The sequence below is a fragment of the Streptomyces sp. NPDC049687 genome (genome assembly GCF_044465285.1).
In the GTDB taxonomy this organism is placed as follows: Bacteria; Actinomycetota; Actinomycetes; order Streptomycetales; family Streptomycetaceae; genus Streptomyces.
Window position 1 is genome coordinate 109453 of record NZ_JBITLN010000016.1, and the last position, 56128, is coordinate 165580.

Consider the following 56128-nt stretch of genomic DNA (forward strand, 5'->3'; position numbering starts at 1 on the left):
GGGGGGCGCGCCGCCCCGGGGGCGGGGCCCCCCCCCCCCGGGGCCGCGGGCCCCCCCCCCCCCCCCCCGGCGGGGGGGGCCCCCCCCCACCGCCGGGCAGGCGGGACTTTCACCACACGCCCTAGGCTGGGCACCATGACAAGTGAGCTGCTCGACCAGGCCCTCGTCGAGGAGGCCACCAAGAAGTCCGGCCTCATCTGGGTCAGGGGCGCCGGCCAGCCGGCCGCGCGTGCGTTGTGGCACGCCTGGCACGAGGGCGCCGCCTGTCTGGTCGGCGACGGGCCCGGTGAGCAGTCGCTGCCGGGGCTCGTCGACGGCGGTTCGGCCGAGGTCACCGTACGCAGCAAGGACAAGGGGGGCCGGCTGGTCTCCTGGACGGCGACGGTCGTCCGGCTCGAGCCCGGCTCCGAGGAGTGGGAGGCGGTCGTCGCCGAGCTGAAGGGCAAGCGGCTCAACGCACCCGACGGCGAGGCGATGCCTCAGCGGTGGGCGCGGGAGTGCAGGGTGCTGCGCCTGGAGCCGACAGGGGCGACGCTGCCGCTGCCCGACGGCGATCTGGCGGCGCGGCCCGTGCCGTCCCCCGCCCTGACCCGTGAGCCGATCCCGGCGGGCCTGCACAAGCTGCTCCTCGGAAAGCGGCGCAGGTGATCCGGTCGCTCCGCGGAGCTCCGCGGAGGCGGCTCTAGGGCGTGTTTCGAAAGTAGCGTCGTCCGCCCGGAGGGCGGGGCCCGCGGCGTCTGGTGCGGTGCATCGCAAGGCGGAGGGTCGTCCGCGTACCGGGCGTACGCGGGCGATCCCGACAACGCGGCGAGGCGCCGTGCCAGGCGTCGCGGGCCAGACGGGACTTTCGAAACACGCCCTAGGAGTCAGGACGTCGGCAGCTGCTTGCCGTAGTCCACCGTCTCGCCCTTCGCCGGCTCCTCCAGGGCGAAGTCCTTGCCCCAGGCCGAGAAGCTCAGCGTGCCCGCGCCGCCGGCGCGCACCAGGCGCAGCGGATACGGCTCGCCCTCCAGGGAGACGTCCAGGGTGCCGCCGTGGCCGCCGTCGCCGGTGATCCGGATGGTGCGCACACCGGACTGCTCGTGGTGCCCGTCCGTCTTCACCGAACCGTGCAGGGTCAGCAGACCGTCGAGGAGGAGGTCCTTGTCCGTGAAGACGCTGAACTTCTTGTACGAGGGGTCCCCGGTCGGCACCTTCACATACTTGCCGTCCAGCTTCTCCGCGGCCGCCGTGTCGGAGTCGGACTTGCCGTCCTCGTGGTTCCAGAACGCCGCGTCCGCCTTCAGGTACAGCTCCTCTCCGACCCGCAGCAGATGGAAGGTGGCCCCCTGTGCGGTGACCGACCCGGTGCCGCCGTCGGCCTTCAGGCGCATGTCGAGCTTGTACGTACGGCCGCTGGTGACCACGGCTCCCGAGAGCCGCACCGCGTCCACGGAGCCGGCGGCGGTCCTCGTCTTCGCCTGGATCTGCTCGGCGGGCAGCTTGCCCACCCCGTTCGTGCCCGCGTCCGGATCCTCGGCGCACCCCGCTCCCATGCCCACGACCAGTGCGCACATCGCGCTCACCAGTGCGGCCCGGCGGGTACGGCCCTGGGGAATCGCAGTCACGAAGACGGTTGCCTTTCTGCGGGGGTGTGCTGAGCGGCGTACGGCAGCGTACCGGGGTCTCGGGATGCCGTCGGAACGGGACCGAGGGGAGCGCTCACCAGGGCGTATCCGATCGGGACGGGCTAGCCTGAAGCCCGCAGGAGCGGGCAATCCGGAAAAGGAAAGGGAACCCAGGCAGGAGAAGCGACCCAACAGCACCGCACTCCGCACAAGGAAGCAAGGAACCACCACCATGGCAGCCGGTGTCCCCCGGATCTTCGTCTCGCACCTCGCCGGTGTCCCCGTCTTCGACCCGAACGGCGACCAGGTGGGCCGGGTGCGCGACCTCGTCGTCATGCTGCGGGTCGGACGCCGGCCACCGCGGCTGCTCGGCCTGGTCGTCGAACTGTCCACCCGCCGCCGCATCTTCCTGCCCATGACCCGGGTCACCGGCGTCGAGTCCGGCCAGGTCATCACCACCGGTGTGCTCAACGTCCGCCGCTTCGAGCAACGGCCGACCGAGCGGCTGGTCTTCGGGGAGCTGCTGGACCGGCGCGTCACGCTCGTCGAGACCGGCGAGGAGGTCACCGTCCTCGACGTGTCCGTGCAGCAGCTGCCGGCCCGCAGGGACTGGGAGATCACCCGGGTCTTCGTCCGCAAGGGCAGAAAGGGCAGCGCCTTCCGGCGTGCCAAGGGCGAGACGCTGACCGTGGAGTGGTCGGCGGTCACCGGGTTCTCGCTGGAGGAGCACGGGCAGGGCGCCGAGAGCCTGCTCGCCACCTTCGAGCAACTGCGCCCCGCCGACCTCGCCAACGTCCTGCACCACCTCTCCGCCAAACGGCGCGCCGAGGTCGCCGCCGCCCTCGACGACGACCGCCTCGCCGACGTCCTGGAGGAACTCCCGGAGGACGACCAGATCGAGATCCTCGGCAAGCTGAAGGAGGAGCGCGCGGCGGACGTCCTGGAGGCGATGGACCCCGACGACGCGGCCGACCTGCTCGCCGAGCTGCCCGAGGCGGACAAGGAGCGGCTGCTGAGCCTGATGCAGCCCGACGACGCGGCCGACATGCGGCGCCTGATGTCTTATGAGGAACACACCGCCGGCGGTCTGATGACCACCGAGCCGATCATCCTGCGCCCGGACGCCACCGTCGCCGACGCCCTCGCGCGCGTACGCAACCGCGACCTCTCCCCCGCGCTCGCCGCCCAGGTCTACGTCTGCCGCCCGCCCGACGAGACGCCCACCGGCAAGTACCTCGGCACGGTCCACTTCCAGCGGCTGCTGCGCGAACCGCCGTACACGCTCGTCAGCGCCGTCCTCGACGACGACCTGCAGGCCCTCGCCCCGGACGCCGCGCTGCCGGTCGTCGCCGGGTTCTTCGCGACGTACGACATGGTCGCGGCGCCCGTCGTGGACGAAGCGGGCTCGCTTCTCGGGGCGGTGACCGTGGACGACGTACTGGACCACATGCTGCCGGAGGACTGGCGGGAGACGGAGTTCCACCTCGACGAGGGTGAGGAGGTGACTCCGCATGTCTCCTGAGCGCGAGAGCACACGCGACCGCACACCCGTCGGCGCGACCGCCACCACGCGCCCGCGCGTCCGGCTCGACCAGCCGCGCCCGCCCCGGCGCAGGCTGCTGCCGGAATGGGACCCCGAGGCGTTCGGGCGGCTGTCGGAGCGCATCGCGCGCTTCCTCGGCACCGGACGGTTCATCGTCTGGATGACGGTCGTCATCATCGTGTGGGTGCTGTGGAACGTCTTCGCCCCGCACGACCTGCGCTTCGACAACTACCCCTTCATCTTCCTCACCCTGATGCTGTCCCTCCAGGCCTCCTACGCCGCTCCCCTGATCCTTCTCGCGCAGAACCGGCAGGACGACCGCGACCGCGTCAACCTCGAACAGGACCGCAAGCAGAACGAGCGGTCGATCGCGGACACCGAGTACCTCACCCGGGAGATCGCCGCGCTGCGCATGAACCTGGGCGAGGTCGCCACCCGGGACTGGATCCGCTCCGAGCTGCAGGACATGCTCAAGGAGCTGGACGACCGGCGGGACGGCCACCGGGAGCACGGTGGCGGTCATGGCGCTCATGTCGTATTCCCGGCAGATCACCCGCGGGGACGTGACGCAGACGACCGTTGAGGGGCTGGGCGGGGGGCCCGGGGGGCGCCGTACCATCGTCCTTATGGCTAGCGATGACGCGGTGCGCGAGGCACTGGCGACGGTGAACGACCCCGAGATCAACCGACCCATCACCGAGCTCGGGATGGTCAAGTCGGTGGAGATCGGCGCGGACGGAGCGGTCGCGGTGGCCGTGTACCTGACGGTCTCCGGCTGCCCGATGCGCGAGACGATCACCCAGCGCGTGACCGAGGCGGTCTCCCGGGTCGAGGGCGTCACCCGCGTCGACGTCACGCTCGACGTCATGAGCGACGAGCAGCGCAAGGAGCTGGCGAACGCCCTGCGCGGCGGCCAGGCCGAGCGCGAGGTCCCCTTCGCCAAGCCCGGCAACCTCACCCGCGTGTACGCGGTCGCGTCCGGCAAGGGCGGCGTCGGCAAGTCCTCGGTGACGGTGAACCTCGCGGCGGCGATGGCGGCCGACGGCCTCAAGGTGGGCGTCGTCGACGCCGACATCTACGGCCACTCCGTCCCGCGCATGCTGGGTGCCGACGGCCGCCCCACCCAGGTCGAGAACATGATCATGCCGCCGTCGGCGAACGGCGTGAAGGTCATCTCCATCGGCATGTTCACCCCGGGCAACGCCCCGGTCGTGTGGCGCGGCCCGATGCTCCACCGTGCCCTCCAGCAGTTCCTGGCGGACGTGTACTGGGGCGACCTGGACGTCCTGCTCCTGGACCTGCCGCCCGGCACGGGTGACATCGCGATCTCGGTGGCCCAGCTGGTCCCGAACGCGGAGATCCTCGTCGTCACCACCCCGCAGCAGGCGGCGGCCGAGGTCGCCGAGCGGGCGGGCTCCATCGCGGTGCAGACCCACCAGAAGATCGTGGGCGTGGTCGAGAACATGTCCGGACTCCCGTGCCCGCACTGCGGCGAGATGGTCGACGTCTTCGGCACGGGCGGCGGCCAGACGGTCGCGGACGGCCTGACCCGTACGACGGGCGCCACGGTCCCGGTCCTGGGCAGCATCCCGATCGACGTCCGCCTGCGCGAGGGCGGCGACGAGGGCAAGCCGGTCGTCCTGACCGACCCGGACTCCCCGGCGGGCTCGGCCCTGCGCGCGATCGCGGGCAAGCTGGGGGGACGGCAGCGGGGTCTGTCGGGGCTGTCGCTGGGGATCACCCCGAGGAACAAGTTCTAGACCAGTTCCGGACCGCCGCACGACGATGGGGTGCCCTCCGCCGGGAGGGCACCCTTTTGTGCTACTGGGCGTACGCCGTGATGTCCTTGACCACGGAGAAGCCGAGCCCGTACGCGCTCATGCCTCTCCCGTACGCCCCCAGGTGCACCCCTTCCCGGGTCGAGCCGGCCAGCACCCAGCCGAACTCGGACTCGCGGTAGTGGAAGGGCGTCGGCACACCGTCGACGGGGAGGGAGAGGATCGACCAGTCGGGCCCCGACAGGTCGTCCGCGAGCACCCAGGCCGTCTCGGTCTGCTGGTCCAGCCAGTCGTCGCGCAGGCTGTGGTCCATCTGGCCCGGCCAGGTGAAGGACAGCAGGCCCACCCCCGCGAGCCAGGCCGCGGAGGACACCGAGGTGGCCTCCAGCAGCCCGGTGCCGTCCGCGCTGCGCCGTACCGGGTTCGCGGCGACGGTCACGACGACCGCGAACCTCCCCCGGTCCTCGCCGGCCGTCTCGTGCCGTACGGAGGGTTCGTCACCGTGTCCGACGGAACCGTGCTCGACGGCGCCGTCGGCCGCCGTGCCCACCTGCATCAGCCAGCGCGGCCCTGTGAAGGCCTCGTCGAGGCCGTACCAGGGGAAGGGTACCTCCAGGTAGCCGTCGATGATGCGCCGGGCGGAGGGGACCTGTGGTCCGCCCTCCGCGGCCGGCGTCTGCGCGACTGCCCGACTCGTCGTCTCCATGTGCCCGGACGCCTCCTCGCTTCTCGACGGAGCCGGCCGGCCCGCCCCCCTTCGGGCGTACTCGTCCGCTCCGCACAACAACCAGGCAGCATAGCCACCCCTCCCGGGAGGACGGGGAAGCCGCCCGGCGCGCAGGTCGCGCGGGGCGGCTCAGGGGTCGCCCGGAAGGGGCGCGGAGGTCGCTCGGGCGGGTCGCTCAGGTGGCGTCCGCGTCGAAGGGCGGACGGTCGTCCTTGCCCGGGTCCTCGGGCTTCTTGGTCATGTCGATGCGGCCGCCGGAGCCGCCCGCGGAGCTGTCCGCGTCACGGCTGTGGACGGCGTCGGTGACCTCGGCCATCTCCTTCTTCAGGTCGAAGCCGTTGCGGATCTCCTTGAGCCCCAGTTCGTCGTTGTCCAGCTGCTTGCGGATGAACGTCTTGGGGTTGAGGTCCTCGAACTCGAAGTCCTTGAACTCCGGGCCGAGTTCCTGCCGGATGTCCTGCTTGGCGCTCTCCGAGAACTCACGGATCTTCCGGACGGTGCGCATCACGTCCGCGATGACCTTCGGGAGCTTGTCCGGACCGAAGACGAGCACGGCCAGGACGACGATCGTCACCAGCTCGAGCGGGCCTATGTCATTGAACACCTGAAGCTCCTTGCGATGTCCGCGGTCCTCGGCCCTCTGCGGTCAGGTCAGGTCTTCCGTGGTCCGGGCCGGGTCCACGGTACCTGTCACACCTGGCCGACCGGTACCGTCCCGCCGGGTCCGAGTGGGTGTACGCGGCCGGTTTTTCGCGTTGTTTGCCTTGTGGGAGCCGCTTTCGGTGCCCGATCTGTGAGGTTTCTGTCAATCCCTGTGGGATGCGGAGGCCAATCCCTGTGGGATGCGGGGGCCGACCGCCGTCCCCCCGCCGCTCAGGTGCCTTCGGCGGAGCCGAGGACGAGGGAGAGCGTACGTTCCTCCCCGCCGCGTTCGATGGTCAGCTCCAGGCGGTCGCCGGGGCGGTGCGCACGGGTCTTGACGATCAGCTCGTCCCCGGAGTGGATACGGGTGCCGTCGACCTCGGTGATGACGTCCCCGGCCTTGATGCCGGCCAGGTCGCCGGGCCCGCCCGGGGTGACCGTGGGACCGCCGCTGCCCTTGGTGCTGACGCGGGCGCCGTCCCCGGCGTAGGACAGGTCCAGGGTGATGCCGATGACCGGGTGGGTGGCCTTGCCGGTGTTGATCAGTTCCTCGGCGACGCGCTTGCCCTGGTTGACGGGGATGGCGAAGCCGAGGCCGATCGAGCCTGCCTCGCCGCCCTCCTGGGCGGAGCCGTCGGCGGCGGACCGGATGGCGGAGTTGATGCCGATGACCCGGCCCCGGGAGTCGAGCAGGGGCCCGCCGGAGTTGCCGGGATTGATGGGCGCGTCGGTCTGCAGGGCGTCCACATAGGACACATCGCTCCCGTCGGCGCCCCCGCCGCCGGCCGTGATGGGCCGCTCCTTGGCGCTGATGATCCCGGAGGTGACGGTGCCCTCCAGGTCGAAGGGGGCTCCGATGGCGACGACCGGGTCGCCGACCTGGACGTTGTCGGAGTTGCCGAGGGGAAGGGGCTTCAGCCCGCCGACCCCGCTCACCCTGACGACGGCGAGGTCGTACCCGCTGTCCCGGCCGACCACCTCCGCCTCGGCGGTCTGCCCTCCGTTGAAGACGACGGTTATCCTGCCGTCGCTCCCGGCGGGTTCGACGACGTGGTTGTTGGTGAGGATGTGGCCGAGGGTGTCGAGGACGAACCCGGTGCCGGTGGCCGACTCCTCGCTCCCGCTGACATGCAGCGTGACCACGCTCGGCAGGGCCCGCGCCGCGATCCCGGCGACGCTGTCCGCGGCCCGCCCGGTGGGCTCCGCGGACGCCTGCGGCAACTCCACCCCACCGATGCCGCCGTTGCGCTCCAGCTGAGCCCCCACGACCCCACCGAGCACCCCTGAGGCCAGCGCGAGGGCCAACGCTCCCCCGACCAGGCGCTTGCGCACCTGCCTGCGCCGCTCGCCCTCGGTGGGGACGGCAGCACCGGTCCGATGAAGGGGGACGGGGGACCAGGGGTCGTAGCGCTGCCAGAGGTCGGGGGCGGGGACAGGCACGGGTGCGGAGGTGGGCGAGGGCGCGGGTTCGGCGGTGGGCGAAGGCGCGGGTGCGGCGCTCGGGATGGGCGCAGGCACGGCACTCGGGGCAGGCGCAGGCATGGCGCTCGGGAGGGGCGCGGATGTGGTCTCGGTGTGTGTGACGGGCGCGGTCGGCGCCGTGCCCTGTACGGCGGTGGCCGCCGGGTGCTGCACGGGCGGCGCGGGCGCCCAGGGGCCCGGCTGGCCGTACGGCGGGGTGCTGTAGGGGTCGGGATCGTGCAGGGGCTTGGGGGGCTCGTCAGCGACCGGGGCGGGGGCCTCGGGTGCTGCCTCGGCGGGTGACGGAACCGGCGTGCTCAAGGGCCGGCTCAGTTCGTAGTCACCGTCCTCCACACCCGTTCCCGCACCCGTCTCGGCCCCTGCGCCCGTCGCGACGTCATCGGCCTCGCCGCCGGAGGTCCCCGCCATCGTGGGCTTCCCCTCGTCCATGCTCTCCCCCCAGTCGGGCCCGGTCGGTGGCTGGGCGAACCCCGCCTCCTGGATTGAACCAGGTTCGCGGCGGACCGGCCCAGCGGCCGGGTCAGCGGGCGTTCTGCGAGGACGGCGAGGTGCTGGGGGCGGAGGTGGTGTGGGGGACCGGCGCGGCGAGCAGGCCGGGGCCGGTGGCCTCGGGAGCGGTGGTCCAGGAGCTCAGGGCGATCGGCGGGGTCGTACCGAGCGGACGTATCAGAGGGGACATGGCCGCTGCTCCGGCGACGACGGGCGCGGCGAGCCGGTGCAGAGCCGTCTGCTCCACCTGCCCGGTGGCCGGGGACGGCACGCCGGGCAGCAGCGGGGCGGACACCTCCGTCGGCGCCGCCGGGGTACCGAGGAACTGGCCCCCCTGGGCGAGCAGCGGCCCGGCGGCCCGGCGCCGCTGGTTCTCGGGGGTCGTGGCGGAGCCCGTGCCCGGGGTGCGGGCCGGGGTCACGTTGCTCCCGCCCAATCCGCCGCGCGCGTCCGCGGCGGTGTCGACCGGCGCTCCGGTGTTCATGCCGCCCAGGGCGATCGCGGCCAGCGACACGGCACCGGCGGCGACGAAGGCGAACCGCATGCCCCGCGAGCGCTCGGTGTCATGGCGGTCGCCGCCACGGCCGACGGGATGGATGCGGAAGCCGCGGTCCGGGGCGGTGGGGGGAAGGGCCGAGCCATGGCCGCGGGCGGGCACATAGCCGAACGAGAACGGCTCGTCCCGTCTCACTCCGAAGACTCCGTCGGCGAATCCGCCCCCGCCGAGCGGCGTGCCGCCGCCGTCCGGGTCACCTCCTCCGGGGAGCCCCTGGAGACGGGCCAGAAAGCTCTCGGAGGGGGCGGGCGGGGCCACTTCCGCGAAGACGTTCTTCAGCCGGCGCTGGGCGTCGACCTCCGCCTTGCACTTCGGGCAGGTCGCCACATGCGCCAGCACCCGCTCACGGGTGTCATGACCGAGTTCGCCGTCCACCAGGGCGGAGAGCCGGTCTCCCAGATGCTGCTCCGCGAGGAGTCCCTCGGCGGGATTGCGTCGAGTTCCACTCACGCGGTCGCGCCCCCTCCTCCCAGAGCGGGAACACGGGACACGAAGGAGCGGCGCTCGGCGCGGGCCGTGGGCGAGCGGTGTGCGAGGGCCTTGCGCAGCTGCGAACGGCCGCGGTGGATGCGCGAGCGGACCGTGCCCAGCTTGACGCCGAGGGTCGCGGCGATCTCCTCGTACGACAGTCCTTCGATGTCGCACAGGACGACCGCGGCGCGGAACTCGGGCGCGAGGGTGTCGAGGGCCTGCTGGACGTCCGCGTCGAAGTGGGCGTCGTTGAAGACCTGCTGCGGAGTCGGCTCCTTGCTGGCCAGCCGCTCGGCCGCGTCCTCGCCGAGCGCGTCGAACCGGATGCGCTGCTTGCGGCGGACCATGTCCAGGAACAGGTTGGTCGTGATGCGGTGCAGCCAGCCCTCGAAGGTGCCCGGCGTGTACGTCGACAGGGAGCGGAAGACGCGGACGAAGACCTCCTGGGTGAGGTCCTCGGCGTCGTGCTGGTTGCCGGTGAGCCGGTAGGCGAGCCGGTAGACCCGGCCGCTGTGCATGCTGACGATCTCCTCCCAGGTGGGCGGAGTCCACGCCTGCCCGTCCGCGTCGGTGGAGAAGGTCGCGGTCTGGGTCTGGCCGGTGAAGCCGGCGGCGTGACTGTGGTCAGCAGCGGTGTCGTTCACGGATGTCGGCCTGCCCGCCGATCCGAGGAAGCGCCGCAGCACTCCTCCCCGATCCACAGGCGCGGCCGCACCTCCCCTGTCAGCTCTGGTGGTGTCCAGTGGAGCCCCTACCATAGCCACCTCGCCCGTTAGCTCCGGATAAGCGGTTTTACGAGAATTTGATCTGTGCTGATACGGCTCATACTGCTGCGTCAGCACTTGCTCGGCATCCCGTCCCTCGTCGTGATCCAACTGTGTCCCCCCGTCCTCGTTCCCACCCCTTCAAACGCCCGGTCCCATCTGCGGGTTCCCGGCGGCAACGGATACAGTCACGCCCAGGCAACCACGGGGACAGGAGAGGGTCATTACCGGCAACCGGCAGACGAGCTGGGCGTTCGCCGACGCCTATGTCGCCGAGGACGAAGCGCTGCGCTGGGCCCGCGACCGGGCCCGCGAGGCAGGGCTGCGCTCGGTGTCGCCCAGCACGGGCGCCGCGCTGCGACTGCTCGCCGCCACCGTGGACGCGAAGGCGGTCGCGGAGATCGGCACCGGTACCGGTGTCTCCGGGATCCACCTGCTGTACGGCATGCGCCCCGACGGCGTCCTGACCACCGTCGACCCCGAACCCGAGCACCAGCAGTTCGCCCGGCAGGCCTTCCGCGCCTGCGGCTTCGCCAGCAACCGGGCCCGTTTCATCCCCGGCCGCGCCCTCGACGTCCTGCCCCGCCTCGCGGACGCCGGCTACGACCTGGTCTTCTGCGACGGCGACCGGCTGGAGTTCCTCGACTACCTCGCGGAATCGTTGCGTCTGCTGCGTCCGGGCGGCCTCGTCGTCTTCGAGGGTGTCTTCGCCAACGGCCGTACGGTCGACTCCGGCCCGCAGCCCACGGAGGTCATAAGGATCCGGGAGCTGCTGCGGGCGGTGCGCGAGAGCCAGGAACTGGTGCCGTCCCTGCTGCCCGTGGGGGACGGGCTGCTGTGCGCGGTCAAACGGTGAGCGCTGGACCGTAGGGGCAGCGCGGCATCCCCTGCCCCTGGGCGAGGCCGTAGGAGCAAACAGGGCCCCGGCATCCAGGGGGATGCCGGGGCCGCTGAAAGGGTATGGTCGCTTGCGCGTCAGCCGACGACCTTCTTGAGGGCGTCGCCGAGCGCGTCGGCCTCGTCAGGGGTCAGCTCGACGACGAGCCGACCGCCGCCTTCGAGCGGAACGCGCATGACGATGCCCCGCCCCTCCTTGGTCACCTCGAGCGGGCCATCACCCGTCCGCGGCTTCATGGCCGCCATGCTCGTTCCCCTTCCTGAAACCAGCTCACGTGAAAGCCGACGGCCCTGGCAGGGCACGCGCGGCCCAGCGTGGGACACGCGACACCGGCATCGAACACATTGCTTCCAAGCCATTATCCCGCATCTCAGGACCCTATGACCAACATCAGTAGGCATCGCTTGGGCAACGCGCGCGAGCAAAACCACTCAATTCGGCGATGTGACTGCGATACTGCCCGGCCGTACGGACAGGCGCGGTCGGCAGACCGAGCCGAATTCTTTGACGCAGGTCACACGTCGGGTCCGGCCCCTGGACGGTGATCTCCGCCATGCTGTCCTTCGTACACCGGCGTACCGACCAGTAGTACGCCGGGGAGCCGCGACACGGAGGGGATACGCCATGGCCGACACCGTGCTCTACGAGGTGAGTGACGGACTCGCGACGATCACCCTGAACCGCCCGGAGGCGATGAACGCGCTGAACGTGGCGACCAAGGTCGCCCTGCGGGACGCGGCGCGCGCGGCGGCGGACGACACGGACGTACGGGCGGTACTGCTGACCGCCGCCGGGGACCGGGCCTTCTGCGTCGGCCAGGACCTCAAGGAGCACATCGGGCTGCTGGCCGAGGGCTCGGGGCACGTCATGAGCACGGTCAAGGAGCACTACAACCCGGTGGTGCGGGCGCTGACGGAGGCGCCGAAACCGGTGGTCGCCGCCGTGAACGGGGTCGCGGCGGGCGCCGGCTTCGGGTTCGCCCTGGCCGCGGACTACCGGATCGTGGCCGACACGGCGTCCTTCAACACGTCGTTCGCGGGTGTCGCCCTGACCGCCGACTCGGGGGTCTCCTGGACCCTGCCACGGGTGATCGGGCCCGGCCGCGCCGCCGACCTGCTGCTCTTCCCGCGCACCATCAAGGCTCAGGAGGCGTACGAGCTGGGGATCGCCAACCGCGTCGTGCCCGCGGCCGCGCTGCGCACGGCGGCCGAGCAGGTGGCGCGGATGCTGGCCGAGGGGCCGACGGTGGCGTACGCGGCGATCAAGGAGGCGATGGCGTTCGGTTTCTCGCACTCGCTGGCCGAGACCTTGGAGAAGGAGGACGAGTTGCAGACCCGGGCGGGTGCGTCTGAGGACCATGCGATCGCGGTGCGGGCCTTCGTCGACAAGGAAGAGCCGAAGTACCTGGGCCGTTGAGTCCGGAGCCGCACATCGATGCGGCCCCGCGCCCGTCCTAGGGCGTGTTTCGAAAGTAGCGTCGTCCGCCCGGAGGGCGGGGCCCGCGGCGTCTGGTGCGGTGCATCGCAAGGCGGAGGGTCGTCCGCGTACCGGGCGTACGCGGGCGATCCCGACAACGCGGCGAGGCGCCGTGCCAGGCGTCGCGGGCCAGACGGGACTTTCGAAACACGCCCTAGGCGGGTCTGCTCACGCAGGTCGCCAAGTGGTCGTTCACCAGCCCGCACGCCTGCATGAGGGCATAAGCCGTCGTCGGGCCCACGAAGCGCAGGCCCCGTTTCTTCAGGGCCTTGGACAGGGCCGTGGACTCGTCCGTCACCGCCGGGACGTCGGCCAGGCTCTTCGGCACCGGGCGGGTGGCCGGGTCCGGGGCGTGGGACCAGATCAGCTCGTCGAGCTCGCCCGGGGTCCACTCGGCCAGCACGCGCGCGTTCGCCAGTGTCGCGTCGACCTTGGCGCGGTTGCGGATGATGCCCGGGTCGGCCAGGAGGCGCTCGCGGTCCTCGTCGGTGAAGGCGGCGACCGAGGCGATCTCGAAGTCGGCGAAGGCGGTACGGAAGCCCGGGCGGCGGCGAAGGATCGTGATCCAGGACAGGCCGGACTGGAAGGCCTCCAGGCTGAGGCGTTCGAAGAGCGCGTCGTCGCCGTGGACCGGGCGGCCCCACTCCTCGTCGTGGTACGTCACGTAGTCGGGGGTCGAGAGGGCCCATGGGCAGCGCAGGGCGCCGTCCGGGCCGGCCACGGCGGTGCCGTCGCTCACTGCTCGTCCTCCGAAGCGGGCTTCTCGAAGGAGACGTGGTGCTGCCTGGAGGTCTGGACCCCGGCCAGGGCGGACTCCAGGTCGGCGATGCGGGCGTCGCGCTCGGCGAGCTCGGCGGCGAGGCGGTTCAATGCGTCGTCGACGTCCTCCATGCGGTAGCCGCGGGCGGCCAGCGGGAAGCGGAGGTGGTCGACGTCCGACCGGTCGACCGGCCGGTCCTGCGGCAGCGGGTCGTGCAGCCGCTGGGGCGCCGCCTCGGGCAGCGGGCCGGTGCCCTCGCCGCCGCCCACCACGGCGAGTGTCACCGCGGCGACCACCACGGCGAGCGCGATGACCAGGAACAAGAACATAACCATCGGTGGGTCCCCAGGCTCGGTGTGCTCGGTCTCGAATGTGTGTGGGTCCGATCGTGCCATGCGGGTCCGGCAGTTAGGGTCACAGGCGGCGGAAGTGCAGGACGTACCAGGAGAGGTCACAGGCGATGCTCAGGCTCGGCAGGCGTGAGTTCGGGGCCCACGAGCCGGTGGTCATGGCGATCGTGAACCGGACCCCGGACTCCTTCTACGACCGGGGGGCCACGTTCCGCGACGAGCCGGCGCTCGCCCGCGTGGAGCGGGCGGTGTCGGAGGGTGCCGCCATCATCGACATCGGCGGGGTGAAGGCGGGGCCGGGCGAGGAGGTGACGGCCGAGGAGGAGGCACGGCGGACGGTCGGGTTCGTGGCCGAGGTGCGGCGGCGGTTCCCGGACGTGATCATCAGCGTGGACACCTGGCGGGCGGAGGTCGGGGAGGCGGTCTGCGAGGCGGGCGCGGATCTGCTGAACGACGCGTGGGGCGGCGTCGACCCGGGGCTGGCGGAGGTCGCCGCGCGGTACGGGGTCGGGCTGGTGTGCACGCACGCGGGGGGCTCGGAGCCTCGGACGCGCCCGCACCGGGTGACGTACGACGACGTCATGGCCGACATTCTGCGGGTGACCGTGGGGTTGGCGGAGCGGGCGGCGGGGCTGGGGGTGCCGAGGGAGTCGATCCTGATCGATCCCGGGCACGACTTCGGGAAGAACACACGGCACAGCCTGGAGGCGACTCGGCGGCTGGGCGAGATGGTGGAGACGGGGTGGCCGGTGCTGGTGTCCCTGTCGAACAAGGACTTCGTGGGGGAGACGCTGGACCGGCCGGTGAAGGAGCGGGTGGTGGGGACGCTGGCCACCACGGCCGTGTCGGCATGGCTGGGGGCGCAGGTGTACCGGGTGCACGAGGTAGCGGAGACGCGGCAGGTGCTGGACATGGTGGCGTCCATCGCGGGCCACCGCCCACCGGCGGTGGCCCGGAGAGGACTGGCGTGAAGACGCCTTAGCGGGCCGCCTCCTTGGAGACCAGGGCCACAGCCTCGTCGACGTCGTCCGTGACGTGGAAGAGGAGGAGGTCCTTCTCCGCCGCCTTGCCCTGGGCCACCAGGGTGTTCTTGAGCCAGTCGAGCAGGCCGCCCCAGTACTCCGTGCCGAAGAGGACGATCGGGAAGCGGGTGACCTTCTGGGTCTGGACGAGGGTGAGGGCCTCGAAGAGTTCGTCCAGGGTGCCGAGGCCGCCGGGCAGGACCACGAAGCCCTGGGCGTACTTCACGAACATCATCTTGCGGACGAAGAAGTAGCGGAAGTTGAGGCCGATGTCGACGTAGGGGTTGAGGCCCTGCTCGAAGGGGAGTTCGATGCCGAGCCCCACCGAGACGCCGCCCGCTTCGGACGCCCCCTTGTTGGCCGCCTCCATCGCGCCCGGGCCGCCGCCCGTGATCACGGCCCACCCGGCGTCGACCAGGGCGCTGCCCAGCCGTACGCCCGCCTCGTACTCCGCGGAGTCCACCGGTGTGCGGGCGGAACCGAACACGCTGATCGCCGGGGGGAGTTCGGCCAGGGTGCCGAAACCCTCGATGAACTCCGACTGGATGCGCAGGACCCGCCAGGGATCCGTGTGAACCCAGTCCGATGGGGCCCGCTCGTCCAGCAGCCGCTGGTCCGTGGTGCTCGCCTGCACCTGATCCCGCCTTCGGAGGACCGGTCCCAGGCGCTGTTCCTCCGGCGGCTGCTTCTTGCCCTCGGGGTTGCCTGTAGCCATGTGAGCTCCCTCCGCTTGCGGTAGTTCGTACCTCAGCGTAGATCTACGCGGGTTACGGGCGGGGGACGTCGGCGTGTCCGCCGCGAAGCCGCCTGACGCGCCGAGCCCTCCCCCGCGCCTTCTCAGGCCGTCAGCCAGGCCCGCAGGCGCTCCTCCCCCGCCAGGACCTTGGCCGTGTCCACCCGTTCGTCCCGCTTGTGCGCCAAGTGCGGGTTGCCGGGGCCGTAATTGACGGCGGGGACGCCGAGCGAGGAGAAACGGCTCACGTCGGTCCAGCCGTACTTGGGCTGCGGGGTGCCGCCCACCGCCTCGATGAAGGCGGCCGCGGCCGGATGGGAGAGGCCGGGGAGGGCGCCCGGGCTGTGGTCGTCGACGACGAAGTCCGAGACGCCGCAGTCCGCGAAGACCTCGCGGACGTGCGCGATCGCCTCCTCCTCGGTGCGGTCCGGCGCGTAGCGGAAGTTGACCGTCACCACGCACTCGTCGGGGATCACATTGCCCGCCACCCCGCCCGAGACGCCCACCGCGTTCAGGCCCTCGCGGTACTCCAGGCCGTCGATCATCGGCCAACGCGGCTTGTACTCGGCGAGACGGGCGAGGATGGGGGCCGCCGCGTGGATCGCGTTCGAACCCATCCAGCCGCGCGCCGAGTGCGCCCGCTCGCCCCGCGTCTTCAGCAGGACCCGCAGGGTGCCCTGGCAGCCGCCCTCGACCTGGCCGTCCGACGGCTCCAGCAGCACCGCGAAGTCGCCCGCCAGCCACTCCGGGTGGGCCTCGGCGACGTGCTTGAGGCCGTTGAGGTCGGCGGCGACCTCCTCGTTGTCGTAGAAGACGAAGGTCAGATCGCGGTTGGGGGCCGGGACGGTCGCCGCGATACGGAGCTGGACCGCGACCCCCGCCTTCATGTCGCAGGTGCCGCAGCCCCAGAGGACCCCGTCCTCGTCCAGGCGCGAGGGGACGTTGCCGGCGATCGGGACGGTGTCGATGTGGCCGGCGAGGATCACCCGCTCGGGACGGCCCAGGTGGGTGCGGGCGATCACGTTGTTGCCGTACCGGTCCACCGTGAGGTGCGGCAGCGCGCGCAGGGCGGTCTCGATCGCGTCCGCCAGGGGCTTCTCGGTGCCGCTCTCCGAGGGGAAGTCGACGAGCCGCGCGGTGAGGACGGCGGCGTCCAACGTGAGATCAAGAGGGGTGTCGGCCATGCCGTCGACCCTAACGCGCCAGATGTCCGTCGCGCTCCGCACACCCGTACGCACTCGCCTCCTGCGTCTCCATACTCTCCAGTACCTTGTAGGCGTGCCAGAGCAGTCCCCCTCCTCCAAGCGCCGCGGCCGTGCCCTCCGTTTCGGGGCGGCCTGCGTGGTCATGTCCGCCGTCGCGGGCTATGTCGTGGTCCAGTACGTCACCGGCGGCACCGGCGATCCCGGCTGCAGAGTCGTTTCCGGCAAGGACGGGGCGGCGTCGTACGAGTTCACGCCCGAGCAGGCGGTGAACGCGGCGACGATCGCGGCCGTCGGCACCAACCGGGACATGCCCGAGCGGGCCGTGGCCATAGCGCTGGCGACCGCGCTGCAGGAGTCGGGGCTGCGCAACCTCACCCACGGCGACCGGGACTCGCTCGGCCTGTTCCAGCAGCGGCCCTCGCAGGGCTGGGGCACGGCCCAGCAGGTCACGGACCCGGCGTACGCGGCGGGCATCTTCTACAAGCACCTCGCCAAGGTGCCGGACTACACCGGTCTGCCGCTCACGGTCGCCGCGCAGCGCGTACAGCGCAGCGGCTACCCGGAGGCGTACGCCAAGCACGAGACGGACGCCACGCTGCTGGCCGCCGCCCTCACCGGGACCTCGGCGGCCACCCTGACCTGTGACGGACGTCTGGGCGCCACGACGACGACCACGGGTCCGGCGGCGGTGCGCGCGGCGCTCGCGCGGGACTTCGGGCGGGACGCGGTCAAGGAGGCGGCGGCGAAGGCGGGGGACGCCGAGAAGACGTCCGCGTCGACCGGTGGTGACGTTCCCGCCGCCGAGACCGAGGGGCGGACCGTGACGCTGCCCGTGTCCGAGGGGACCACCGCCGAGGGGCGCAGTGCCCGTGAGCGGGGCTGGCAGCTGGCGCACTGGGCCGTGGCCAACGCCTCGGCGCTGCACATCGAGCGGGTCTCCTACGCGGGCCGGGAGTGGACCGCCGGGAACACCGACAGTCGGTGGCGGGCGGCGGGGGCGAGCAGCACGGAGGCGGCCGGGGCGTCGGGGGCGGGCGGCGGCACGGGCAGCGTGCGGATTGTGACCGGTCAGTAGTACGGCTGTTCACCAAGGCGGGTGATGACCGGGGCGTTCCGTCGGTCGCGTGCGCACGTTTTCGCGCGGTCACCCTCCCCTCGGCCGAAAGCCTTGAGAACAAAGGGCTCCGGGGGTTTGGCCGACTTTCACATCGGGCGGGTTTCGCCCGTTTTTATCCACAGCTGATAATGCGACGCATTGCCAACTCTTTACGTCGGGCGTCCGCAACCTTCGAGGGCTTCGAGCGGTAGTCACAGCGTTCTCTGTTCTCTCCCGTCGAAGGAGCATCATGTCCCTCCCCCTGACCCGCAGGATCGCCCGTGCCGCGCTGCTCGTCGCTGCGGGAGCGGCCGCCGGGGTCGGTGCGGCCGGCTCCGCAAGCGCGGCCCCCTCCACCCTGCCCGCCGCCCCGGACCTCGGCGGGCTGACGGCCCTGGACGGGGCGAACGTCGGCAACACCGTCGACGGCGCGACGCGGAGCACCACCGGGCTCGCGGGTGACGCCGGCGGCAAGCTGGTCAAGCAGGCGGTGCCGACCGCGGGCAAGACCGGCGGCAAGGCCGTGAAGAAGGCGGCGCCGGCGGTGCAGAAGGCGGCCGGTGAGGCCGCGGGGTCCGCCGGGGACGTCCTCGGGGACACCGCGAAGACGGCCACGAAGGGTGGCCTGCCGACGGAGGGCCTCACCAAGGGCGGTCTGCCGGGCGCCGGCACCCTGCCGACGAAGGGCCTGCCGATCGGCTGAGCGGCCGGGCCGAGCCGGTGACGGGGTCCAGGGTGTTTCCTGGGCCCCGTCGCCTTGTGCGCTGCCGCGGTTACAGGCGCCGCACCGCCGCCGCGACCCGCTCGTCCGTCGCCGTCAACGCCACGCGGACGAACATCTCGCCCGCCTCGCCGTAGAAGTCGCCGGGCGCCACCAGGATGCCCAGGTCGGCGAGGTGGGCCACCGTGTTCCAGCAGGACTCGTCCCGGGTGGCCCAGAGGTAGAGGCTGGCCTCGCTGTGCTCGATGCGGAAGCCGTGGTCGAGCAACGCCTCGCGGAGGAGGGTGCGGCGGGCGGCGTAGCGCTCGCGCTGCTCGTGGACGTGGGTGTCGTCGCCCAGGGCGGCCACCACCGCCGCCTGGGTGGGCGCCGAGGTCATCATGCCGCCGTGCTTGCGGATCTCCAGGAGCGGGGCGAGGACCGCCGGGTCACCGGCCAGGAAGGCGGCCCGGTAGCCCGCGAGGTTGGAGCGCTTGGAGAGGGAGTGGACCGCGACGACGCCCTCGTACGAGCCGCCGTTCACCTCCGGGTGCAGGACCGAGACGGGGTCGGCCTCCCAGCCCAGTTCGAGGTAGCACTCGTCGGAGAAGAGCAGGACTCCGTGCTCGCGGGCCCAGGCGACGATCCGTGTCAGCTCGGCCCGGGAGAGGACCTTGCCGGTCGGGTTGGACGGAGAGTTCAGCCACAGGAGCCTCAGACCCTCGGGGTTCAGCTCGGTGGGGTCGTCGTAGACCTCGTACTCCGCGCGCGCCAGGCGGGCGCCGACCTCGTACGTCGGGTAGGCCAGCCGCGGGTACGCCACCCGGTCGCCGGGGCCGAGACCCAGCTGGGTCGGAAGCCAGGCGACGAGTTCCTTGGAGCCGACGATCGGCAGGACGTGCCGGTGGGTGACCTCGCGGGCGCCGAGGCGGCGCTCCAGCCAGCCCGTGATCGCGTCGCGCAGCGCCGGGGTGCCCCAGACCGTCGGGTAGCCCGGGGAGTCCGCCGCGTCGATCAGGGCCTTCTGGATCAGCTCGGGGACCGGGTCGACCGGGGTGCCGACCGAGAGGTCGACGATGCCGTCCGGATGCGAGGCGGCCTTCTTCTTGTACGGCTCCAGCTTGTCCCAGGGGAACGTGGGCAGGCGGTCGGAGACTGCGGACACGGTTCTGGCTCTCACTTTCTCGTACGTACGGCAAACGCCTCGGTCCCGTACGGCCCGTCAGGGTGATCAGGGCGTACGGGACCGAGGCGGCACGTTGGTGCGGGCCGCTGCTGCGGTTACTCGGCCTGCGGCGGCAGCGCGGCGACGAACGGGTGGTCCCGCTCGATCAGACCCAGCTTGCTGGCGCCGCCGGGCGAGCCGAGCTCGTCGAAGAACTCGACGTTCGCCTTGTAGTAGTCCTTCCACTCCTCCGGCACGTCGTCCTCGTAGAAGATCGCCTCGACCGGGCAGACCGGCTCACAGGCACCACAGTCGACGCATTCGTCCGGGTGGATGTACAAGGACCGGGAGCCCTCGTAGATGCAGTCGACCGGGCACTCCTCGATGCACGCCTTGTCCTTCACGTCGACACAAGGCTGCGCGATGACGTAGGTCACGCTGTCGTTCCTCCTCGATAGGGCGCTGGCGGGCCTCCTCAGGCTCCGCCGCCTGGCGCGCGGGAGCGCGGCGTCGTCGATGCCCGCCCCTAGTATCTCCGTTCTTGGGCATGATCCGAACAGGAGGGGTGGACCGACCTGTGGAAATCTCGGCCTACGGACGCCTCGAGGTCCGAATCACCACTGCTGACGTGGGCAAACGCGTCTCCGTACGGCGATTGAGTGGAGCTGGGGTCACCGAGGGGAAATTCACCGACACGGTGGGTGTTCTCACATCATGGGACGACGGTGTGCTGGTGATCACACGGAAGAGCGGGGAGAGCGTCCGCATTGACGAGTCCTCGCTGGTCGCCGGGAAGGTGGTGCCGACCGCCCCGGCCCGCCGCCGGGGTCCCGCCGCCTCCTACGAGGAACTCGCCCGGGTGGCCTCGCGGGCCTGGCGGCCCGTGGAGAGCGAGCGGCTGGGCGGCTGGGAGCTGCGGGCCGCCGCCGGGTACACCCGCCGGGCCAACTCCGTGCTGCCGCTCGGCGACCCGGGCATACCCCTCGACGAGGCGCTGGGTGCGGTACGACGCTGGTACCGAGAGCGTGGGCTGCCCGCCTACGTCCAGACCGCGACCGGCGCCGAGGGCACCCAGGAGCTGCTCTGCGCCGAGCTGGAGCGGCGCGGATGGGTGCGGGAGGTGACCGCTCAGCTGTGGATCGGGGCACTGGCGCCGATCGCCGACCGGGCGGACGCTGAGGGTGTGATGTCGGCCCGGGAGGCCGACGAGGCGTGGCTGGCCCGGTATCAGCGCAAGGGGGTGAGCGAGGTGGCCCTGAAGGTGCTGGGGAGCGGACCGTCGGTGTGGTTCGCGTCCGTGGCCGCCGCGTCCGGTGGTGCTCCCGCCGCCATCGGGCGGTGTGTCGTGGACGGGCGGTGGGCCGGGTTCGCCGCCGTCGAGGTCGATCCGGCGCAGCGGCGCCAGGGGCTCGCCACGACCGTGATGGCCGCTTTGGCCCGGCGGGCGCTGGACGAGGGCGCCTCCGCCGCCTGGCTCCAGGTGGAGGAGGAGAACGCGGGGGCGCGGGCGCTGTACGCCGGGATGGGGTTCTCGGCGCACCACGCGTACCACCACTACCGGGAGCCGTCGTGAGCGCCTACGACGCCGGTGAGCTGCGGCGGCTGTTCGCCGAGGAGGCGCGGGCCGAGCGGCCCGACCTCGCCCAGCTGTGCCTGCTGGTGGGCGCGGCGGCGGACCCCGAGCTGGACGAGGCCGGGCTGGACGCCGCGCAGGCGGAACTCGACCGGCTGGCCGGGGAGGTGCCGTACCGGCCGGGTGCGCCGGGGGCGTGGGCGGAGGCGCTGCGGGAGCTGCTGGGCGAGCGGTACGGGTTCGGCGGCTCCGCCGCGGACTATCAGCGGCTGGAGTCCTCGCTGCTGCACCGGGTGCTCGTACGGCGGCGGGGGCTGCCGATCCTGCTGTCGGTGGTGTGGGTGGAGGTGGCGCGGCGGGCGGGGGCTCCCGTGCACGGCGTCGCTCTGCCGGGGCACTTCGTGGTGGGGTTCGGACCGGCCGGGGATCCGCAGCGGCAGGTGCTGGTCGATCCCTTCGACGGGGGGCGGGTGCTGAGCGGTGGGGACGCGGAGCTGCTGGTGGCCGGGGCGACGGGGGCTCGTCTGGAGCCGTCGATGCTGGTGCCGGCCGAGCCGTTGTCGGTGGTGATGCGGATACTGAACAACATCCGGTCGTGGGCGGCGGCCCGGCCGGAGCGGTCGGATGTGGGGCTGTGGGCGGTGGAGTTGTCGCTGCTCGTCCCTTCGCATCCGGCGCGGTTGCGGTACGAGAAGGGGGCGTTGCTGGTGCAGCGGGGGGACTTTCTCGGTGGGGCCGCGGAGTTGGAGGAGTACGCCTCGTTGGTGGAGGTGGTGGACGAGCCCGCGGCCGCGAAAGTGCGGCAGCAGGCGCAGGCGGCGCGAGCGATGTTGAACTGACGGTCGTGTCGCGTCCGCGGATGCGCGGGGGCGTGGAACCCCTTCACAGCCAGCCCTTGTCCCTCGCGATCCGCACCGCCTCCGCCCTGTTGCGTGCCGCCAGTTTCTGGATCGCTGTCGAGAGGTAGTTGCGGACCGTGCCCTGGGAGAGGTGCAGGGCCGCTGCCAGTTCCGCGTTCGTCGAGCCGTCGGCCGCCGCGCGCAGGATCTCCCTCTCGCGGTCCGTCAGCGGGTTCGCGCCCCCTGCCAGGGCCGCTGCGGCCAGGGTCGGGTCGATGACCCGCTCGCCCGCGAGGACCTTGCGGACCGCCTCCGCCAGTTGGGCCGCGGGGGCGTCCTTGACCAGGAAGGCGTCGGCGCCCGCCTCCATCGCGCTGCGCAGATAGCCGGGGCGGCCGAAGGTGGTGAGGACCACCACCTTCAGGTCCGGGAACTCCTCGTGGAGTTGGGCCGCCGCCTCGATACCCGTCCGGCCCGGCATCTCGATGTCGAGGAGGGCCACGTCGACGTCGTGGGTGCGGGCGGCCGCGAGGACCTCGTCGCCGCGGGCCACCTGGGCGACCACCTCGATGTCGTCCTCCAGGCCGAGGAGGGCCGCCAGTGCCTCGCGGACCATCGACTGGTCCTCCGCCAGCAGGACCTTGATCGTGCCGTCACTCATGTGCGGGATCCTATGTCCGCGGCGGTTCCGCCGGGACGCGGGCGACCAGGTGGAAGCCGCGTTTGACGCGGCCCGCCTCCAGGGTGCCGCCCGCCTTCTCCAGGCGTTCGGTCAGTCCGGCGAGGCCGTTGCCGGGGCCCTTGCCGGAGCCCCCGGAGCCGTCGTCCTCGACGGAGAGTTCGACGACCGGGCCGTCGAGGGTCTGGCGCCGGGCGAGTGCCACCTTGCAGCGGGTGGCCCCACTGTGCCGTACGACATTGGTGATCGCCTCGCGCAGGGCCCAGGCGAGGGCGGACTCGCTCTCCTCGGGAACACCGTCGAGGCCGGTTTCGGCGGGGACCTCGGCGGTGATGCCGGCCGCCGCCAACGCGACCTGTGTGCCCGCGAGTTCGGCGGCGAGGCGGGGACGCCGGTAGCCCGTGACGGCCTCGCGGACGTCGACCAGGGCCTGGCGGCTGACCTGTTCGATGTCGGCGACCTGCCGGGCCGCCTTCTCGGGGTGGTCGGGGAGCATCCGGCCGGCCAGTTCGCTCTTCAGCGTGATCAGGGAGAGCGAGTGGCCCAGCAAGTCGTGCAGGTCCCTGGCCAGGCGCAGACGCTCCTCGTTGGCGGCCAGTTGGGCGACCGTCGCGCGGGCCTTGCGCAACTCCACCGTCGTACGGACCAGTTGGCTGACGCCCGTCATCGCGAAGCCGATGAGCAGGACCAGGACAAGCAGGTTCAGCGCCTCCTCCTCGTCGGTGCGCAGGCCGACGAGGAGCATCACGGCGCCCGTCCCCGGGATCGTCCAGAACGCCCCCCGCAGTGGGAGCGTGATCCCGCAGGCGACGGAGACATAGCAGAACAGGCCGAGCCAGGCGGAGCCGAGCGTGAGGCAGAGGACGACGGCCAGCACCGCCATCGAGGCGATGAGGCCGCCGATGAGCTTCGGGGGGTAGGAGGTCGCCCCCATGTCCCGGAAGAGGAGCGAGAGGTAGACGGCGACGAACACCGCCAGGCCCAGCAAGCCGGCCACCGTGCCCCCGGTGGTGTGGCGGCCGGAGAGCAGGTCGCGGACCGGGGAGCTGAGGAACACCAGCCAGACACCGATCCACAGCAGCTTGCGCCGCCACAGCTCACGCCGGGTGCGGACCGGCAGGCCCAGCGGGATCTGCGGTTCCCGCCGGGCCTCCTGGGGCAGCGGTTCGTCCGTCGTGGCGCTCACGCCTTCAGGGTGTCCTTCCGGTACAGCCAGGCCGCGCCGCCCGTGAACAGGGCGAAGAAGACGGCCAGCACGGCGATGTCCTCGGCATGGGGGGCCTGGTTCTGTTCGATGGCCTGTCCCAGGGCAGCGTACGCGTGGGTCGGCACCCACTTGGCCACGTCCTGCAGCCACTGCGGGAAGGTCGTCGTCGGCATCCACAGGCCGCCCAGGATCGACAGCCCGAAGTAGGTGATCATCGTGATCGGGCGGACCGCGTCCCCGCCGGCGAGGTAGCCGATCGCGACCCCCAGGGCGGCGAAGACGAGGCTGCCCGCCCATATCGAGCCGGTGAGCGCGAGCCACTGCCAGGCGTCCAGCCGTACGTCCTTCACGGCCGCGGCGACGGCGAAGACGACCACGATGGACGGAAGGCTGACCACGGCGGCGCTCGCGGTCTTGGCGAGGACGTACCCGTGGCCCGGTAGCGGGGTCAGCCGCAGCTGCCGTACCCAGCCGCTCTCGCGCTCCTTGGCGATGCGCTCGCTGTTGCCCATCAGCACGGCCGTGAGCGCTCCGAAGGAGGCCATCGAGACCATCATGTAGGTCGGCAGCGTCAGGCCCGTGCCGTCGACCTTCTCGGTGGTGTCGGCGCTGCCCGCGATCAGCAGGAAGAGGACCGAGGGGTAGATCACCGAGAAGAACAGGAACTTCCGGTTGCGCAGGGCGCGGGCGAGCTCCAGCTTGATCAGGCCTCGCGAAGCGAACGTGTTCACTTGGTCTTCGCCTCCTCGGCGGCGGTGATGGCGACGAAGGCCTGCTCGAGACCGAGCCCGGCGACTTCGAGGTTGCGGGGGTAGACGCCCAGGCCGTAGAGCGCGTGGACGGTGGCGTCGGCGTCGGAGGACTGGATGCGGACCGTCTGGCCGGATACGTCGATGGCCGTCAGGAAGGGCAGCGCCCTCAGCGCGGTCTCGTCGATCCGCTCCTCCGCCAGGTCGAAGGAGATCCTCCGCGCCCCCGCCTTCGCCTTGATCTCGGCCGCCGTGCCGTCGGCCAGCAGCCGGCCCCGGTGCAGGACCAGGACGCGGTCGGCGATCGCGTCGGCCTCCTCCAGGTAGTGGGTGGCGAACAGGACCGTGCGGCCCTGGTCGGCCTGCTCGCGCATGGTGGCCCAGAACCCCTGGCGGGTGGTGACGTCCATGCCGGTCGTCGGCTCGTCCAGGACGATCAGGTCGCTGTCACCGGCGGTGGCGAGGGCGAAGCGGACGCGCTGGGCCTGGCCGCCGGAGAGCTTGTTGACCTTGCGGCCGGCGATCTGCGCGATGCCCGCCCGGGACAGCACCTCGGAGGTCTTGTAGGGCTTCGGGTGCAGCGAGCAGGCGAGCCCGACCAGCTCGGCGACCGTGACCTCGTCCATCAGGCCGCCGCTCTGCAGCATGGCGCCGACCCGCCCGGCGACGATCGCCTCGCGCGGGCTGGTGCCGAAGACACGGACCGTGCCGCCGTCGGCCTGCTTGAGGCCGAGCAGCAGATCGAGCGTGGTCGACTTGCCGGCCCCGTTGGGCCCCAGCAGCGCCACGGTCTCCCCCGGGTGCAGTGCGAGCGTCAGACCGTCCACGGCCCGCACGTCCCCGTAGCTCTTGCTCACCTGGTCGAAGCCGACCACCGGTGCTGTCTTCGTCGTCATGACAGCCATCGTCGTCCGGCGGGCCGGGGACGCGGCAGTGTCGGCCGTCCTCGGTGCCGCATGACAGATGTCATGGCGTGCGGCATCTCGATCAACTGTCAGGGCACCAGGGGCTACGCGGCCCTGTACTGCATCAGCACCGCGTCACCCGCCCGTAACCATGTGAAGCCGGTGAAGGCCCGCCCCAGGGGGTGGGCCTTCACCGGCTTCACGGACAACGGGAGGTCAGCTCGGGTTGGTGTCGATGACTCCGATGCGCTCCGCCGGCGTCTTGCCGCGCAGGGCCTTGCGCAGCGCGGCGACGACGTCCTGCGGCAGGACGTCACGCTTCCCGCTCGCACCCTCGACCTTCACACCGTCGAAGGTGCTGCCGTACGCCGCCTTGAGCGCCTCGAGGTTGTACGTCTCCACGAGCTTGCCGTCGATGGCCTTGACGCCGAGGATCTTCGGCAGGGACAGGGGGCCGAAGCGGATGCTGTGCAACGCGTCGGTCTGAACGGTGACGAGGCCGGACATCGCCGGTTCGGCGAACTCCTTCATCATCCGGTCGACCTCGGCGTCGGTGATCGACGGCTGCCTGGTCGTCGTCGGGACCTTCACCGCGGCGGTCGAGCCGGTCTCCACCTGGGTGCGGTAGGCCGCTACGACGGACTCCCCGGCCTTCGCCGCGTCGATGCCCTTGCCCGCCTTGCCGTAGACGGCGACGGCCTTGCCCGACCCGAACGTGATCGTGCCGTCGGTGGCCGAGCCGGAGCCGCCCGCGGCGCTCTGCAGAGCGGCTTGGAGCTTCTCCTCGTCGACGGGCATCTCGGGCTCTATCTCACGGTGCTCCCCGAACAGCGAGCCGATCACGGAGACCGGGTTGTAGTCGCTCTTCGCGGCGTCGTCGACCGTGGCCTGGATGTCGAACTGCAGGCCCGCCTGGTCCGGCTTGAGGGAGACGGTGTCGCCGTCGACGGACAGCTTCAGCGGCTGCGCGACCCGCTTGTCGAAGGCGTCGTCGAGCTTCTTGACGGCCTCGTCACGGGTGCCGCCGCCGATGTCCACGCCGAACACGGTGGTGCCCTTGGGCACGTCGGAGTGGTTCATCAGCAGCCCGGCGCCGTAGACGCCGACGCCCGCCAGGACCGCCACCGCGCCGAGCAGGACCAGCTTGCTGCGGCCCTTCTTCTTTTTCTTCTTGGCATCGGACGCGGACGCGTTCCGTGCGGCCGGGGCGGGCGCCTTGGGCGGGGTCTGCGTCCCCGGTCCGCCGCTCTGCGTGCCGCCGGGCGCGCCGGCCGCGCCCTGGCCGCCCTGGCCGCCCTGGCCGCCGGAGGGCACGACCGGGATGCCGCTGGTGACGGTGTGCCCGGAGACGTTGTCGATCGGACGGCCGTAACCGCCCGCCCCCGGCTCGGGCGCCGGCTTCTGCGGGGTGAGGATCGCGGTGTCGTCGCTCAGGCCACCGCCGGGAAGCCGACCGGTGCCCGGGCCGTGGCCGGTACCGGGAACGCCGGTTCGGGGGCCGCCGGGACCCGCAGGGCCACCGGGACGGCCGTAACCGTTGGGGGCACCCGGAGTACCGGGGGCGCCGACCGCCGTACCGGCCGCGCCGTGCGCCGCGGGGGGCACGATCGGGCCGTCGCCGGTGACCGGGCCGCCGGTGGGGCCCGAGGGACCCTGCGGGCCGCCTCGGCCGCCGGGGCCGGTGGGGCCGTCCGGGCCGTTGAAGTCGTGCCTGCCGCCCGGGCCGCCCGGGGCGTTGAAGTCGTGCATGCCGGCGGGGCCGGCCGGGGCGCCGCCCTGGCCGTCCGTCCCGGCGAAGCCGTGCTGGTCGCCTCGGCCGTTGTCCGAGAAGTACGGCAGCTCGTCGCGGCGCGCCTCGGCACCGCCGCCGCCCTGACCCGGCGCCTGTCCCTGCCCCTGCCCGGGGCGGGAGTTGCCGAGCGGGCCCGCTGCCAGCGCCTCGGTCACATCGAAGGAACCGGTGCCGCCGCCGTGCCCGGGAGCCACCGGACCGCCGGTGGCGCCGGGAAGTCCCGCGCCGTTGGTGCCGCCCGGACGGGAGCCGGTCGGTACATTCATGGAACCGACCACACCACCGGGACGCCCGACGCCGGGACGCGCGCCACCGGGCGCACCCGTGCCCGGACGCGCGCCACCCGGAGCACCGGTTCCTGCGCCCGCGCCCGAGGCACCCGGGAGACCCGCACCGGAGGCACTCGCCCCGGCGGCCGAACCGCCCGCGATGCCCGCGCCGTTGGTGGAGCCGCCGCCCTGACCGCCCTTGGCGGGCCCCGACTTGCGCGGGGCGAACCAGTCGCTCGCCTTCTCGTCGGCGGCGGGCGCGGGTTCGGCGGGCGCCTCGAAGGTACCGGTGTCGGACCCCGGGGACACCGGGGACATCGGGTACCCGGACGAGCCCTTGGCGCCCTTCGAGCCCGCGGAGGGCGCCGACGGCGCGTCGGTGCCGGTGTCGCCGCCCTCGGAGTCCCCGACGGGCTTGCGCACGACGACCGGCGGAATGGGCCGCGAACCGGGGATGTTGATCCGGATCCGGGTCGTCAGCGTGGTCTCGGTCTTGCGTTCCTCCGGCTGGGCGGCCGAACGGCCCGCGTCGGCACCGCCGTCGGACACCACGGGGGTTCCGTACGGCGGCGTACCCGAGGGGTACGCGGCGCCGCCGCGCCCGTTGGGCCCGGAGGACGGAGTGTCAGTTTCACGACTCAAGGCAGGTTCTCCAGGTTGGCTCCGCCGCCCGCCACGACCTCACGGGCAGCTCGGCGGCGCGCACCACCATACTGGCCACTTCTGGCGCGTATCCCGCGACCGCCGATGAAACCCACACGGGACTCGCACGCCCACGCCATGGCGAAGTGGTACGTCACTTGCGAAGTCGGACGTCACGACCGACCGGTTGCCGCCCGAACCCAAGCGTGGCGCAGATCACAGCGAGAGCCATCCCACCCAGCAGGAAGAGATAGGACCCGGCTCCCGCGCCGAACAGGTAGTCGCCCTCGGGACGGCCCGCGGTGCACACGACGACGGCGATCATCCAGCCGGCGGCGGGCGCGACCGCGCCGGCACGGCTGCCGACGGCCCGCGCGCCACCGAGGAAGAGTCCGGCCGCTCCGGCGAGCGCGAGCAGCAGCCCGCCGGGGAACCAGCCGGCCTGCACGAGGGCCCCGGCCAGCCCGGCGACCGCACCGAGGACAAGGAGCCCCAGGTAAGCGGAGATCCGTCCGGCGGACGGCGCCTGAAGGGGCTGGGCGAGCATGGAGCCGCGGTCGGACATCAGGCCACCTCCTCGACACCGGCGAACAGATCGGTCTCCCGGCCGCCTTCGCTCCGCTCCCCGCGCACCAGCTCGTAGTACTCGGTGGTGAAGAGGGGCTGCGCCAGCTCGTTGGAGAGCGCGAAGCTGCGCTCGCCCGGGGCGACCTCGATCTGGGTGGCGTGCGCGCGCATGGCGGCGGCCTTTGCGGACGCGTACGCGCCGCCGTCGATCTCGGTGGTGATCCGCTCGTCGTCCACGACGCCGGGCACGTCGGTGACGGCGGCGCACTTCGTGAACGGCAGGGAGGGCAGTTCCTCCCGGAGCCGGGAGAAGGCGCCCTCGGCGACGGTGCGGGGGACGCGGTTGTAGTAGACCTTGGGAACCGCCCACCCGGCCCCCGCCGCGAACTCCACGGCCCGCAGGGCGACCCGGTGGGCCTGGATGTGGTCGGGGTGCCCGTAGCCGCCGTTGTCGTCGTAGGCGACGACGACGTGGGGCCGTACCTCGAGGACGACCTCCACGAGCGCGGCGGCGGCCTCGTCGACGTCGGCCTGCCAGAAGCAGGCGGGGTCGTCGTTGTCGGCCAGGCCCATCATCCCGGAGTCGCCGTAGCGGCCCACCCCGCCGAGCAGCCGGAAGTCCGCGACGCCCAGTTCGGCCATGGCGTCGGTGAGCTCGCGCAGCCGGTACTCACCCAGGGCGGCACCCGTCAGATGCCTCAGGTGCGGCGGGATGACCTCGCCGCGCTCACCGAGGGTGCAGGTGACCAGGGTCACCCGGGCCCCCTCGGCCGCGTACCGCGCCATGGTCGCGCCGTTGTTGATCGACTCGTCGTCCGGATGCGCGTGCACCAGCAACAGACGACGGGCGGGCAGTTCCGTCATGGGGCCACCCTACGAGGCGACAGTCGCCGCCCGGACGCCTCCCCAGCCGCCTGTCACTCCGCGTGGCCGAGCACCTGGGCGACGGCCGGCGCGATCCGCTCGATCCAGTCGCGGTGCGGCCCTGGCAGAAGGCCTCGGTTTTTGCGCCGGATCCGTGCGACTCACAGCTTGAGGGCCGCGGAACAGTTTCCGATTCCGGTCCGGCATATGCGGACGGACCAGCCCGATTGGACGATACTCACCCACTGTTCCGTGGACGTGCAGACCATGTCCTCGTACCAGCGCCAACTGGTGTCGTCCCAGTCCTTCACCTGAAAGCGAGCGCAGTGGCCGTCGGTGAGAGGGTCGCGGGCGTAGATGTCCCACGTACCGTTGGCAGAGTAGTCAACTGCGCCCACCGCGCCGGTTGTGTTCAGGTTGTAGGTGTGAGCCTCGGCCGGAGCGGCCGTGAGGCCGATGAGGGCAGCGGTGCTGGATACGGCGAGTACTGCCAGCCTCTTCGGCCTTGAGGCCCGAGCCCTGATCTTCAAGATCCCTCCTCTCTGGACGGCGCGGCGTCAGCTGCAGGTGCGGTAGTCGTAGCCGGCGAGCCGGTAGCCGTCGGTGCTGCCGTCGTACATGTAGAAGCCGTACGTGCCGTCCGCCTTGCGAATGAAGGTGGGTTGCCGATAGATGCCGAGGTAATACACCCAGAGGTCACCGGAGCTTTCGTTCCAATACCGGAGGCCGTCGTCAGCCTTTCCGAAGGTCTCCTTGCCGGCCACGCCGTCGCGATCCGACAGCCCCTTTTGGGTTTGCCAGGCCTTGGTCGCGGCCTTGGTGTCCGGACCGAAGGCGCCATCGATGTCCGAGACATCAAGAAAACCGTCGGCCCACAGTATTTCCTGCCACAGGCAGGTGGCATTGGAGTACGTGTTCGTGCCGGTCGACAGGATCCCTTCGTCGCCCCAGTCGTCCTGAAAGCCGTTGGCGCCGTAAACGTAGGCTCGCCCGCTGTAGGTCCCGCTCGCCAGGGCTGGTGATGCGGTCAGCACAAGGGTGGCCGCTCCGGCGAGCAGTAGCGTGAACGTGACCGGTATGCGTCTGCGGCGCTTCGCAGTGCCTTCCATACTCAGTTCGCTCCCTTCTCGATGACGAACTGCGGTGCGCGGTTCCTCCCGAGGAATTGGGCCCGCGCCGCCCGTAGCCTGTGTGGCTCCGCTGGTCGGGCGGTGCCGCTGTGCCATGACGGTAGGGCGGCGGCGCGGCCGCCGCGTCACGCACCGGGTTGAACTCCCGCTCCACCGCGCGCGGTAACCGCGCGGCTCCTGCGACTTCCGCGGTAGTGGCTCCTGCGACTTCCGTGGTACCGCGGACGGTTGACGCCGCAGCATGAAGGTGATCAGCCGAACAGCTGGGAGCCGAGCGGGCGTCGTCGGTCGAAGCCGGGGAGGATCAGGAATGTCGCGCCGGCGGTCGTGGTGGTGAATCGCAGCAGTGCGTCGGAGGCGTCCATGCGGGTGAGAGTGGCGGTGAAGGTCCGCAGGTCGTTCTGGAAGCTGATGAAGAGCAGGCCGGGGGCGGGCTCGTCGGTGGTGTAGGAGCGGCGGAGCATGAGTCCGACCCCGACCACGGTGGAGTGCGCTCTGCGCACGTGGGCGTCCGCGGGAACGAGATAGCGCCCGTCCGGTGTCTTGGCGCCGAGTTCCGGGCCCGAGGCGGCGGTGCCGCCCGAGAGGGGGACGCCACTGGCCCGGCGCCGTCCGAAGACCGCTTCCTGCTCGGCCACGGACAGGGCGGCGAACCGCGGCAGGTCGAGTTCCATGCGCCGCAGCACGGCGATGGTGCCGCCGGCGACCGCGGGGGGCCCGGCCAGCCACAGGTCGCGTTGTTGTTCGGCGGTCGTGTGCGGGCCCACGATGCCGTCGATGAAACCGAGCGGGTTTCGTGGAGCGGTGCGGCCGTTGCCGAGGGACACGTTCGTACCGCGGCGTCCGGACTGCCGCCAGCGTTCGCGGATACGGTCACCTGCCTGGTCCAGGAGCGCGGCGGCGACGACCGGTAAGAGCACCGCGTCCTCGGCGCAGATCTGGATCAGCAGGTCACCGCCGCGTGCCCGCGGGGCGATCCGCTCGCGGGAGAATCGCGGGAGGTCGGCCGCGCCGGGCAGCGAGGCACCGGCCGCGCGCACCAGCCGGGGGCCCACGCCGACGGTCACGGTGAGATCGCCCGGCGGCAGGCCCAGCAACCGCGGGTCGGTCCCCGCGACGAGTGTGCGGATGGCCTGGCCGAGTTCGGCCAGCAACGGACCGGGATCCACGGTGGCACCGAGATCGGCCACCACGGCCAGCAGGTTGCCCTGGGCCGGCTGGGGAAGCGTGACGCCTGCCTGATGGGGGCCCGTCACCGGGACCGGCGTCGGCGTGGGCGCCGCGGACGGGGCGTGCCGGCCGGGCTGAGCGGAGTCCGATGTGCACCCGGCGGCCAGACCGGCGGTCACCATGGCACCGGTGACATCGAGGAACCTGCGACGCGACGGGTGGTGATCGGCTCGGGGCATGGTGTGCAGAGTGCCACACCCGCATCGTGCGTACCGGCCAACTTCGCGATTCTGGCGGGGAATTGGGCGTCATGACAGACTGGGATCATGCCTCGATCAGCTCTTCGTCTGTGGGCGGCGGTAGTCGGCACACTGACACTTGTGGTCGGCTGCGGCGGCGGCGACGGTGACGGCGGAGCCGGCAGCGGCCGGCGTCCGGCCGGTGCGCATGTGACGATCCGGGTACCTGGCGATGCCCCGACGATCTCGGCCGCGGTGTCGTTGGCTCGGCCCGGTGACCTGGTGCTGGTCGCCGCGGGCGTGTACCACGAGTCGGTGCGGATCGACACGGCTCGTGTCACTCTTCGCGGCGCGTCCCGGGACAAGGTCGTCATCGACGGGCGGTTGCAGCAGCCGAACGGTGTCGTCGTCGTGGCGCCCGGGGTGGCCGTGGAGAACCTGACCGTGCGGAACAACACGCAGAACGGGGTGCTGGTCACCGGATCGGCGAAGGCGGCAGCCGGTCTGCCGGGGGGAAGCGGCGGCTACGACACCGGCGACGAGCCCGTCACCTTCCTCAAGTCGTTCCTGGTCTCCCACGTGACCGCGACCCGCAACGGTCTGTACGGCATCTACGCGTTCTCCGCGCAGAACGGTGTCATCGAGCACTCGTACGCGTCGGGCGGCGCCGACTCGGGGATCTATGTCGGCCAGTGCAAGCCGTGCAACGTCGTGGTGCGGGACAACGTCGCCGAACTCAACGCGGTCGGTTACGAGGGCACCAACGCCAGCGAGGACATGTACGTGGTCGGCAACCGCCTGGTAGGCAACCGGGTCGGACTCACCACCAACTCCGACCACCAGGAGAAACTGCTCCCGCAGAAGGGCTCCGTCATCGCGGGCAACCTGATCGCCGCCAACCAGCAGACGGCCACCCCGGAGCAGGCCGACGGCGGGTGGGGCATCGGCGCCGGCATCGACGGAGGCAGCGACAACCGGTTCGTCCGCAACCGCATCGCCGGAAACCGCAACGCCGGGGTGGTGATCACCGCGACCGCCGACATACCCCCGGTCGGCAACCAGATCGTGGACAACACGTTCACCGGCAACGGCGTCGACGTCGGCTGGACGTTCCCCACCGCCACGCGGGGACGGGGCAACTGCCTGCTGGGCAACGATCTGCGCGCCACCGTGCCCGCCCGGCTCGCGACGACCGCGGCCTGCCCGCTTCCGGCCGGGTCGTCCTCGCCGGCCGGCACGTGGGCGGCGCCGACGGCACCCGGTGGCATCCCGTTCACCGAGGTCGCGACACCTGCGCCGCAGCCGCAGTTCCCCGACGCCACCACCGCGGGCGCCACCGTCGTCCCGCCCGTCCCGGCCCTGCCGAAGACGGAGGGCATCCGGCTGCCACCGGCGTCCCTGCTCGCCGCGAACGCGCGGGTGCAGACGTCCTGAACAGGGCTACCGGGACGGGGTGGTTCCGGGTACCGGCTCGACCGGAACGTACTTGTGGGTGTCGAAATCGATGACCACCGGCTCCGGCTGCGAACCCACGCTGACGCGGACCCGGTACATGGTGCCGTCGGAGCCGATCCAGTAGCGCACGTTGCCCGCCGTGCCGGAGCGGTCGGGGGACGACGGCCCGCTCATGACGTCCACCCGGCGCCCGTCCACCTGCTCCCGCCCCCACCAGGCGGCGCCGTTCTGCGGAAGCAGCTCGGCGTTGTCCGGCCGGTCGCCGCCGAGACCGAGCGCGATGGACAGGGAGGTGTCCAGCGCGCTGCCGGCCGACAGCAGCGGACGGTCGTACCAGCCCGAACGGGGCGGCGACGCGGGTGCGTGCGACGGCGCGTCCGTCATCGGGTGGACGTGCACCGAGGTGGGCGTCCACCGGATCAGCCCGTCGCTGGACGTGTCGCGTCCGGTGCCGTGCACCACGCCGTAGCCGACCTTGCGCCGGTAGTCGACGGACCCGGTGACGGTCAGCCCGCCGACGGTGCCCGGCACGGTGATCGTCATCGCGCGGCCCTGCGCCTGGTAGTTACGGAATCGCGTGATCGCCAGCCGGCCCGCCTCATCCGTCGTCAGCGGGCGGGGGCCGCCGTCGCCGGAGCCGCCCCCGGCGACCAGGAACGCGGCCACCGCGGCCACCGCGACGGCCGCGATGCCGACGGCGGCCGCGACCCGGCGCGACCGCGGCCGTCCGCGCCGGTCGGCCGGGCGGACCGGTGGAGCTTTCCGGATTCTCACGTTCCGCACGCGGTTCGACGCTGACACTCTCCGATTCATCCTTTCGATCACCACACCCTCCGGCCGCCGCGGGCTCGCGGCGGCACTCGGCAGTCCGATGGCAGACACGCCGGGGCCGGTCCTCGTGGACCGGCCGGGACGTGGCCTGCCCGTCCGCGCCGTCCGGATCGCGGACGGGCAGACCACCGTTGTGCGGTTCGTTCAGTGCTGCCGGGCGCGACGGTTCCGGGTCACGAACACGATGACCAGGCCCGCACCCACCAGCAGGCCGACGACGCCGATCATCTCCGCCAGTCCGGGCGTGCCGGTGTTCGCCAGCGAACCCCCGCCTCCTCCGGCCGGGGCCGGGTGGTTGGCAGACGGCACGGACGGCGGCGGCGTGGAGGCCGCGGGCGGCGTCGGAGTCGGTGTCGGTGTCGGTGTGGGAGTCGGCGTCGGGGTCGGCGTTTCCTTCGGGATGTACACCCCGGCGTCGATCGTGTGATCGACCCCGCCCGGCTTGTCCGGCGCCGTGACGGGCGCGTAGCCGTTGCACAACGGTCCGGTGGTCGGCGGGGTCACATTGGAGTCGTGCGCACGATCGGCACCGGCCCGCGGGAGGGTGAACCTCAGCTCGCTCGCCGGGGGCTGCTCGGGCACCTGGCCGGTGTCCGCGGTGCACACGTCGAACTGCACCGTGTACTTCGCGCCCGGAGTGAGCTCGTACGCGGCGCCGACACCACCGAAGTAGTACTCGCCGGCGGCATTGGTCCTGGTCGTGGCGACCTGTTTGCCGTCCGCGTCCAGCAGGTTGATCGTCGCCCCCGGCAGCAGCACGTGCCCCGGGTCCTGGATCCCGTTGTGGTCGCCGTCGAACCACACGACGTTGCCGATCTGGATCGGCGCGTTCGCCGCCGCGTAGGCGATGTCACCGAGCCCGCCCGCCTTGCCGAACCCGCCCTGCTCCCGGCTGACGAACTGGAAGCCGTTGGCGGTCGGGTTGTTGCCCGGGCCCTGACCCGTCGTGATGTCGTGGTACCCCGTCCCTGACGTCGCGACGTTGACGACCGGGTCGAACTCCGTGCTGACGACCCACTGCTGCTGCGCGATGTAGGCCACCGATCCCAGCGCGGTCTCCTGGTGCGCCCTGGCGTAGAAGTCGCCCGGGAAGTACTCGACGACATCGTCGGGCTGGCCGCCGTTGTTGGCGGGGGTGGCGTGGTTGGGGCAGCTCCCGGTGCCTTCCCACTGGTATTCACCGGTGGGAGTGGCGCAGACCATGGTGATGTCACCGCCGGACATGCCGTTTTCCGCCGTGTCGTTCCCCGGGCGGGGGTCCAGCCCTCCCCAACTGAGCACGTCCATGAACCGGTCGCGGAAACCCAGGATCATCGAGCCGTCACGGGCGAAGGCGAGGGAGGACAGCTCCGGCTGCGGATCGATGAAGACGTTGCCCGCCTTGCGGTCGTCCCACGTGTCCAGGCCGGTGTTCCACGGGTTCCAGTGGGTGGCCCGGTCGCCGGAACCGAAGACGGTGCCGCGTTCGTCCGTGAGCGGATGGCTCAGCACCGTGGTGAACCGACTGCCGTCGTAGGTGGAGACGACGGCTTTCAGGTCCGCGCGCCGCTGCGTGCTCTCCGCGCTGCACACGCCGCCGACGTACAGCGTGTTGTTGTGGACCTGGAGTCCGAACGGCCGCCAGTCGTCGGGGCTCGCGCACCCCGGGTCGGGGATCGGGACCGTCGACGCGGGCGCCGAGGCGGTGGCCCCTGTCGCGTCGAAGGTCACCAGACTGCGGGTCCGCAGGTTCACCGCGTACAGCGTGGAGCCGTCCTCCGACAGGGCCAGGCCACCGATGCTCTCCTTGCCCGGCGCGTCGGTGAACCCGGCATCCTTGATCATGGCGGCGGTGTCGTGCCGCGTCACCGCGGCGTCCGGCACCCGCGCGAACAACTCCGGCGCACCCGAGCCGTTGACCGGCACCGTGTAGATCGCGTTGCCGCCCTGCGGCCCGTACGGGGCGTACCGGCGGGCGAACGCGCTCTGGAACAGCCGGGTCCGGTCCTTGTCGTACGCCAACCCGAACGTCGTACCCACCTGGTCCTGGGTGGCCAGCGTGGTCGGGCAGGCCACGTCGGTGGGACACGTGCCCCGGATCTTGGTCCCGAACGCCACCAACGCCCGGTTGTCGGTCCCGTTGGCGCCGTTGTGGATCGGGACGAAGTACCGCGAGTCCGGCAGCGCGTAGTCGGCCGGATCCCACACCCCCGTCACCACCGAGGCGTTCTTTCCGCCCGACACGTCCACGAACGACGTGAAGCTGTCGAAGTGGTTCTCCGCCGTCGACGCGGGCGCCGCCCGCAGATAGTCGCTGTACGGCGCCGGGACGCTGACGTCGACGCGGTACCGGCCGCCGGCCAGCACCGTCGACCCCGACACCACGACCTTTCCCGTGGCATCCGTGACGCCGGTGACATCGTGCCCGGCGGGATCGGAGATCTCCACCTTCATGCCCCGCTGTGGCACGTCCATGGTCGTGTTGATCACGCCGGTGCCGAAGAAGTCGCGCAGCACCTGGACCGTCAGCGTGCCGTCATCGGTCGCAGCGGCGGTCGGTCCGGCTGTCGCTCCCACGGCGCCGCCCGCCAGGAGGAGAACGGATAACCCCGTGCGCGCCAGCGGCCCCGCAAGCGGTAAGGCCGGCCGGCGCGATTCTCTGTCGACTCGGTTCATGGCATCACACTCCACACTTCTCGTGTCGTGAAAACGAAGGACCCGCTTCTCGCTGCCCGCCCATTGAGCGGCCCGTGCGTCGGACGCCCGTCACGAACGCAATGAAAAAGGGCCCACTGCTGTCGCGTGGACCGCTTCGTGCTGATCGTTCGAGGACAATGCGGAGGAGTTGTAAGCGCCACAGACCAGAAAAGGGAAACAGGTGTTCCGGTCTTCGGGCAGGACCGCCCCGGTTTGCGCTTTCGTGCAGCTCAATCACGGCACCGTCCCCCCCACCTCCGACCTCACCGACCGCCATCGCGAGCACCACCCGATATCCTATGCGCTGGTGTCTCGCCGTCACCAGCAGGAACTCCGACATCCGTCTCCACGACGGTCTGCGAGCACTCGGAGAATGGCGACCGGCAGAATGTGCGGCGGAGAAATGATGGCCGAATCCGGTCCTATTGAGGGCGGGCGCGTGGATTACGCGGAGGGGCTTGGCGTCACTCGGTCGCCCGCGGTGGCAGGCGGTCAGAGGCGCGTTCCTCGCGGGCGAGCCGGTGGAGGCCGACCTCGCCGTCGACGCCGGGGGTGTCCGCGCGCCCGGCCGAGTGGAACGAGGTCGCCGCCTGGCTTCTGACGGAACCCCGGCCGCCCGACGGCGACGGCCGCCCGGTGGGGCTCGTGGTGCCCCTGCCGGCCCGGCCGTCGCCCCAAACGATCAGCTGTCGGAGCGGAATGCCCCGTGGACCCCGCAGGTTGCCCTGGATCGCCACCTGGTCGTCGTTGAGGTGCATGATCCACGCGCTCTCGGCGCCGTTGACCGCCGGCTAGCAACCGCCATTGACCTTGTCAGGCGGTCGTCTCCGTTTCCTGTGGCCGACGTGCGCCTGCTCGAGATCGCCAAGACGGGGATCCCGGCGGTCGACGCCGTCCGTGAAGTCGTCGGACAGTGAGAACCACCCGTCGGGCGCGAACGAACGCGCCGCGGCGGCGAAGGGCCCGCCGAGCCGAACAAGCTCACGCCGGCCGCGGTCCGCAAGGGTTCCGGAACCTGACCGGAGCACTGCGCACTGGAGAGCGGGCTCCGGCCCGAGCGGTCCTGGCATCCCCGCGGCCGGGGATGCTGCCGCCGGCCGGCCGTGGCTTCTACAGCGTGGAACCGTGGTGCGAAGCTGCGGCAACCGGGGCGGACCCGCTGTGGTGAGTCCGCGAAGACCTCGTGCTGCCGGTGGTCGAGCGGAATCGTCACAGAGAGATCGGGTCCGCGCCGTACTCGTCGCGCAGGGCGGTGAGCACTTCGTCCAGGCCGGGCACCTGGTCCTCGCTGCCCGGGCGCCAGGCCACCCCTATGGACACCGTGATCCCCGGTGCGCCCAGTGGCACCAGCCGGTAGTCCGGGGAGCCGAAGACCCTGGCCGCCGGATGGTTGGGGCCGCCCGGCGTGAGGTTGAGGGCTCCGGTCCGTGACACCTGCGTGGCCACCTGTATGACATCGGTGTGCGGGAGGTCGATGATCCGGGTGACGCCGGCGGCGAGCAGGGCCGCTCGAATTCCACCCATGAAGAAGGGATGCACCTTCGGCGATGCCATCAGGAATTCCCGGTGCCGCAACTCCGAGAGGGACAGTGAATCGCGCCCGGCGAACTCGTCATCGGCTCGCATGGCCACCGCGTACGGGCCGCGGCCGACGGTCAGGCTGTTCAGATCCGGTACGCCGATCGGAAGGTGGACGACCGCGAGGTCGAGGCCGTCGTCGGCCAGTTCGGCCAGCAGTTCCGCGGAGGGAGCGGGCGTGAGCGGCAGCTCGACATCCGGTGCCGCCTTGTGGAAGGCGTCCAGGACCGCGTCCACGACCAGCGGAGCCGCCAGCGGAGCCACCCCGAGCCTGCAGCGGCGGCGCCGGTAGGCCTCGGGATCCCGGGAGAGGTGCTTCAGGGCGTCGAACCGCTTCAGTACCTCGCGGGCCGGCTCGAGGAAGTCGAGGCCGAAAACCGTCAGCCGGACGCGGTGGTACTCACGGATGAACAGATCCGATCCGAGCTCGTGTTCCAGTTCCCTGATGCGCCGGCTCAACGGTGACGGGGTGACGTGCAGACGTTCCGCGGCACGTCCGAAGTGCAGCTCGTCGGCGACTGCCACGAAACAGCGCAGTTGCTGGATGTCCACATTGCCCAGTAGATCACCGGGATCCCGCCATGGCTACGGTCGTGCACGGGCCGGAAGCACCTTGCGGTTACGAGCACGTACACATGCGGAAATCGGCCATGGGCAGGGGCGCGGGTGGAGTGCCACCATGACGCCGGCGCCGTTAACAGCACGTAACGCGGAATGACCCGAGCCGCCGGACCGGCGGACGACCGGGTCCGCGTCCCCCGCACCTGCCGCTCTTTTCCATCCCCTGACGGGTTCCCCGGGTCATCCGGCATGCCCGGACGCCTCCGCGGCCCCGGACGGGGCCGCAGCGCACGGAAGGAACGTGGTGACCGATGGCAGCTCACCGTGACACCGGACAGGGACCTCTGTCCGGGGTTCGAGTGGTCGACACGACCGACGGCCGTGGGGAGACCGCCGGCCGATTCCTTGCCGACCTCGGAGCCGACGTGATCCTCGTCGAGCCACCCGAGGGCGCCGCCGCCCGGCGCCTGCCCCCGCTGATGGGCGACATCAGCCTGTACTTCGCGACGCACAACGCGAACAAACGCGGCGTCACGCTCGATCCGCGCCTGGCCACCGACCGTGCACGACTGCTGACGCTGCTGGACAGCGCCGACATCTGGATCGAGTCGGGCGCCCCCGGCGCCACGCGCGGACCGGGGCTCGACTTCGCGGCGGTGGCCGCTCGCAACCCCCAGCTGGTGACCGTCTCCATCACCGACTTCGGCCACACCGGCCCGTACCGCGACTACTCCGCGACCGAGCGCGTCCACTGGGCGCTCGGCGGCGTCCTGTCGCGCTCCGGCCTCCCCGGACAGCCGCCGCTGCTGCCCCCCGGCTCCCTGGCCACGGAGTCCGCGGCCCTCCAGGCGGGCTGGTACGCCGTACTCGCGTACCTCAACCGGCTGGACACCGGGCACGGCGACCATATCGACTTCTCGCTCCACGAGGCCGTGGCCCAGGTCTTCGACCCCGGCTTCGGCATCGGCGGCTCGGCCACCGGCGGCCGCCGGGCCAGCGACCTCCCCAGGGGCCGCCCCGACGCGCGGCACATGTATCCGATCTTCCCGTGCGCCGACGGCCATGTCCGGATCTGCGTCCTCAGCCCCCGGCAGTGGCGCGGCATGCGGGCCTGGCTCGGCGAGCCGGAGGAGTTCGCGGATACGAAGTACGAGTCGCTGGGTGCGCGGTTCCAGGCCGCCGACCGGATCCACCGGCTCATCGGGGAGCTGTTCCGGGACAAGCCACGCGATGAGCTCGTACGGGAGGGGCAGCGGCTGGGCGTACCGATCGCCTCCGTCCTCACTCCCGGCGAGGCGCTGGAGGCCGGGCACTACCTGGAACGGGGCGCGCTGGCCGACGTCGAAGTGGCACCCGGCCTCGATGCCCGGGTACCGACCGGCTTCCTCGAACTCGACGGCACTCGGGCGGGTTTCCGGCACCGGGCCCCGCTGCTCGGCGAGCACAACGCGGAGGTCTTCGCGGAGCCGGCCCGTCCGGCGTACGCCACCACGCCGCCCGCCCCCGAGGAGGGGGCCACCCCCCGGCAGAAGGGCGTCACCGAGCAGGAGCCCGCCGCCCGACGGCACCCGCTCAACGGGCTGCGGGTCCTCGACCTGGGCGTCATCGTGGCCGGGGCCGAGCTGGGACGGCTCCTCGCCGATCACGGCGCCGACGTCATCAAGGTGGAGAACCGGGCCTTCCCCGACGGCGGCCGCCAGTCGATCACCGGGGAGGCCATCACAGCCTCCTTCGCCTGGGGCCACCGCAACAAGCGCGGCCTCGGCATCAACCTGCGCTCCCCGGAGGGCGTCGAGCTGTTCAAGCGGCTCGCCGCCGGAGCCGACGTCGTCCTGTCCAACTTCAAGCCCGGCACGATGGACTCCCTCGGCCTCGGCCACCGGGAGCTGTCGAAGCTCAACCCGCGGATCGTCATGGCCGACACCAGCGCCTTCGGCTCCTGGGGCCCGTGGAGCGACCGCATGGGATACGGGCCGCTGGTACGGGCTTCCACCGGGCTCACCGAGCTGTGGCGCTACCCCGGCATGGAGGACGGCTTCAGCGACGCCATCACCATCTACCCCGACCACCTCGTCGGCCGGGTCGCCGCCGCCGCCGTACTGGCCCAGCTCGTCGCCGTACGCCGCACCGGGCGCGGCGGCACCGTCAGCATCTCGCAGGCGGAGGTCATCCTCACCGCCATGTCGGACCTCCTGCTCGGCGAAGGGCTCAATCCCGGATCTCTCACCGCCCGGGGCAACTCGGGTGTCTCGGACGCCCCCCAGGGCCTGTACCCCTGCGCGGGCGACGACGAATGGTGCGCCGTCGAGGTCAGGGACGACGACGACTGGCAGCGCCTCACCGCCGTGATCGGCCGGGCCGACCTTTCCGGGGACCCCCGGCTGAGCACCGCCGAGGGCCGCCTCGCACACCGCCAGGAGATCGACGAGGCGCTGTCGCGGTGGACCGCCGGGCACGAGCCGCGCAAGGTCATGGAACTGCTCCAGCAGGCCGGCGTTCCGGCCGGCGCGATGCGGCGGGTCCCCGAGCTGACGAGCGACCCGCAGCTGACGGCCCGCGGCTTCTTCGGCGTACTGCGGCAGCCGGGCATCGACGAGGACCTGCCCACCGAGGCGCGGCCCGCGCTGTCCCGGCGGATCGCCGACCCGCCGCTGCGCCCCGCTCCCCACCAGGGCGAACACACCAGGGAGCTGTGCCGGGAGTGGCTGGGCCTCACCGAACACGAGATCGACACGCTGGCAGCCGCCGGTGTGCTGGAAGAGGGAGAGTCCGCGTGAGCAACGACACCGTCGCACCGCCCGTACTGGTGGAGCGCCAGGACCACGTCATGATCGTGACGCTCAACCGCCCCGAGGCCCGCAACGCGGTGAACCTGGAGGTCACCCTCCGGGTCGGCGAAGCGCTGGAGGAGGCCGAGCAGGACCCGGACGTGTGGGTCGTGGTGGTGACCGGCGCCGGTGACAAGGCGTTCTGCGCCGGAGCCGACCTCAAGGCGGTGGCGCGCGGCGAGGCGTTCTTCCCGGAGGGCAAGGAGCACTGGGGCTTCGCGGGTTACGTCTCCCACTACATCAGCAAGCCCACCATCGCCGCCGTGAACGGTTTCGCGCTCGGCGGCGGCACCGAGATCGCACTCTCCAGCGATCTGGTGGTGGCCGCCGACACCGCGCACTTCGGCCTCCCCGAGGTCAAGCGCGGCATCATCGCCGGCGCCGGCGGCGCCTTCCGGCTCGCCGCGCAGCTCCCCACGAAGATCGCCATGGAGCTGCTGCTCACCGGCGACGCGGTGGACGCCGCCACCGCGCAGGGGCTCGGGCTGGTCAACCGTGTCGTCCCGCAGGACAAGGTGCTCGACGAGGCGCTGGCCCTCGCCGAGCGGATCACCGTCAACGCACCGCTGTCGGTGCAGGCGAGCAAGCGCATCGCGCTCGGGATCGTCGACGGAAAGGTCGCCTCCGAGGAGGCCGCGTGGCGGCTCAACGAGGCCGAGATCAAGGTGCTGATGGCGTCGGAGGACGCCAAGGAGGGCCCGCGCGCCTTCGCCGAGAAGCGCGCCCCGGTCTGGCGGGCCCGCTGATGCGCGGCGCCCGGCGCGGCATACCCGCGGCGGGTGAAAGGCGGCGCTCCGCGATGACCGCGACCGGGACGCCGCCGCGGACCCCAGCCGCGACCCGGACCACGGCCCCGACAACCAGTGAAGGAGACCCCACGTGAACGCCACGTCAGGAGCCGGATCGCGCCGACCGGTGATCGCCGGACTCGGTCTCACCGAGATGGGCAAGGTGTACGGCCGCTCCCCCGCCGAGTTCGCCGCCGACGCCGTGCGGCGCGCGGCCCAGGACGCCGGACTGCGGCTGTCCGACATCGACGGCCTGCTGTTCAGCAACGGAGTCGGCGGAGGAGTGGGACTGACGCTCCAGCGCGAACTCGGACTGCGGGACCTGCGCATGCTGTCGGAGGTCCAGGCGTACGGGTCGACGGCGGGCGCGATGGTGCAGTACGCGTCCATGGCCGTCCAGTCCGGCATGGTCGACACCGTGGCCTGCGTCTTCGCGGACGCGCCGCTGCGGGAGAAGGGCTCGGCCGGGGCCGCGTACAGCTCCGGTCTGAAGTTCACCGGCTGGCAGCTGCTGGACTTCGCGAGCGGCCTCGCCGGCGCCAACCCGATGTACGCGCTGGCCGCCCGGCGGCACATGGACACCTACGGTACGACCAGCGAACAGTTCGCCCACATCGCGGTGGCCCAGCGCGCCTGGGCGGCGAAGAACCCGCTGGCCCAGATGCGTGAGCCGATCACCGTCGAGGACCACCAGAACTCCCGCATGATCTCCGATCCGTTCCGCCTGCTGGACTGCTGCCTGGTCAGCAACGGAGGGGCCGCGGTCATCGTCACCTCGGCCGACCGGGCCGCCGACCTGCGGCAGCCGGCCGTGCACGTGCTCGGCTGGGGGCAGGCGCACCCGGGCTACGAGATGGGCCGGGGCAACGACTTCGGGCTGGTCAGCGGGGCGGCCACAGCCGGGCCCGCGGCGATGAAGATGGCCGGGGTCGGCCCGGCCGACATCGACATCGCGGAGATCTACGACTGCTACACGTACACCGTCCTCATCACCCTTGAGGACTACGGCTTCTGCGCCAAGGGCGAGGGCGGCGCCTTCGTCTCCAGCGGGGTGCTGGGCCCTGAGGGCTCGTTCCCCCTCAACACCGGGGGCGGCGAGCTGTCCTCGTACTACATGTGGGGCATGACTCCGCTTTCCGAGGCCGTCATCCAGGCCCGCGGACAGGGCGGCGAGCGCCAGGTGGCCAGACACGACCTCGTCCTCGTCAGCGGCAACGGCGGAGTCCTCGACCACCACTCGACGCTCGTCCTCAGCCCCCACCCGCACAGCTGAAGGGAGACCGCGATGACGGTCGGCATCATGCAACGGGACGCTGCCACGGCGGAGTTCTTCGACGGTACGGCCAGGGGCGAGCTGCTGATCCGCCGCTGCGCCGACTGCGGCCACCACAGCGCGCCGCGCTGCGAAACCTGTCCGGCCTGCGGCTCGGCGGCACTCGACCGGGTCCCGGCCAAGGGCACCGGGACGGTCGTCTCCTGGACGCTGGTCCACGGTCGCCCGCCGCGCGACGGCGGGCCCGCTCCGGTCACCGCCGTGGTCATCGTCGAACTCGACGAAGGCCCCTGGCTGCACTCGCAGGTCATCACCGCCGCCCCGCAGGAGGTACGCACCGGCCTGCGGGTGGCCGTGGCCTTCGAACGCCCCGAAGGCGGGGAAGCGATACCCGTCTTCCGGCCGGCACCGGACACCGTGCCCGCGTAGGCCCCTCCCCCCTCTCCGCCTCTCGTCCGCCCTCTCCTCTCCTCTCCCTCCCGCCCACGCCAGGAGCACGCATGTCCGACAACGAAGGCATCACAGCAGGCGGAAGCTCCGACTTTCTCCTCTACATCGACGGCGAGTTCACGCATCCGCTGTCGTCCGCCACCATCCCCGTCGTCGAAGCCGCCACCGAGCAACCGCTGGGGCACATCCCCGACTCCTCCGCCAAGGACGTCGAGCGCGCCGTCGACGCCGCCCGGCGGGCCCGGTCCGGCTGGGCGGCCACCGACCCGGCCGAGCGCGCCGCGCTGATGGAGCGGCTGGCCGAGGAGGTGGAGCGGCGCGGCAAGGAGATCAGCGAGACGGTCTCCCGGCAGAACGGCATGCCTCTGATGTTGTCCCGGATGTCCGAGGTCGATTCGGTGGCGGGCACCCTGCGCTACTACGCGTCCCTGGCCCGTGCCGGCTTCGACGACGAGAAGCGCCCGGCGCTGGCGTTCCCGGGCGATGTGCGCATCCAGCGAGAACCGGTGGGAGTGGTGGCGCTCATCGTGCCGTGGAACTACCCGCTGGGCCTCACCGCCATGAAGCTGGCCCCGGCGCTCGCGGCCGGCTGCACCGTGGTGCTCAAGCCGGCGCCGGAGACCTCACTGGACACCAGGTATCTGATGGAGGCGGTGCACGCGGCCGGCCTGCCCGCCGGTGTCGTCAACCTGGTGACCGGCGGACGCGACACCGGCGAGGCCCTGGTCCGCCACCCGGGCGTCGACAAGGTCGCCTTCACCGGCTCGACGGCGGCGGGGCGTGCCATCGGCGCCCTGTGCGGCGAGGCCCTCAAGCCCGTCACGCTGGAACTCGGCGGGAAGTCGGCCGCCGTGGTGCTGCCGGACGCGGATCTCTCCCAGGTGCTGCCGGGTCTCGCCTTCCTGTCCTTCGCCAACAACGGCCAGTCGTGCTTCCTCAACTCTCGGGTGCTGGCGCCGCGGGAGCGCTACGACGAGGTCGTCGACGGCCTCGCCCAGCTCGCGCGGTCCTTCAAGCTCGGCAATCCCCTGGACGCGGACACCACGATGGGCCCGCTCGTCAGCGACCGGCAGCGGCAGCGCGTGGAGTCGTACATCACCGCCGGCCGGACCGAGGGGGCGCGGGTGGTGACCGGCGGCGGCCGCCCGAGCGGCCTGGACCGGGGCTGGTTCGTCGAGCCCACCGTCTTCGCCGATGTCTCCAACACCATGACCGTGGCCCGGGAGGAGATCTTCGGACCCGTGATCTGCGTGATCCCGTACGGCACCGAGGAGGAGGCCATCGCCATCGCCAACGACTCGGACTACGGGCTCGCCGGCAGCGTGTGGAGTGCGGACTCCGCACACGCGCTGTCGGTGGCGAGCCGTATCGAGACCGGCAGCATCGGCGTCAACATGTGGACGCTGGACCCCGGTTCGCCGTTCGGCGGCTGGAAGGCCAGCGGCATCGGCAAGGAGTTCGGCCCCGAGGGCCTTGCCGCGTATCTGAAGACGCGGTCCGTCTTCGTCCCCTCCGCCGCCTAGGGCGTGTTTCGAAAGTAGCGTCGTCCGCCCGGAGGGCGGGGCCCGCGGCGTCTGGTGCGGTGCATCGCAAGGCGGAGGGTCGTCCGCGTACCGGGCGTACGCGGGCGATCCCGACAACGCGGCGAGGCGCCGTGCCAGGCGTCGCGGGCCAGACGGGACTTTCGAAACACGCCCTAGCCACCTCCTTCCCTCGGCCGCCCTGGCCACCTGTTTCCCCGTGGCCGTCCGCGGGCGACCTCCGTCCCGGACACCGCGGCCCGAGCCGCGCGGCCGCCTTCCCCTTCCGTACAGCAGGAGCACCCATGAAGATCACAGCCGCGGTGTCGCACGGACCGCAGGAGCCTTTCGCGATCGAAGAGCTGAACCTCGACGGCCCCCGGGACGGGGAGGTCCTGGTCCGCCTGGTGGCGACCGGCGTGTGCCACACCGACCTCACCATCAAAGGGATGCTGCCGGACGGTCTGGCGTACGTCCTCGGGCACGAGGGCGCCGGCGTGGTGCAGGAGGTCGGCCGGGATGTCACCGGTGTGCGGCCCGGTGACCAGGTACTGCTCAGCTTCGACTCCTGCGGCACCTGCCCGCCGTGCGCCGCAGGGCGGCCCGGCTACTGCGACAGCTTCCGGGTGCTCAACACCGGCGGCACCCGGCCCGATGGATCGACCGTGCTGACCAGGGACGGTTCGCCGGTCCTCGGCTCCTTCTTCGGCCAGTCCAGCTTCGCCAGCCATGTGATCACCACACCGCGGAACACCGTTGTCGTGCCGGACGACGTCGACCTGCGTACCGCGGCCCCGCTGGGCTGCGGCATCCAGACCGGCGCCGGAGCCGTGCTCAACGTACTCGGACCGGGCGACGGCAGCCGGTTCGTGGTCTACGGGGCCGGCGGTGTCGGACTGGCCGCGCTGATGGCCGCCGTGACCACCGGAGCCACGACTGTCGTCGCCGTCGACCCGGTGCCCGCCCGGCGGGAGCTCGCGCTGAAGCTGGGCGCCACCGCCGTGATCGACCCCGCGGACGGCGACCCCGTGGAGGCGGTGCGGGAGCTCACCCAGGGCGGCGCGACCCACGCCCTCGACACGACGGCGAAACCCGCCGTCATCTCCGGCGGCGTCAAGGCGCTCAGCGGCGGGGGAACACTGGTGGCGGTCGGCATCGGAGCCCCGGACGTGACCGTCGACGTGCAGGACATGATCTCGGGCGGCAAGTCGCTGCGCGGCAGCATCGAGGGTGACGCCGTGCCCCACGACTTCCTGCCGAGGCTGCTGAAGCTGCGTGCCGCCGGGCAGCTCCCCGTGGAGGAACTCATCAGCTTCTACCCGTTCGCGGAGATCAACCGTGCGGTCGACGACACCCGCTCGGGGGTGGCCGTCAAGCCGGTGCTCGTCTTCTGACACCGTTCCCGGTCCCGGTCTCCCTTCCGCGGGACCGGGTCCGCGAACGAGGGAGTCGGACGGCGCTTACAACGGCCGTGGGCTGACGGCCTCACCGGACGACGTCGAAGACGTTCTTCTGCAGACCGTTGGCATAGACCTCGTGCTCGACGAGGTTCAGCCTCTGGGTGTCCTTGTCCGTGGTACTGAAGAGCCGCTTGCCCGCCCCGAGCAGGAGGGGGAAGACGAGCAGGTGGTAGCGGTCGATCAGGCCGGCGTCCGAAAGCGCCTGGTTCAGCAGGGCGCTGCCGTGGACGATGATCGGGCCGCCCTCGGTCTGCTTCAGCGCGGCGACGTCGTCGAGCGTGCGCAGGATCGTCGTCTCGCCCCAGTTCGACACCAGGTCGTCCTCGGTGAGGGTGGTGGAGACCACGTACTTCGGCATCACCTTGTAGTCGGCGAAATCCTCCATGCCGGGCCAGACCGGGCTGAAGGCCTCGTAGCTGGCCCGGCCCATCAGCATCGCGGTGGCTTCCTTCTGCTCCCGGCCCTTGATCTCGAATGCCTCGGGGAGAAACTCGATGTCCTTGAAGGTCCACCCGGCGTTCCGGTAGCCGGGCTCGCCGCCCGGGGCCTCCACGACGCCGTCGAGCGAGATGAAGGCGGTGCTGATCAGAGTACGCATGTCGGGTTCCTCGGTGTCTCGTGTCGGTCCTCGGCAGATGCGGTCGGTGCACGTGTCGGCCGCACTCGCGGCTGCGGCGCACCCACCGTGGTCTCTGACCGCGGATCACGCGGAAACTCATCGCCCGACGATCGGCCCTCCCGCGGCCTCGGCCCTCCCGAGCCGCCCGAGGGACCACGCGCGTGCCCAGCCGCGGCACCTCCCGGCAACGGAGCGTGCAGCGCCCGGCCGAGTGAGGAACACGCTCCGGCCCAGCTCCGCAGGTGTCCCGGATCCGTCAGGCTTACGGAGCCGGATGCGGGGAAGGCGCGGACCATGGCAGCAGCGGGCGGGCTCCGGTCAACCACCCACCGGAGCCCCCGTGCCGGCACGCGTCAGAACTTGATACTGCCGATCATGCTCGCCACGCTCGTCGTCAGGTCGTTGATCGTCCCCGCCATCGTCGAGGAGGCGAGGTAGAAGCCGAGCAGTATGCAGACGACCGCGTGGCCGCCCTTCAGCCCTGACTTCTTGATCAACAAGAAGACGATGATCGCCAGCAGCACCACCGCCGAAATCGAGAGTGCCACGGCGGCTCACCTCCAAGAACCCGGGAACGTGGGGGAAGGACAGAACGAGGGAACTTGTAAATCCATACAACTGCCAGCAGGTTCATACCCACAGTGCGCTAGTGATCATAACTATGAGTACGTGCGCATCTCTCGGCGCACAGCCGCACAAGGGGGCGCATGGCCAATATGGTCGGGGGATGACGACCGAGTCCGACTCCTTTCCCCGCCGGCACGCACGCACCCAGCGCTTCACGCTCGGCGCGCCGCGTTCGTTCACGGTGGCCCCCGACGGCTCCCGGGTCGCGTTCCTGCGCTCCGGTTCCGGTACGGACCGCGCGGGCGCGCTGTGGGTCCTCGATCCGGCCGACGGCACGGAGCGCGTGGCCGCCGACCCGCGCGCCCTCCTGGGCGGCGCCTCGGAGCACCTCTCGCCCGAGGAGCGGGCGCGCCGCGAGCGCAGCCGTGAGGGGGGTGCCGGGATCGTGGGGTATGCCACCGACACGGCCGTCGAGTTGGCGTCTTTCGCCTTGTCAGGGCGGCTTTTCACGGCGGAGCTGCGGGCCGGGACGGCACGTGAACTGCCGGTTCCGGGCCCGGTCGTCGATCCCCGTCCGTCCCCTGACGGGCGGCTCGTCGCTTATGTCGTGGGGGGCGCTCTGCGGGTCGTGGGTGCCGAGGGCGAGGACGACCGGGCGATCGCGGAGCCCGATTCGGGCACGGTTTCCTATGGAATGGCCGAGTTCATCGCGGCCGAGGAGATGGGGCGTTCACGGGGCTTCTGGTGGGCTCCGGAGTCGGATCGGCTGCTGGTCGCGCGGGTGGACGACACGCCGGTGGAGCGGTGGTGGATCTCCGATCCGGCGCAGCCGAAACGTGACCCACAACACGTGCCGTATCCGGCTGCCGGGACGGCCAACGCGGACGTACGGCTGTTCGTCTTCGGCCTCGACGGAGTGCGCACGGAGGTCGTCTGGGACCGGGCGCGCTATCCGTATCTGGCGCGTGTGCACTGGTCAGGGGCGGGTGCGCCGCTACTGCTCGTCCAGGCGCGCGATCAGCGCAGCCAGCTGTTTCTGGCCGTGGACACCGACTCCGGGATGACCCGGATGGTGCACGCCGACGAAGATCCGATTTGGCTGGATCTTTTTCCTGGAGTGCCGTGCTGGAGCCCGTCGGGTCAGCTGGTCCGGATCGCCGACGAGGGCGGCGCCCGGGTCCTCGCGGTCGGGGAACGGCCGCTGACCGGAGCGCAGTTGCATGTGCGGGCGGTACTGGACGTCACGGCCGACGACGTGCTGGTCTCGGCTTCGGCCGGGGAGGAGGCCGAGAACCCGGAAATCGGCGAGGTGCATGTCTATCGCGTCAACGAGCTCGGCGTCGAGCGCGTTTCCCGGGAGCCCGGCGTGCACTCGGCCGTGCGCGCCGGGGGCGTGACGGTGCTGGTGTCGGCGGCGCCGGACCGGCCGGGGAGCCTGGTGCGGGTTCTGCGGGAGGGTGACCGAAGGGAGAGGGGGGTGCCCCGGGCCGAAGGCTGGGGGAGGACGGTGACCGTCCGGTCGTATGCGGAAGATCCGGGTCTGTCCCCCCGCGTGACACTCACCGAGGGGGGCGCACGGCGCATCCCGTGCGCCGTGCTTATGCCTACGGACTACCCCGGTGACACCTCGCACCGCCTCCTCCCGGTTCTGCTCGACCCCTACGGCGGTCCGCACGGCCCCCGGGTCCTCGCCGCGCACAACGCGCATCTCACCTCCCAGTGGTTCGCCGACCAGGGCTTCGCGGTGGTGGTGGCCGACGGCCGGGGCACCCCGGGCCGCTCCCCCGGCTGGGAGAAGGCGATCCACCACGACTTCACCGTCAGCCTCGACGACCAGATCGAGGCGCTCCAGGATCTGGCGAAGACCCACCCCCTGGATCTCGGCCGGGTGGCGATCCGCGGCTGGTCCTACGGCGGCTGGCTGGCGGGTCTGGCGGTGCTGCGCCGCCCCGACGTCTTCCACGCGGGCATCGCGGGCGCCCCGGTGACCGACTGGCGGCTCTACGACACCCACTACACCGAGCGGTACCTCGGCGATCCGGCGGCGCACCCGGAGTCGTACGCGAAGAGCTCGCTCGTCACCGACGAGGGGCTCTCCGCGCCCGCCGAGCCGCACCGGCCGCTGATGATCGTGCACGGGCTGGCCGACGACAACGTGGTCGTGGCCCACGCCCTGCGGCTGTCCTCGGCGCTGCTGTCGGCCGGCCGCCCGCACGAGGTGCTGCCCCTCTCGGGCGTCACCCACATGACCCCGCAGGAGCAGGTCGCCGAGAACCTGCTGCTGCTTCAGGTGGACTTCCTGAAGCGTTCGCTGGGATTGCGGTAGCGCAAGGCAACGGGCCGGGGCGACATGGCGCGCCCCGGCCCGTTTACGGCACCCGCACGGCCGTACGCTGTTCAGCCTGACGCGTCCGTATATCGGAATCGGGTCAGTCAAGTTGCCTGCGTGTTAACGCAGTTGCGGCGTGAATGTCCGGCTATGCACCCCGGTTTCCATGATCGTCCGACGCGAAGTGGCAGGCGGAGGCGTGTGCCGCGGGCCCGTCCGTGTCCCGGAACTCCTCGGGCACGGCGAGCGCCGGAACCTCCAGCGCGCACCGCTCCCGCGCCTTCCAGCAGCGAGTGCGGAAGCGGCAGCCGGAGGGGATGTTCGTCGGGGACGGGACATCACCGGTCAGGATGATCCGCTCCCGGTACTCCCGCGCCGCCGGGTCGGGCACGGGCACCGCGGAGAGCAGTGCCTGGGTGTAGGGGTGCGTGGGATGGTCGTAGATCTCGGCGTCCTTGCCGATCTCCACGATCCGGCCGAGATACATCACCCCGACCCGGTCCGAGATGTGCCGGACGATCGAGAGGTCGTGCGCGATGAAGAGGTACGACAGCTCGAACTCGGACTGGAGCCGGTCGAGGAGGTTGATGACCTGGGCCTGGACCGAGACGTCCAGCGCGGAGACCGGCTCGTCGGCGACGATCACCTCGGGGCGCAGGGCGAGGCCGCGGGCGATGCCGATGCGCTGACGCTGGCCGCCGGAGAACTGGTGGGGATAGCGGTTGATGTGCTCCGGGTTGAGGCCGACCACGTCCAGCAGTTCCCGGACCCTCCGGCGCCGGTCGCCCTTCGGCGCCACCTCCGGGTGGATCTCGTACGGCTCCCCGATGATGTCCCCGACCGTCATCCGCGGGTTGAGCGAGGTGTAGGGGTCCTGGAACACCATCTGGATGTTGCGGCGGACGGCCTTCAGCGCCTTGCCCGACAGCTTGGTGATGTCCTCGCCCTTGTAGCGGATCCGCCCTTCCGTCGGCCGCTCCAGGCTGACCAGCGTCTTCGCGACCGTGGACTTGCCGCAGCCGGACTCACCGACGATGCCGAGGGTTTCGCCCTTCCCGAGCGCGAAGTCGACGCCGTCGACGGCCCTCACCGAGCCGACCTGCCTCCTGAACAGGACGCCCTGGGTGAGCGGGTAGTGCTTGGACAGCCCGCTGACCTCCAACAGGGGCTCAGCCATGCAGGCACTCCCTCCAGAAGTGGCAGGCGCTCGCGTGGTCCTCGTCCACCTGGTGCAGGGGTGGTACGTCCGTACGGCACACGTCCTGGGCCATCGGGCAGCGGGGGTTGAAGGCGCAGCCGGGCGGGATGTCCGTCAGGTTGGGCGGCAGGCCCTTGATGGCGGAGAGCTCCCGGCCCTTCCGGTCCAGCCGCGGGATGGAGTCGAGGAGCCCGCGCGTGTAAGGGTGGGCCGGCGCCTTGTAGAGGTCGTGGACCGGGGCCGACTCGACGATCCGGCCCGCGTACATGACGGCGATCCGGTCGGCGACGTCGGCGACCACGCCGAGGTCGTGGGTGATGAGGACCAGGCCCATGCGGTACTCGCGCTGGAGCTCGGCGAGCAGGTCCATGACCTGGGCCTGGACCGTCACATCCAGGGCCGTGGTCGGTTCGTCGGCGATGATCAGCGCCGGTTCGAGGGCGAGCGCCATCGCGATCATGATGCGCTGGCGCATCCCGCCGGAGAACTGGTGCGGGTAGTCCCTGACCCGCTCCTTCGCGGCCGGGATGCGGACGCGCTCCATCAGCTCCACGGCCATGGCCCGCGCGTCCTTCCTGGACATGCCCCGGTGGACGACGAACATCTCGCCGAGCTGGTCGCCGACGGTGAGCACCGGGTTCAGGGAGGACAGCGCGTCCTGGAAGATCATCGCCATCTCGGCGCCCCGGACCTTCCTGCGCTCGTCCTCCCTGAGCCTGAGCAGGTCCCTCCCCCGGAAGAGGATCTCGCCGCCGGTGATCCGCCCGGGCGGCATGTCCAGGATTCCCATGACCGCCTGAGCGGTGACGGACTTCCCGGACCCGGACTCCCCGAGCACGGCGAGCGTCTCCCCCGCGTCCACGGCACAGCCGACCCCGTTGACCGCCTTGGCGATCCCGTCCCGCGTCCGGAACTCGACCCGCAGGTCACGCACTTCGAGCAGCATCCGGCCGTCACCTCAGCTTCGGGTCGAGGGCGTCGCGGACCGCGTCGCCGAGCATGATGAACGCGAGCACGGTCAGCGCGAGGGCGCCCGAGGGCCACAGCAGGGCGTGCGGGGCGTTGCGGATGTACGGGGAGGCGGCGGAGATGTCGATCCCCCAGGAGACGGCCGGCGGCTTCAGGCCGACGCCGAGGTAGGACAGGGTCGCCTCCAGCGCGATGTACGTGCCGAGGGCGATGGTCGCGACGACGATGACCGGGGCGACCGCGTTCGGGGCGATGTGGCGGAGCAGCAGCCGGGAGTCGGAGGCGCCCAGGGCCCGAGCGGCCTGGACGTAGTCGTTCTGCTTCGCGGTGATCACCGAGCCGCGGGCGATACGGGAGATCTGGGGCCAGCCCAGCAGCACCATGAAGCCGATGACCGGCCAGACGGTGTCGCTGGTGACGACGGACAGCAGGACCAGGCCGCCCAGGACGACCGGGATCGCGAAGAAGACGTCCGTGATCCGGGACAGGATCGAGTCGCCGAGGCCTCCGTAGAAGCCCGCGAGGCCGCCGAGGACGCTGCCGAGGAGCGCGACCCCGAGGGTGGCGAGGACGCCGACCTCGACGGACGTACGAGCGCCGTAGACCACGCGCGTGTAGACGTCGCAGCCCTGGCCGTCGTAGCCGAAGGGGTGGCCGGGCTGGGAGCCCTCCTGGGCCTTGGCGAGGTCGCACTTGAGGGGGCTCGTCCAGGTGATGGCCGACGGCCACAGGGCGATGAGGACGAGGAAGAGGATGATCAGCCCGGAGATGACGAAGACGGGGTTGCGGCGCAGGTCGCGCCAGGCGTCGGACCAGAGGGAGCGGGGCTTGCCCGAGGCCCCGGTGCCGAGGCCTTCCGCCCCTTCGAGGGGCTGTTCCAGCGGCAGCGCCTCGCTGGCCGCGAAGTCCGCCGCGGCGCCCGCGCCGGTCGCCGCGATGTCGCCCTCGGGCTCCAGTTCAGGCATAGCGGATCCTCGGGTCGAGTACGGCGTACAGGAGGTCGACGAGCAGGTTGGTGACCAGGAAGACCAGGACCAGGACGGTGACGAAACCGACCACTGTCTGGGTGTTCTGCCGCAGAATCCCCTGGTAGAGCTGGTAGCCGACACCGTGGATGTTGAAGATGCGCTCGGTGACGATCGCGCCGCCCATCAGGAAGCCGATGTCCGCGCCGATGAAGGTGACCACGGGGATGAGGGAGTTGCGCAGCAGGTGCCGGGTGACGACCCGGCGGTGCGGCAGCCCCTTGGCGACGGCCGTACGGACGTAGTCGGAGCGTCTGTTCTCGGCGATGGAGGTGCGGGTGAGGCGGGTGACGTAGGCCAGCGAGACGGAGGCCAGCACCAGGCCGGGCACGAGGAGTTCGTCGAAGCCGGCCGCCGCGGAGACCGAGGGCTTGATCCAGCCCCACTCGACGCCGAGCAGCAGCTGGAGCAGCAGGCCGGTGACGAAGGTGGGGACGGAGATCACGACGAGGGTGGCCAGCAGGACGCCGGTGTCGACGCTCCGGCCCCGGCGCAGGCCGGTGATCACGCCCAGGGTGATGCCGATGACGATCTCGAAGAGGATGGCGACGACCGTCAGCCGCGCGGTGACGGGGAACGCCGTCGACATCAGCTCGGTGACCGGCTGGCCGTTGAACGCCGTACCGAAGTCGCCGGTGAAGACGTTCCCCATGTAGGTCAGGTACTGCTGCCAGACCGGCCGGTCGAGACCGAACTCCTGCTTCAGCTGGGCGGTCGTCGCCGGGTCGCACCGCCGTTCGCCGCACAGGCCCGCGACGGGATCGCCCATCACGTTCACCATGAGGAAGATCAACAGGGTCGCCCCGACGAACACCGGGACCATCTGCAGCAGACGCCGCAGGACGTACCGCCCCATGGCGGGTCAGCCGACCTTGATGTCGGTGTAGACGGGGACGGAGAACGGGTTGAGCCGCACGCCGGAGAGGCGTTCCGCGTAGCCGCCGGTGCCGTTCTGGTACCAGAGCGGGATGGCGGCCATGTCGTCCCGGACGACCTCCTCGGCCTTCTGGAACAGCTCGACGGCCTTGGCGGTGTCGGTCTCGGCGTTGGCCTGGTCGACGAGCCGGTCGAAGTCCTTGTTGGACCACTTGCCGTCGTTTGAGGGGGCGTTGGTGTAGTACAGCGGCTGCAGGAAGTTCTGGATGAGCGGGTAGTCCATCTGCCAGCCGGCGCGGAAGGGGCCGCTCAGCTTCTGCTGGGTGGTCCTGCTGCGGTAGTCGGCGAAGGTGCCGATGGGGCTGCCGGCACAGGCCCTGTCGTCGCCCAGGACGTTGTTGATGGAGTTGCAGACGGCGTCGACCCACTGCTGGTGCGACCCGGCGTCCGCGTTGTACGTGATCCTCAGCTGCCCGCCGGGCAGTCCCCCGCCCTCCTGGATCAGCTCCTTGGCCCGGCCGGGGTCATAGGTGCACCACTCGCCGCACAGCCCCTTCTTGCCGCCCTTCACACCGAGGACCGGTGACGTCCAGTCGGTGGCCGGCACCCGGGTCTTCCGGTAGATCGTCTCGGTGATCCGGTCGCGGTCGATGGCCATGGACAGCCCCTTGCGGACCTTGTCCATGCCGGGCTTGCCCCACTGCTTGTCGTAGTAGGGGAAGGCGATCGTCTGGATGATGCCGGCGGGCTGGTTGAGGTACCGGCCGCCGAGGTCGCTCGGCGCGTTCTTGAGCTGGGCGGCGGGCACGTCGTCGGTGAGGTCGAGGTTGCCGGCCAGGAGGTCGGTGTAGGCGGTGTTCGGGTCGGTGTAGACCTTCAGGGTCACCCCGCCGTTGCGCGCCTTGTCCGCGCCGGGGTAGCCGTCCCACCGGACGAGGTTCATCTGCGAACCCCTGGTGTACGAGGCGATCGTGTAGGGCCCGTTGCCGACCGGCTTCCTCAGCCAGGCCTCGTGGTCGTCGAAGAACGCCCGGGG

Annotated in this window: 53 protein-coding genes (1 of these 53 cut by a window edge); 19 read left to right on the forward strand and 34 right to left on the reverse strand. The window is 71.5% G+C overall.

Features of this window, described 5'->3' with window-relative positions:
- The first annotated feature begins 135 nt into the window (after positions 1–135).
- Entirely contained in the window at positions 136–648 is a 513-nt protein-coding gene (locus ACIBVL_RS36270; protein WP_399104249.1) for a hypothetical protein, read from the forward strand.
- A 218-nt stretch (positions 649–866) separates the two neighbouring features.
- Here ACIBVL_RS36270 and ACIBVL_RS36275 read toward each other — a convergent pair whose 3' ends face one another.
- The gene (locus ACIBVL_RS36275) at positions 867–1607 is read right to left on the reverse strand and encodes a hypothetical protein (RefSeq protein ID WP_399104251.1); all 741 of its coding nucleotides are present in this window, start codon (positions 1605–1607) and stop codon (positions 867–869) included.
- A 232-nt stretch (positions 1608–1839) separates the two neighbouring features.
- Between ACIBVL_RS36275 and ACIBVL_RS36280 the strand changes: the two genes are divergently transcribed.
- The 3 genes from ACIBVL_RS36280 to ACIBVL_RS36290 are packed head-to-tail and all read left to right on the forward strand — an operon-like array spanning position 1840 to position 4910.
- Complete coding sequence (locus ACIBVL_RS36280; RefSeq protein WP_399104253.1) at positions 1840–3129, forward strand: magnesium transporter MgtE N-terminal domain-containing protein; 1290 nt, start codon at positions 1840–1842, stop codon at positions 3127–3129.
- Positions 3119–3733 carry a DUF1003 domain-containing protein gene (locus ACIBVL_RS36285; protein WP_399104255.1) on the forward strand — a complete coding sequence of 205 codons (615 nt, stop codon included), beginning with the start codon at positions 3119–3121 and terminating at the stop codon, positions 3731–3733. Before ACIBVL_RS36280 ends, ACIBVL_RS36285 begins: the two co-directional genes overlap by 11 nt.
- Positions 3734–3776: 43 nt before the next feature.
- A complete protein-coding gene (locus ACIBVL_RS36290) occupies positions 3777–4910 on the forward strand; it encodes an Mrp/NBP35 family ATP-binding protein (RefSeq protein ID WP_399104257.1) in 1134 nt (377 codons plus the stop codon).
- Between the two features lie 61 nt (positions 4911–4971).
- Here the strand turns inward: ACIBVL_RS36290 and ACIBVL_RS36295 are convergent, their stop codons facing one another.
- From ACIBVL_RS36295 to sigE, 5 genes are all read right to left on the reverse strand, one after another.
- On the reverse strand, positions 4972–5634 hold the full coding sequence (locus ACIBVL_RS36295; protein ID WP_399104259.1) for a hypothetical protein: 663 nt from the start codon (positions 5632–5634) through the stop codon (positions 4972–4974).
- Between the two features lie 196 nt (positions 5635–5830).
- On the reverse strand, positions 5831–6259 hold the full coding sequence (locus ACIBVL_RS36300; RefSeq protein ID WP_399104261.1) for a sec-independent translocase: 429 nt from the start codon (positions 6257–6259) through the stop codon (positions 5831–5833).
- Positions 6260–6528: 269 nt separating this feature from the next.
- On the reverse strand, positions 6529–8208 hold the full coding sequence (locus tag ACIBVL_RS36305; RefSeq protein WP_399104263.1) for a S1C family serine protease: 1680 nt from the start codon (positions 8206–8208) through the stop codon (positions 6529–6531).
- Between the two features lie 91 nt (positions 8209–8299).
- Entirely contained in the window at positions 8300–9274 is a 975-nt protein-coding gene (locus tag ACIBVL_RS36310; RefSeq protein WP_399104265.1) for an anti-sigma factor family protein, read from the reverse strand.
- Complete coding sequence (gene sigE / locus ACIBVL_RS36315; RefSeq protein WP_399104267.1) at positions 9271–10053, reverse strand: RNA polymerase sigma factor SigE; 783 nt, start codon at positions 10051–10053, stop codon at positions 9271–9273. The genes ACIBVL_RS36310 and sigE overlap by 4 nt, the downstream gene beginning before the upstream one ends.
- Before the next feature lie 163 nt (positions 10054–10216).
- On the opposite strand from sigE, the gene ACIBVL_RS36320 reads away from it, so the two are divergent.
- Positions 10217–10915 carry an O-methyltransferase gene (locus ACIBVL_RS36320; RefSeq protein ID WP_399104381.1) on the forward strand — a complete coding sequence of 233 codons (699 nt, stop codon included), beginning with the start codon at positions 10217–10219 and terminating at the stop codon, positions 10913–10915.
- A 119-nt stretch (positions 10916–11034) separates the two neighbouring features.
- On the opposite strand, the gene ACIBVL_RS36325 is transcribed toward ACIBVL_RS36320, so the two are convergent.
- Complete coding sequence (locus tag ACIBVL_RS36325) at positions 11035–11202, reverse strand: DUF3117 domain-containing protein (RefSeq protein WP_003966491.1); 168 nt, start codon at positions 11200–11202, stop codon at positions 11035–11037.
- A 379-nt stretch (positions 11203–11581) separates the two neighbouring features.
- Between ACIBVL_RS36325 and ACIBVL_RS36330 the strand changes: the two genes are divergently transcribed.
- Positions 11582–12373 (forward strand): enoyl-CoA hydratase/isomerase family protein, encoded by a 792-nt coding sequence (locus tag ACIBVL_RS36330; RefSeq protein ID WP_399104269.1) that lies wholly within the window; start codon positions 11582–11584, stop codon positions 12371–12373.
- Between the two features lie 214 nt (positions 12374–12587).
- Here the strand turns inward: ACIBVL_RS36330 and ACIBVL_RS36335 are convergent, their stop codons facing one another.
- Both ACIBVL_RS36335 and ACIBVL_RS36340 read right to left on the reverse strand, forming a co-directional pair.
- Positions 12588–13172, reverse strand: a complete 585-nt coding sequence (locus ACIBVL_RS36335) for a DNA-3-methyladenine glycosylase I (RefSeq protein WP_399104270.1) — start codon at positions 13170–13172, stop codon at positions 12588–12590.
- Positions 13169–13522, reverse strand: a complete 354-nt coding sequence (locus tag ACIBVL_RS36340) for a DivIVA domain-containing protein (RefSeq protein ID WP_399104383.1) — start codon at positions 13520–13522, stop codon at positions 13169–13171. Before ACIBVL_RS36340 ends, ACIBVL_RS36335 begins: the two co-directional genes overlap by 4 nt.
- A gap of 131 nt (positions 13523–13653) precedes the next feature.
- On the opposite strand from ACIBVL_RS36340, the gene folP reads away from it, so the two are divergent.
- Positions 13654–14514, forward strand: coding sequence for a dihydropteroate synthase (gene folP, locus ACIBVL_RS36345; RefSeq protein ID WP_399104272.1), 861 nt, complete (start codon positions 13654–13656; stop codon positions 14512–14514).
- A 7-nt stretch (positions 14515–14521) separates the two neighbouring features.
- Here the strand turns inward: folP and ACIBVL_RS36350 are convergent, their stop codons facing one another.
- Together ACIBVL_RS36350 and dapE are read right to left on the reverse strand one after the other, a co-directional pair.
- Entirely contained in the window at positions 14522–15280 is a 759-nt protein-coding gene (locus ACIBVL_RS36350; protein WP_399104273.1) for a TIGR00730 family Rossman fold protein, read from the reverse strand.
- Between the two features lie 122 nt (positions 15281–15402).
- Positions 15403–16482 carry a succinyl-diaminopimelate desuccinylase gene (gene dapE / locus ACIBVL_RS36355; protein ID WP_399104275.1) on the reverse strand — a complete coding sequence of 360 codons (1080 nt, stop codon included), beginning with the start codon at positions 16480–16482 and terminating at the stop codon, positions 15403–15405.
- A gap of 94 nt (positions 16483–16576) precedes the next feature.
- Between dapE and ACIBVL_RS36360 the strand changes: the two genes are divergently transcribed.
- On the forward strand, positions 16577–17578 hold the full coding sequence (locus tag ACIBVL_RS36360; protein ID WP_399104277.1) for a heavy metal transporter: 1002 nt from the start codon (positions 16577–16579) through the stop codon (positions 17576–17578).
- Positions 17579–17849: 271 nt separating this feature from the next.
- Positions 17850–18302, forward strand: a complete 453-nt coding sequence (locus ACIBVL_RS36365) for an ATP-binding protein (protein WP_399104279.1) — start codon at positions 17850–17852, stop codon at positions 18300–18302.
- 70 nt (positions 18303–18372) lie between these two features.
- Here the strand turns inward: ACIBVL_RS36365 and ACIBVL_RS36370 are convergent, their stop codons facing one another.
- Together ACIBVL_RS36370 and fdxA are read right to left on the reverse strand one after the other, a co-directional pair.
- The gene (locus tag ACIBVL_RS36370; protein ID WP_399104281.1) at positions 18373–19464 is read right to left on the reverse strand and encodes a bifunctional succinyldiaminopimelate transaminase/glutamate-prephenate aminotransferase; all 1092 of its coding nucleotides are present in this window, start codon (positions 19462–19464) and stop codon (positions 18373–18375) included.
- 116 nt (positions 19465–19580) lie between these two features.
- Positions 19581–19901, reverse strand: a complete 321-nt coding sequence (gene fdxA, locus ACIBVL_RS36375; protein WP_003998156.1) for a ferredoxin — start codon at positions 19899–19901, stop codon at positions 19581–19583.
- A 140-nt stretch (positions 19902–20041) separates the two neighbouring features.
- Between fdxA and ACIBVL_RS36380 the strand changes: the two genes are divergently transcribed.
- Complete coding sequence (locus tag ACIBVL_RS36380) at positions 20042–21037, forward strand: GNAT family N-acetyltransferase (protein WP_399104385.1); 996 nt, start codon at positions 20042–20044, stop codon at positions 21035–21037.
- Positions 21034–21876 carry a tetratricopeptide repeat protein gene (locus ACIBVL_RS36385; protein ID WP_399104283.1) on the forward strand — a complete coding sequence of 281 codons (843 nt, stop codon included), beginning with the start codon at positions 21034–21036 and terminating at the stop codon, positions 21874–21876. Before ACIBVL_RS36380 ends, ACIBVL_RS36385 begins: the two co-directional genes overlap by 4 nt.
- A 43-nt stretch (positions 21877–21919) precedes the next feature.
- Here the strand turns inward: ACIBVL_RS36385 and ACIBVL_RS36390 are convergent, their stop codons facing one another.
- From ACIBVL_RS36390 to ACIBVL_RS36435, 10 genes are all read right to left on the reverse strand, one after another.
- Positions 21920–22537, reverse strand: a complete 618-nt coding sequence (locus tag ACIBVL_RS36390; RefSeq protein ID WP_399104285.1) for a response regulator transcription factor — start codon at positions 22535–22537, stop codon at positions 21920–21922.
- A 10-nt stretch (positions 22538–22547) separates the two neighbouring features.
- Entirely contained in the window at positions 22548–23741 is a 1194-nt protein-coding gene (locus tag ACIBVL_RS36395) for a sensor histidine kinase (protein WP_399104287.1), read from the reverse strand.
- Positions 23738–24493: an ABC transporter permease gene (locus ACIBVL_RS36400; protein ID WP_399104289.1), complete on the reverse strand. Its 756-nt coding sequence runs from the start codon at positions 24491–24493 to the stop codon at positions 23738–23740. Before ACIBVL_RS36400 ends, ACIBVL_RS36395 begins: the two co-directional genes overlap by 4 nt.
- On the reverse strand, positions 24490–25407 hold the full coding sequence (locus ACIBVL_RS36405; RefSeq protein WP_399104291.1) for an ABC transporter ATP-binding protein: 918 nt from the start codon (positions 25405–25407) through the stop codon (positions 24490–24492). The genes ACIBVL_RS36400 and ACIBVL_RS36405 overlap by 4 nt, the downstream gene beginning before the upstream one ends.
- A gap of 225 nt (positions 25408–25632) precedes the next feature.
- Entirely contained in the window at positions 25633–28119 is a 2487-nt protein-coding gene (locus ACIBVL_RS36410) for a hypothetical protein (protein WP_399104293.1), read from the reverse strand.
- Between the two features lie 154 nt (positions 28120–28273).
- Positions 28274–28684 (reverse strand): DUF6113 family protein, encoded by a 411-nt coding sequence (locus ACIBVL_RS36415; RefSeq protein ID WP_399104295.1) that lies wholly within the window; start codon positions 28682–28684, stop codon positions 28274–28276.
- Positions 28684–29550 carry an N-acetyl-1-D-myo-inositol-2-amino-2-deoxy-alpha-D-glucopyranoside deacetylase gene (mshB, locus tag ACIBVL_RS36420; RefSeq protein ID WP_399104297.1) on the reverse strand — a complete coding sequence of 289 codons (867 nt, stop codon included), beginning with the start codon at positions 29548–29550 and terminating at the stop codon, positions 28684–28686. Before mshB ends, ACIBVL_RS36415 begins: the two co-directional genes overlap by 1 nt.
- A gap of 161 nt (positions 29551–29711) precedes the next feature.
- Positions 29712–30080 carry a hypothetical protein gene (locus tag ACIBVL_RS36425; RefSeq protein WP_399104299.1) on the reverse strand — a complete coding sequence of 123 codons (369 nt, stop codon included), beginning with the start codon at positions 30078–30080 and terminating at the stop codon, positions 29712–29714.
- A 27-nt stretch (positions 30081–30107) separates the two neighbouring features.
- Entirely contained in the window at positions 30108–30659 is a 552-nt protein-coding gene (locus tag ACIBVL_RS36430; protein WP_399104301.1) for a peptidoglycan-binding protein, read from the reverse strand.
- Between the two features lie 272 nt (positions 30660–30931).
- Positions 30932–32089 carry a Dyp-type peroxidase gene (locus ACIBVL_RS36435; protein ID WP_399104303.1) on the reverse strand — a complete coding sequence of 386 codons (1158 nt, stop codon included), beginning with the start codon at positions 32087–32089 and terminating at the stop codon, positions 30932–30934.
- 87 nt (positions 32090–32176) lie between these two features.
- Here ACIBVL_RS36435 and ACIBVL_RS36440 point away from each other — a divergent pair, with 87 nt between their 5' ends.
- Positions 32177–33523 carry a right-handed parallel beta-helix repeat-containing protein gene (locus ACIBVL_RS36440; RefSeq protein WP_399104305.1) on the forward strand — a complete coding sequence of 449 codons (1347 nt, stop codon included), beginning with the start codon at positions 32177–32179 and terminating at the stop codon, positions 33521–33523.
- Positions 33524–33529: 6 nt separating this feature from the next.
- On the opposite strand, the gene ACIBVL_RS36445 is transcribed toward ACIBVL_RS36440, so the two are convergent.
- The 4 genes from ACIBVL_RS36445 to ACIBVL_RS36460 form a co-directional block, all read right to left on the reverse strand.
- Complete coding sequence (locus tag ACIBVL_RS36445; protein ID WP_399104387.1) at positions 33530–34210, reverse strand: hypothetical protein; 681 nt, start codon at positions 34208–34210, stop codon at positions 33530–33532.
- Between the two features lie 309 nt (positions 34211–34519).
- Entirely contained in the window at positions 34520–36931 is a 2412-nt protein-coding gene (locus tag ACIBVL_RS36450) for an SdrD B-like domain-containing protein (RefSeq protein ID WP_399104307.1), read from the reverse strand.
- Positions 36932–37515: 584 nt separating this feature from the next.
- Positions 37516–37809, reverse strand: coding sequence for a hypothetical protein (locus tag ACIBVL_RS36455; RefSeq protein WP_399104309.1), 294 nt, complete (start codon positions 37807–37809; stop codon positions 37516–37518).
- Positions 37810–38260: 451 nt separating this feature from the next.
- A complete protein-coding gene (locus ACIBVL_RS36460; RefSeq protein WP_399104311.1) occupies positions 38261–39181 on the reverse strand; it encodes a LysR family transcriptional regulator in 921 nt (306 codons plus the stop codon).
- 320 nt (positions 39182–39501) lie between these two features.
- Between ACIBVL_RS36460 and ACIBVL_RS36465 the strand changes: the two genes are divergently transcribed.
- The 6 genes from ACIBVL_RS36465 to ACIBVL_RS36490 all read left to right on the forward strand — a co-directional run bounded on the left by ACIBVL_RS36465 (position 39502) and on the right by ACIBVL_RS36490 (position 47443).
- Positions 39502–41967, forward strand: a complete 2466-nt coding sequence (locus ACIBVL_RS36465) for a CaiB/BaiF CoA transferase family protein (RefSeq protein WP_399104313.1) — start codon at positions 39502–39504, stop codon at positions 41965–41967.
- On the forward strand, positions 41964–42764 hold the full coding sequence (locus ACIBVL_RS36470; protein WP_399104315.1) for a crotonase/enoyl-CoA hydratase family protein: 801 nt from the start codon (positions 41964–41966) through the stop codon (positions 42762–42764). The genes ACIBVL_RS36465 and ACIBVL_RS36470 overlap by 4 nt, the downstream gene beginning before the upstream one ends.
- Positions 42765–42897: 133 nt before the next feature.
- Positions 42898–44079 (forward strand): thiolase family protein, encoded by a 1182-nt coding sequence (locus tag ACIBVL_RS36475; protein WP_399104317.1) that lies wholly within the window; start codon positions 42898–42900, stop codon positions 44077–44079.
- A gap of 12 nt (positions 44080–44091) precedes the next feature.
- Complete coding sequence (locus ACIBVL_RS36480) at positions 44092–44508, forward strand: Zn-ribbon domain-containing OB-fold protein (RefSeq protein ID WP_399104319.1); 417 nt, start codon at positions 44092–44094, stop codon at positions 44506–44508.
- Between the two features lie 71 nt (positions 44509–44579).
- On the forward strand, positions 44580–46052 hold the full coding sequence (locus ACIBVL_RS36485) for an aldehyde dehydrogenase (RefSeq protein WP_399104321.1): 1473 nt from the start codon (positions 44580–44582) through the stop codon (positions 46050–46052).
- A 302-nt stretch (positions 46053–46354) separates the two neighbouring features.
- Positions 46355–47443, forward strand: coding sequence for an NAD(P)-dependent alcohol dehydrogenase (locus tag ACIBVL_RS36490; RefSeq protein WP_399104323.1), 1089 nt, complete (start codon positions 46355–46357; stop codon positions 47441–47443).
- A 91-nt stretch (positions 47444–47534) separates the two neighbouring features.
- Here ACIBVL_RS36490 and ACIBVL_RS36495 read toward each other — a convergent pair whose 3' ends face one another.
- Positions 47535–48107: a dihydrofolate reductase family protein gene (locus tag ACIBVL_RS36495; protein WP_399104325.1), complete on the reverse strand. Its 573-nt coding sequence runs from the start codon at positions 48105–48107 to the stop codon at positions 47535–47537.
- A gap of 374 nt (positions 48108–48481) precedes the next feature.
- Positions 48482–48676: a hypothetical protein gene (locus tag ACIBVL_RS36500; protein WP_030783885.1), complete on the reverse strand. Its 195-nt coding sequence runs from the start codon at positions 48674–48676 to the stop codon at positions 48482–48484.
- Between the two features lie 179 nt (positions 48677–48855).
- Between ACIBVL_RS36500 and ACIBVL_RS36505 the strand changes: the two genes are divergently transcribed.
- Positions 48856–51021: a prolyl oligopeptidase family serine peptidase gene (locus tag ACIBVL_RS36505; protein WP_399104327.1), complete on the forward strand. Its 2166-nt coding sequence runs from the start codon at positions 48856–48858 to the stop codon at positions 51019–51021.
- 151 nt (positions 51022–51172) lie between these two features.
- On the opposite strand, the gene ACIBVL_RS36510 is transcribed toward ACIBVL_RS36505, so the two are convergent.
- The 5 genes in view from ACIBVL_RS36510 to ACIBVL_RS36530 are tightly spaced (at most 7 nt apart) and all read right to left on the reverse strand, a layout consistent with a single transcriptional unit that may run on beyond the window.
- Positions 51173–52201 carry an ABC transporter ATP-binding protein gene (locus ACIBVL_RS36510; protein ID WP_399104329.1) on the reverse strand — a complete coding sequence of 343 codons (1029 nt, stop codon included), beginning with the start codon at positions 52199–52201 and terminating at the stop codon, positions 51173–51175.
- Entirely contained in the window at positions 52194–53168 is a 975-nt protein-coding gene (locus ACIBVL_RS36515; protein WP_399104331.1) for an ABC transporter ATP-binding protein, read from the reverse strand. Before ACIBVL_RS36515 ends, ACIBVL_RS36510 begins: the two co-directional genes overlap by 8 nt.
- 7 nt (positions 53169–53175) lie before the next feature.
- Complete coding sequence (locus ACIBVL_RS36520; RefSeq protein WP_399104333.1) at positions 53176–54156, reverse strand: ABC transporter permease; 981 nt, start codon at positions 54154–54156, stop codon at positions 53176–53178.
- On the reverse strand, positions 54149–55072 hold the full coding sequence (locus ACIBVL_RS36525) for an ABC transporter permease (protein WP_399104335.1): 924 nt from the start codon (positions 55070–55072) through the stop codon (positions 54149–54151). The genes ACIBVL_RS36520 and ACIBVL_RS36525 overlap by 8 nt, the downstream gene beginning before the upstream one ends.
- 6 nt (positions 55073–55078) lie before the next feature.
- A protein-coding gene (locus tag ACIBVL_RS36530) for an ABC transporter substrate-binding protein (protein ID WP_399104337.1) crosses the window boundary here: on the reverse strand, positions 55079–56128 show its 3' portion. The gene runs 573 nt beyond the window's last position; only the last 1050 of its 1623 coding nucleotides appear in the window; its start codon lies beyond the right edge, outside the window; it ends in the stop codon at positions 55079–55081.

Excerpts from the sequence above, each read along its gene's own strand:
- ACIBVL_RS36495 (WP_399104325.1), bottom strand. The coding sequence starts at position 48,107 with ATGCGTACTCTGATCAGCACCGCCTTCATCTCGCTCGACGGCGTCGTG.
- ACIBVL_RS36430 (WP_399104301.1), bottom strand. The coding sequence starts at position 30,659 with ATGGAAGGCACTGCGAAGCGCCGCAGACGCATACCGGTCACGTTCACG.
- ACIBVL_RS36390 (WP_399104285.1), bottom strand. The coding sequence starts at position 22,537 with ATGAGTGACGGCACGATCAAGGTCCTGCTGGCGGAGGACCAGTCGATG.
- ACIBVL_RS36480 (WP_399104319.1), top strand. The coding sequence starts at position 44,092 with ATGACGGTCGGCATCATGCAACGGGACGCTGCCACGGCGGAGTTCTTC.
- mshB (WP_399104297.1), bottom strand. The coding sequence starts at position 29,550 with ATGACGGAACTGCCCGCCCGTCGTCTGTTGCTGGTGCACGCGCATCCG.
- ACIBVL_RS36415 (WP_399104295.1), bottom strand. The coding sequence starts at position 28,684 with ATGTCCGACCGCGGCTCCATGCTCGCCCAGCCCCTTCAGGCGCCGTCC.
- ACIBVL_RS36330 (WP_399104269.1), top strand. The coding sequence starts at position 11,582 with ATGGCCGACACCGTGCTCTACGAGGTGAGTGACGGACTCGCGACGATC.
- ACIBVL_RS36325 (WP_003966491.1), bottom strand. The coding sequence starts at position 11,202 with ATGGCGGCCATGAAGCCGCGGACGGGTGATGGCCCGCTCGAGGTGACC.
- ACIBVL_RS36305 (WP_399104263.1), bottom strand. The coding sequence starts at position 8,208 with ATGGACGAGGGGAAGCCCACGATGGCGGGGACCTCCGGCGGCGAGGCC.
- ACIBVL_RS36365 (WP_399104279.1), top strand. The coding sequence starts at position 17,850 with ATGTCCCTCCCCCTGACCCGCAGGATCGCCCGTGCCGCGCTGCTCGTC.
- sigE (WP_399104267.1), bottom strand. The coding sequence starts at position 10,053 with ATGGTAGGGGCTCCACTGGACACCACCAGAGCTGACAGGGGAGGTGCG.
- ACIBVL_RS36515 (WP_399104331.1), bottom strand. The coding sequence starts at position 53,168 with ATGCTGCTCGAAGTGCGTGACCTGCGGGTCGAGTTCCGGACGCGGGAC.
- ACIBVL_RS36350 (WP_399104273.1), bottom strand. The coding sequence starts at position 15,280 with ATGGCTACAGGCAACCCCGAGGGCAAGAAGCAGCCGCCGGAGGAACAG.
- ACIBVL_RS36455 (WP_399104309.1), bottom strand. The coding sequence starts at position 37,809 with ATGCACCTCAACGACGACCAGGTGGCGATCCAGGGCAACCTGCGGGGT.
- ACIBVL_RS36510 (WP_399104329.1), bottom strand. The coding sequence starts at position 52,201 with ATGGCTGAGCCCCTGTTGGAGGTCAGCGGGCTGTCCAAGCACTACCCG.
- ACIBVL_RS36290 (WP_399104257.1), top strand. The coding sequence starts at position 3,777 with ATGGCTAGCGATGACGCGGTGCGCGAGGCACTGGCGACGGTGAACGAC.
- ACIBVL_RS36285 (WP_399104255.1), top strand. The coding sequence starts at position 3,119 with ATGTCTCCTGAGCGCGAGAGCACACGCGACCGCACACCCGTCGGCGCG.
- ACIBVL_RS36435 (WP_399104303.1), bottom strand. The coding sequence starts at position 32,089 with ATGCCCCGAGCCGATCACCACCCGTCGCGTCGCAGGTTCCTCGATGTC.
- ACIBVL_RS36490 (WP_399104323.1), top strand. The coding sequence starts at position 46,355 with ATGAAGATCACAGCCGCGGTGTCGCACGGACCGCAGGAGCCTTTCGCG.
- ACIBVL_RS36465 (WP_399104313.1), top strand. The coding sequence starts at position 39,502 with ATGGCAGCTCACCGTGACACCGGACAGGGACCTCTGTCCGGGGTTCGA.
- ACIBVL_RS36295 (WP_399104259.1), bottom strand. The coding sequence starts at position 5,634 with ATGGAGACGACGAGTCGGGCAGTCGCGCAGACGCCGGCCGCGGAGGGC.
- ACIBVL_RS36280 (WP_399104253.1), top strand. The coding sequence starts at position 1,840 with ATGGCAGCCGGTGTCCCCCGGATCTTCGTCTCGCACCTCGCCGGTGTC.
- dapE (WP_399104275.1), bottom strand. The coding sequence starts at position 16,482 with ATGGCCGACACCCCTCTTGATCTCACGTTGGACGCCGCCGTCCTCACC.
- ACIBVL_RS36520 (WP_399104333.1), bottom strand. The coding sequence starts at position 54,156 with ATGCCTGAACTGGAGCCCGAGGGCGACATCGCGGCGACCGGCGCGGGC.
- ACIBVL_RS36440 (WP_399104305.1), top strand. The coding sequence starts at position 32,177 with ATGCCTCGATCAGCTCTTCGTCTGTGGGCGGCGGTAGTCGGCACACTG.
- ACIBVL_RS36340 (WP_399104383.1), bottom strand. The coding sequence starts at position 13,522 with ATGTTCTTGTTCCTGGTCATCGCGCTCGCCGTGGTGGTCGCCGCGGTG.
- ACIBVL_RS36405 (WP_399104291.1), bottom strand. The coding sequence starts at position 25,407 with ATGACGACGAAGACAGCACCGGTGGTCGGCTTCGACCAGGTGAGCAAG.
- ACIBVL_RS36485 (WP_399104321.1), top strand. The coding sequence starts at position 44,580 with ATGTCCGACAACGAAGGCATCACAGCAGGCGGAAGCTCCGACTTTCTC.
- ACIBVL_RS36270 (WP_399104249.1), top strand. The coding sequence starts at position 136 with ATGACAAGTGAGCTGCTCGACCAGGCCCTCGTCGAGGAGGCCACCAAG.
- ACIBVL_RS36525 (WP_399104335.1), bottom strand. The coding sequence starts at position 55,072 with ATGGGGCGGTACGTCCTGCGGCGTCTGCTGCAGATGGTCCCGGTGTTC.
- ACIBVL_RS36505 (WP_399104327.1), top strand. The coding sequence starts at position 48,856 with ATGACGACCGAGTCCGACTCCTTTCCCCGCCGGCACGCACGCACCCAG.
- folP (WP_399104272.1), top strand. The coding sequence starts at position 13,654 with ATGCTCAGGCTCGGCAGGCGTGAGTTCGGGGCCCACGAGCCGGTGGTC.